This window comes from Pinisolibacter aquiterrae (genome assembly GCF_019160155.1).
Taxonomy (GTDB): Bacteria; Pseudomonadota; Alphaproteobacteria; order Rhizobiales; family Ancalomicrobiaceae; genus Pinisolibacter; species Pinisolibacter aquiterrae.
The window spans coordinates 1-56,374 of sequence record NZ_JAFNIH010000006.1 but is presented as its reverse complement, the minus strand read 5'-3'; the positions used below and the strand labels follow the sequence as shown (position 1 = coordinate 56,374).

General features: G+C 68.6%; 54 protein-coding genes (1 of these 54 cut by a window edge). 35 read left to right on the top strand and 19 right to left on the bottom strand.

Annotation, left to right across the window (positions count from 1 at the left end; genetic code table 11):
- A protein-coding gene (locus J3S89_RS01680) for a molybdopterin biosynthesis protein (protein WP_217925740.1) crosses the window boundary here: on the top strand, positions 1-1,790 show its 3' portion. 127 nt of this gene lie to the left of the window's left edge; 1,790 of the gene's 1,917 nt are visible here — the last part of the coding sequence; its start codon lies off the left edge, out of view; its stop codon occupies positions 1,788-1,790.
- A gap of 6 nt (positions 1,791-1,796) precedes the next feature.
- Here the strand turns inward: J3S89_RS01680 and J3S89_RS01675 are convergent, their stop codons facing one another.
- On the bottom strand, positions 1,797-2,168 hold the full coding sequence (locus tag J3S89_RS01675) for a winged helix-turn-helix domain-containing protein (RefSeq protein ID WP_217925739.1): 372 nt from the start codon (positions 2,166-2,168) through the stop codon (positions 1,797-1,799).
- A gap of 346 nt (positions 2,169-2,514) precedes the next feature.
- Between J3S89_RS01675 and J3S89_RS01670 the strand changes: the two genes are divergently transcribed.
- The 12 genes from J3S89_RS01670 to J3S89_RS01615 all read left to right on the top strand — a co-directional run bounded on the left by J3S89_RS01670 (position 2,515) and on the right by J3S89_RS01615 (position 14,275).
- Entirely contained in the window at positions 2,515-2,991 is a 477-nt protein-coding gene (locus tag J3S89_RS01670) for a 4Fe-4S dicluster domain-containing protein (RefSeq protein WP_217925802.1), read from the top strand.
- Between the two features lie 19 nt (positions 2,992-3,010).
- Positions 3,011-4,858 (top strand): aldehyde ferredoxin oxidoreductase family protein, encoded by a 1,848-nt coding sequence (locus J3S89_RS01665; protein ID WP_217925738.1) that lies wholly within the window; start codon positions 3,011-3,013, stop codon positions 4,856-4,858.
- 182 nt (positions 4,859-5,040) lie between these two features.
- Complete coding sequence (locus J3S89_RS01660; protein ID WP_217925737.1) at positions 5,041-6,354, top strand: NAD(P)/FAD-dependent oxidoreductase; 1,314 nt, start codon at positions 5,041-5,043, stop codon at positions 6,352-6,354.
- A gap of 77 nt (positions 6,355-6,431) precedes the next feature.
- Complete coding sequence (locus J3S89_RS01655; RefSeq protein ID WP_217925736.1) at positions 6,432-6,734, top strand: MoaD/ThiS family protein; 303 nt, start codon at positions 6,432-6,434, stop codon at positions 6,732-6,734.
- A 16-nt stretch (positions 6,735-6,750) separates the two neighbouring features.
- Positions 6,751-7,050 (top strand): hypothetical protein, encoded by a 300-nt coding sequence (locus J3S89_RS01650; RefSeq protein WP_217925735.1) that lies wholly within the window; start codon positions 6,751-6,753, stop codon positions 7,048-7,050.
- Positions 7,051-7,160: 110 nt separating this feature from the next.
- Positions 7,161-7,706, top strand: a complete 546-nt coding sequence (locus tag J3S89_RS01645; protein WP_217925734.1) for a DUF2478 domain-containing protein — start codon at positions 7,161-7,163, stop codon at positions 7,704-7,706.
- A 183-nt stretch (positions 7,707-7,889) separates the two neighbouring features.
- Complete coding sequence (locus J3S89_RS01640; protein WP_217925733.1) at positions 7,890-8,591, top strand: ABC transporter permease; 702 nt, start codon at positions 7,890-7,892, stop codon at positions 8,589-8,591.
- A 5-nt stretch (positions 8,592-8,596) separates the two neighbouring features.
- The gene (locus J3S89_RS01635; protein WP_217925732.1) at positions 8,597-9,325 is read left to right on the top strand and encodes an ATP-binding cassette domain-containing protein; all 729 of its coding nucleotides are present in this window, start codon (positions 8,597-8,599) and stop codon (positions 9,323-9,325) included.
- Positions 9,326-9,353: 28 nt separating this feature from the next.
- Positions 9,354-10,199: an ABC transporter substrate-binding protein gene (locus J3S89_RS01630; protein WP_217925731.1), complete on the top strand. Its 846-nt coding sequence runs from the start codon at positions 9,354-9,356 to the stop codon at positions 10,197-10,199.
- A gap of 61 nt (positions 10,200-10,260) precedes the next feature.
- Positions 10,261-11,514, top strand: a complete 1,254-nt coding sequence (locus J3S89_RS01625) for a molybdopterin molybdotransferase MoeA (RefSeq protein ID WP_217925730.1) — start codon at positions 10,261-10,263, stop codon at positions 11,512-11,514.
- Between the two features lie 221 nt (positions 11,515-11,735).
- Positions 11,736-12,845, top strand: coding sequence for an FIST N-terminal domain-containing protein (locus tag J3S89_RS01620; RefSeq protein ID WP_217925729.1), 1,110 nt, complete (start codon positions 11,736-11,738; stop codon positions 12,843-12,845).
- Positions 12,842-14,275, top strand: a complete 1,434-nt coding sequence (locus tag J3S89_RS01615; RefSeq protein WP_217925728.1) for a NahK/ErcS family hybrid sensor histidine kinase/response regulator — start codon at positions 12,842-12,844, stop codon at positions 14,273-14,275. The genes J3S89_RS01620 and J3S89_RS01615 overlap by 4 nt, the downstream gene beginning before the upstream one ends.
- 18 nt (positions 14,276-14,293) lie before the next feature.
- On the opposite strand, the gene J3S89_RS01610 is transcribed toward J3S89_RS01615, so the two are convergent.
- From J3S89_RS01610 to J3S89_RS01590, 5 genes are all read right to left on the bottom strand, one after another.
- On the bottom strand, positions 14,294-14,974 hold the full coding sequence (locus tag J3S89_RS01610) for a response regulator transcription factor (protein ID WP_217925727.1): 681 nt from the start codon (positions 14,972-14,974) through the stop codon (positions 14,294-14,296).
- Positions 14,975-15,190: 216 nt separating this feature from the next.
- The gene (locus J3S89_RS01605; protein WP_230488896.1) at positions 15,191-15,934 is read right to left on the bottom strand and encodes a DUF1013 domain-containing protein; all 744 of its coding nucleotides are present in this window, start codon (positions 15,932-15,934) and stop codon (positions 15,191-15,193) included.
- 138 nt (positions 15,935-16,072) lie between these two features.
- Positions 16,073-17,071 carry an NAD(P)H-quinone oxidoreductase gene (locus J3S89_RS01600; RefSeq protein ID WP_217925726.1) on the bottom strand — a complete coding sequence of 333 codons (999 nt, stop codon included), beginning with the start codon at positions 17,069-17,071 and terminating at the stop codon, positions 16,073-16,075.
- Positions 17,072-17,133: 62 nt separating this feature from the next.
- Positions 17,134-17,610, bottom strand: a complete 477-nt coding sequence (locus J3S89_RS01595; RefSeq protein WP_217925725.1) for a cupin domain-containing protein — start codon at positions 17,608-17,610, stop codon at positions 17,134-17,136.
- Between the two features lie 180 nt (positions 17,611-17,790).
- A complete protein-coding gene (locus J3S89_RS01590; protein WP_217925724.1) occupies positions 17,791-18,330 on the bottom strand; it encodes a dihydrofolate reductase family protein in 540 nt (179 codons plus the stop codon).
- Positions 18,331-18,432: 102 nt separating this feature from the next.
- Here J3S89_RS01590 and J3S89_RS01585 point away from each other — a divergent pair, with 102 nt between their 5' ends.
- The gene (locus tag J3S89_RS01585; RefSeq protein WP_217925723.1) at positions 18,433-18,624 is read left to right on the top strand and encodes a DUF1192 domain-containing protein; all 192 of its coding nucleotides are present in this window, start codon (positions 18,433-18,435) and stop codon (positions 18,622-18,624) included.
- Positions 18,621-19,817, top strand: coding sequence for a DNA replication/repair protein RecF (recF, locus tag J3S89_RS01580; protein WP_217925722.1), 1,197 nt, complete (start codon positions 18,621-18,623; stop codon positions 19,815-19,817). The genes J3S89_RS01585 and recF overlap by 4 nt, the downstream gene beginning before the upstream one ends.
- A gap of 92 nt (positions 19,818-19,909) precedes the next feature.
- Here recF and J3S89_RS01575 read toward each other — a convergent pair whose 3' ends face one another.
- Together J3S89_RS01575 and J3S89_RS01570 are read right to left on the bottom strand one after the other, a co-directional pair.
- Complete coding sequence (locus tag J3S89_RS01575; protein WP_217925721.1) at positions 19,910-21,205, bottom strand: Zn-dependent hydrolase; 1,296 nt, start codon at positions 21,203-21,205, stop codon at positions 19,910-19,912.
- Positions 21,202-22,407, bottom strand: coding sequence for a diaminopropionate ammonia-lyase (locus J3S89_RS01570; protein WP_217925720.1), 1,206 nt, complete (start codon positions 22,405-22,407; stop codon positions 21,202-21,204). The genes J3S89_RS01575 and J3S89_RS01570 overlap by 4 nt, the downstream gene beginning before the upstream one ends.
- Positions 22,408-22,525: 118 nt before the next feature.
- Between J3S89_RS01570 and J3S89_RS01565 the strand changes: the two genes are divergently transcribed.
- From J3S89_RS01565 to J3S89_RS01485, 17 genes are all read left to right on the top strand, one after another.
- Entirely contained in the window at positions 22,526-22,999 is a 474-nt protein-coding gene (locus J3S89_RS01565) for an Lrp/AsnC family transcriptional regulator (protein WP_217925719.1), read from the top strand.
- A 170-nt stretch (positions 23,000-23,169) separates the two neighbouring features.
- On the top strand, positions 23,170-24,315 hold the full coding sequence (locus J3S89_RS01560; RefSeq protein ID WP_230488895.1) for a transporter substrate-binding domain-containing protein: 1,146 nt from the start codon (positions 23,170-23,172) through the stop codon (positions 24,313-24,315).
- A 16-nt stretch (positions 24,316-24,331) separates the two neighbouring features.
- Entirely contained in the window at positions 24,332-24,940 is a 609-nt protein-coding gene (locus J3S89_RS01555; RefSeq protein ID WP_217925718.1) for an ANTAR domain-containing response regulator, read from the top strand.
- 301 nt (positions 24,941-25,241) lie between these two features.
- On the top strand, positions 25,242-26,501 hold the full coding sequence (locus J3S89_RS01550) for a transporter substrate-binding domain-containing protein (RefSeq protein WP_217925717.1): 1,260 nt from the start codon (positions 25,242-25,244) through the stop codon (positions 26,499-26,501).
- 76 nt (positions 26,502-26,577) lie between these two features.
- Entirely contained in the window at positions 26,578-27,471 is an 894-nt protein-coding gene (gene urtB, locus J3S89_RS01545; protein WP_217925716.1) for an urea ABC transporter permease subunit UrtB, read from the top strand.
- A gap of 1 nt (position 27,472) precedes the next feature.
- Positions 27,473-28,603 (top strand): urea ABC transporter permease subunit UrtC, encoded by a 1,131-nt coding sequence (gene urtC, locus J3S89_RS01540; protein WP_217925715.1) that lies wholly within the window; start codon positions 27,473-27,475, stop codon positions 28,601-28,603.
- A 10-nt stretch (positions 28,604-28,613) separates the two neighbouring features.
- Complete coding sequence (urtD, locus tag J3S89_RS01535) at positions 28,614-29,366, top strand: urea ABC transporter ATP-binding protein UrtD (protein WP_217925714.1); 753 nt, start codon at positions 28,614-28,616, stop codon at positions 29,364-29,366.
- A complete protein-coding gene (urtE, locus tag J3S89_RS01530; RefSeq protein ID WP_217925713.1) occupies positions 29,366-30,061 on the top strand; it encodes an urea ABC transporter ATP-binding subunit UrtE in 696 nt (231 codons plus the stop codon). The genes urtD and urtE overlap by 1 nt, the downstream gene beginning before the upstream one ends.
- Positions 30,062-30,156: 95 nt before the next feature.
- The gene (locus tag J3S89_RS01525; protein WP_217925712.1) at positions 30,157-31,191 is read left to right on the top strand and encodes an aliphatic amidase; all 1,035 of its coding nucleotides are present in this window, start codon (positions 30,157-30,159) and stop codon (positions 31,189-31,191) included.
- 116 nt (positions 31,192-31,307) lie between these two features.
- Entirely contained in the window at positions 31,308-32,639 is a 1,332-nt protein-coding gene (locus tag J3S89_RS01520) for a purine-cytosine permease family protein (protein ID WP_217925711.1), read from the top strand.
- A gap of 40 nt (positions 32,640-32,679) precedes the next feature.
- A complete protein-coding gene (locus tag J3S89_RS01515) occupies positions 32,680-33,699 on the top strand; it encodes an alpha/beta fold hydrolase (RefSeq protein WP_217925710.1) in 1,020 nt (339 codons plus the stop codon).
- Positions 33,700-33,766: 67 nt separating this feature from the next.
- Positions 33,767-34,318: an urease accessory protein UreE gene (locus J3S89_RS01510; protein ID WP_238481807.1), complete on the top strand. Its 552-nt coding sequence runs from the start codon at positions 33,767-33,769 to the stop codon at positions 34,316-34,318.
- Positions 34,315-34,995 carry an urease accessory protein UreF gene (locus tag J3S89_RS01505; protein ID WP_217925709.1) on the top strand — a complete coding sequence of 227 codons (681 nt, stop codon included), beginning with the start codon at positions 34,315-34,317 and terminating at the stop codon, positions 34,993-34,995. The genes J3S89_RS01510 and J3S89_RS01505 overlap by 4 nt, the downstream gene beginning before the upstream one ends.
- A 10-nt stretch (positions 34,996-35,005) precedes the next feature.
- The gene (locus tag J3S89_RS01500; protein ID WP_217925708.1) at positions 35,006-35,701 is read left to right on the top strand and encodes an urease subunit beta; all 696 of its coding nucleotides are present in this window, start codon (positions 35,006-35,008) and stop codon (positions 35,699-35,701) included.
- A gap of 143 nt (positions 35,702-35,844) precedes the next feature.
- Entirely contained in the window at positions 35,845-37,557 is a 1,713-nt protein-coding gene (ureC, locus tag J3S89_RS01495) for an urease subunit alpha (protein ID WP_217925707.1), read from the top strand.
- 5 nt (positions 37,558-37,562) lie between these two features.
- Positions 37,563-38,210 carry an urease accessory protein UreG gene (gene ureG, locus J3S89_RS01490; RefSeq protein WP_217925706.1) on the top strand — a complete coding sequence of 216 codons (648 nt, stop codon included), beginning with the start codon at positions 37,563-37,565 and terminating at the stop codon, positions 38,208-38,210.
- Positions 38,207-39,082, top strand: coding sequence for an urease accessory protein UreD (locus J3S89_RS01485; protein WP_217925705.1), 876 nt, complete (start codon positions 38,207-38,209; stop codon positions 39,080-39,082). The genes ureG and J3S89_RS01485 overlap by 4 nt, the downstream gene beginning before the upstream one ends.
- A 34-nt stretch (positions 39,083-39,116) precedes the next feature.
- Here J3S89_RS01485 and J3S89_RS01480 read toward each other — a convergent pair whose 3' ends face one another.
- The 10 genes from J3S89_RS01480 to J3S89_RS01435 form a co-directional block, all read right to left on the bottom strand.
- A complete protein-coding gene (locus tag J3S89_RS01480; protein WP_217925704.1) occupies positions 39,117-41,399 on the bottom strand; it encodes a nitric oxide reductase activation protein NorD in 2,283 nt (760 codons plus the stop codon).
- Complete coding sequence (locus tag J3S89_RS01475) at positions 41,396-42,208, bottom strand: CbbQ/NirQ/NorQ/GpvN family protein (RefSeq protein WP_217925703.1); 813 nt, start codon at positions 42,206-42,208, stop codon at positions 41,396-41,398. Before J3S89_RS01475 ends, J3S89_RS01480 begins: the two co-directional genes overlap by 4 nt.
- A gap of 305 nt (positions 42,209-42,513) precedes the next feature.
- Positions 42,514-44,367, bottom strand: a complete 1,854-nt coding sequence (locus J3S89_RS01470) for an ABC transporter ATP-binding protein (RefSeq protein ID WP_217925702.1) — start codon at positions 44,365-44,367, stop codon at positions 42,514-42,516.
- Positions 44,368-44,405: 38 nt separating this feature from the next.
- Positions 44,406-45,161, bottom strand: a complete 756-nt coding sequence (locus J3S89_RS01465) for a DUF1028 domain-containing protein (protein ID WP_217925701.1) — start codon at positions 45,159-45,161, stop codon at positions 44,406-44,408.
- A gap of 3 nt (positions 45,162-45,164) precedes the next feature.
- Positions 45,165-46,949, bottom strand: coding sequence for a gamma-glutamyltransferase family protein (locus tag J3S89_RS01460; protein ID WP_217925700.1), 1,785 nt, complete (start codon positions 46,947-46,949; stop codon positions 45,165-45,167).
- 55 nt (positions 46,950-47,004) lie between these two features.
- Positions 47,005-47,874, bottom strand: a complete 870-nt coding sequence (locus tag J3S89_RS01455) for an ABC transporter permease (RefSeq protein ID WP_217925699.1) — start codon at positions 47,872-47,874, stop codon at positions 47,005-47,007.
- The gene (locus tag J3S89_RS01450; RefSeq protein ID WP_217925698.1) at positions 47,871-48,818 is read right to left on the bottom strand and encodes an ABC transporter permease; all 948 of its coding nucleotides are present in this window, start codon (positions 48,816-48,818) and stop codon (positions 47,871-47,873) included. The genes J3S89_RS01455 and J3S89_RS01450 overlap by 4 nt, the downstream gene beginning before the upstream one ends.
- Positions 48,819-48,887: 69 nt before the next feature.
- Positions 48,888-50,396: an ABC transporter substrate-binding protein gene (locus J3S89_RS01445; RefSeq protein WP_217925697.1), complete on the bottom strand. Its 1,509-nt coding sequence runs from the start codon at positions 50,394-50,396 to the stop codon at positions 48,888-48,890.
- Between the two features lie 62 nt (positions 50,397-50,458).
- Positions 50,459-51,175, bottom strand: a complete 717-nt coding sequence (locus J3S89_RS01440) for a FadR/GntR family transcriptional regulator (RefSeq protein ID WP_217925696.1) — start codon at positions 51,173-51,175, stop codon at positions 50,459-50,461.
- Between the two features lie 141 nt (positions 51,176-51,316).
- Complete coding sequence (locus tag J3S89_RS01435) at positions 51,317-52,006, bottom strand: GntR family transcriptional regulator (RefSeq protein ID WP_217925695.1); 690 nt, start codon at positions 52,004-52,006, stop codon at positions 51,317-51,319.
- Positions 52,007-52,210: 204 nt separating this feature from the next.
- Here J3S89_RS01435 and J3S89_RS01430 point away from each other — a divergent pair, with 204 nt between their 5' ends.
- From J3S89_RS01430 to J3S89_RS01420, 3 genes are all read left to right on the top strand, one after another.
- Complete coding sequence (locus J3S89_RS01430; RefSeq protein ID WP_217925694.1) at positions 52,211-53,200, top strand: bile acid:sodium symporter family protein; 990 nt, start codon at positions 52,211-52,213, stop codon at positions 53,198-53,200.
- Between the two features lie 442 nt (positions 53,201-53,642).
- Entirely contained in the window at positions 53,643-53,945 is a 303-nt protein-coding gene (locus J3S89_RS01425; RefSeq protein ID WP_217925693.1) for a type II toxin-antitoxin system RelE/ParE family toxin, read from the top strand.
- Positions 53,942-54,235, top strand: a complete 294-nt coding sequence (locus tag J3S89_RS01420; protein ID WP_217925692.1) for an addiction module antidote protein — start codon at positions 53,942-53,944, stop codon at positions 54,233-54,235. Before J3S89_RS01425 ends, J3S89_RS01420 begins: the two co-directional genes overlap by 4 nt.
- A 1,202-nt stretch (positions 54,236-55,437) precedes the next feature.
- On the opposite strand, the gene J3S89_RS01415 is transcribed toward J3S89_RS01420, so the two are convergent.
- Positions 55,438-55,896, bottom strand: a complete 459-nt coding sequence (locus J3S89_RS01415) for a hypothetical protein (protein WP_217925691.1) — start codon at positions 55,894-55,896, stop codon at positions 55,438-55,440.
- Between the last annotated feature and the right edge of the window lie 478 nt (positions 55,897-56,374).

Sequence of the window (56,374 nt, the reverse complement as noted above, 5' to 3'; positions counted from 1 at the left end):
TCGCCGGCTCGATCGCCCCGGCGATCGACGTGCCCCCCTTCGACCGTTCCACCGTCGACGGTTTCGCGGTCCGCGCGGGCGACGTCGCGACCGCCTCCGACGGCGCCCCCGTCGCGCTGCGCCTCACCGGCGAGACCATCGCCTGCGGCACCCCGCCGAGGATCGCCGTCACCCCGGGCACCGCCACCACCATCGCCACCGGCGGCCCGATCCCGCGCGGCGCCGATGCCGTCGTCATGGTGGAATGGACCGACCCCGGCGCCGACGGCACCGTGATGGTGCGCCGCGCCGTCGCGCAAGGCGGCAACCTCGCCTTCGCCGGCACCGATCTGGCGCGCGGCGAGGTGATCCTGCGACGCGGCACCACCGTCACCTCGCGCGAGATCGGCATGATGGCCGCCTGCGGCATCGGCGCGGTCGAAGTGTTCCGCAGACCGAAGGTCGCCGTGATCTCCACCGGCGACGAGCTGGTCGCCCCCGGCGGCACGCTGGCGCCCGCCCAGATCTTCGACGCCAACGGCCCGATCGTCGCCGCCGCGATCGCCGAGAACGGCGGCGAGGCGATCGCCTTCGGCGCCATCCCCGACGACGAGGCGAAGCTCGCCGCCGCCCTCGGGCGGGCGCTGGCCGAGTGCGACATGGTGATCCTCTCCGGCGGCACCTCCAAGGGCGCCGGCGATTACACCGCCCGCCTCGTCGCCCGCCTCGGCCACCCCGGCATCGTCGCCCACGGCGTCGCCCTGAAGCCGGGCAAGCCGCTGTGCCTCGCGGTCGCCGACGGCAAGGCGGTGGTGGTCCTGCCCGGCTTCCCGACCTCGGCGATGTTCACTTTCCACGAATTCGTGGTGCCGTCGCTGCGCCGTCTCGCCGGCCTGCCGCCGCGCGCCGACGCCAGCCTCGAGGCGACGCTCCCCGTCCGCGTGCCCTCCGACCTCGGCCGCACCGAATTCGTCATGGTCGCGCTCGCCGAGGGCGCCGACGGCGAGACCGTCGCCCACCCGGTCTTCAAGGGCTCCGGCTCGATCTCCGCCTTCGCCCAGGCCGACGGTTTCGTCCAGGTCGACGCCCTCGCCGATCACCTCGCCGCCGGCACCCGCGCCTCGGTGACCCTGTTCGCGCCGAACCCGAAACTGCCCGATCTGGTGATCGCCGGTTCCCATTGCGTCGGTCTCGAGCCGGTGGTCGACGTGCTGGCGGCCGCGGGCCTCTCGGTGCGCACGCTCGCGCTCGGCTCGATGGGTGGCGTCCAGGCAGCCAAGCGCGGCGAATGCGACCTCGCCCCCCTCCACCTGCTCCATGCCGAGACCGGCGTCTGGAACGCCCCCTTCCTCGACGCGAGCCTCGACCTCGTCGAAGGCTGGCGCCGCGTCCAGGGCGTGGTCTTCCGCAAGGGCGATGCCCGCTTCGAGGGCAGGACGGCGGAGGAGGCCGTCGCCGCCGCGCTCGCCGATCCCGATTGCCTGATGGTCAATCGCAATCCCGGCGCCGGCACCCGCATCCTGCTCGACCGGCTCCTCGCCGGGCGCCGGCCCGAGGGCTGGGGCAATCAACCGCGCAGCCATGCCGCCGTCTGCACGGCGGTCGCCGGAGGCCGCGCCGACTGGGGTCTCGCCATCGAGGCGGCGGCGCGCCCGCTCGGCCTCGGCTTCGCCCCGCTCGGCGACGAGCATTACGATTTCGCCGTGCCGAAGGCGCGCCGCGATCGTCCCGCCGTGCGCGCCTTCCTCGAGGCGCTGGCGCGGCCCGACGTCCGCGCCGCGCTGGAGCGGCTGGGCTTCCGCCCGGCCTGATATCCCTCAGCCGCCGTCGTCGAGGCCGTCCTGGGCCTCGGCTTCGACCATCAGCGCCTCGAGCGCCGCCACGTGCGGCTCGGCGGCGGCCTCGGTCGCCACCTGCAGGGCGCGATAGCGCATCACCACCTCGCGCCCGAGATCCGTCAGCTTGGCCCCGCCACCGCCCGCGCCCCCGGTCTGACCGGCGACGAGGGGGCGGCCGAACGCCTTGTTGAGATGATCGACCAGCTCCCAGGCGCGGCGATAGGTCATGTCGAGCGCCCGCCCGGCCGCCGAGATCGAGCCGGTCTCCTCGATCTTCTCGAGCAGGGCGACCTTGCCGTGCCCGATCCGGGTATCGGAATCGAGCTTGAGAAACAACCGGACCCCGATCATCGCGAACCTCCTCTTCGGCCGAACCGAAACGCGGCTCCGATCGAATCGATTTCAGGCGTCGGGCGCAAGTGCGGGTTCGCCCTGTCCCGCCGGATCACGTCTCCGTGCACCGAAATTGCCTTTTGGAACGATTGCAAAGCCGCTTTCGTCGAGTGACACTCGCCGCCAATACCAAGAACGGCGCATCCTGGAGCGTATTGCTTCAGTAGACATGACGCCGACCAGGGGAGGACGACGGCAACGAAGCCGTTTTGTCTTCTTGAACACAACGATAGGCCTGCGAAACCTCTTTCGGAAGGTGGCGTGGGCCGCAGAAAACTCGAGCCCGACAGGGAGGGTGCGACGCATGATGAATTCGCTGCACATCGATGCTTCGAAGTGCACCGGCTGTCTCCAATGCGAGATGGCGTGCTCGTTCGAGAACTACGGCGTCTTCGCCACCGCGAAGTCACGCATCAAGGTCTTCGACTTCCACGCGACCGGCCGTAAGGTTCCCTATACCTGCACGCAGTGCGACGAAGCATGGTGCATGCATGCGTGCCCGGTCGGCGCGATCTCCGAGGACAAGAAGACCGGCGCCAAGATCGTCAACGAGACGACCTGCGTCGGCTGCAAGGTCTGCACCATCGCCTGCCCCTTCGGCACGATCAACTACATGGCCGAGACCGGCAAGGTCCAGAAGTGCGACCTCTGCGCGGGCGCGCCCGCCTGCGCCGACGCCTGCCCGACCGGCGCCATCACCTTCGTCGATTCCAACTGGACCGGCCTCGACCGCATGCGGACCTGGGCCGCGAAGCTCGACACCACCGCGCCCGAAGCCTGAGAAAGACGAGGAGGATCCCATGTCCTGGCAACGCAAGATTCTGCGCGTCGATCTGACCGCGGGCACCATCGCCGAAGAGCCTCTCAACATGGAGTGGGCGCTCGACTACCTGGGCTCGCGCGGTCTCGGCACCAAATATTTCGTCGAGGAGGTCGGCGCCGGCGTCGACCCGCTGTCGCCCGCCAACAAGCTGATCTTCGCCACCGGCCCCCTGACCGGCACCATGGCGTCGACCGGCGGCCGCTACACCGTCATCACCAAGGGCGCGCTGACCGGCGCCATCGCCTGTTCCAACTCCGGCGGCTATTGGGGCGCCGAGTTGAAGGCGGCCGGTTGGGACATGGTCATCTTCGAGGGCAAGTCGCCGAAGCCGGTCTATCTGCAGATCTCCGACGACGAGGTGACCCTCCACGACGCCGCCGAGATCTGGGGCACCACGGTGTGGCACACCGAGGAGCACCTCAAGAAGAAGCATCAGGACCCCCTGATGCGCGTCACCTCGGTCGGCCGCTCCGCCGAGCAGGGCTGCCTCTATGCCGCGGTCGTCAACGACCTCCACCGCGCCGCCGGCCGCTCCGGCGTCGGCACCGTGATGGCCTCGAAGAACCTCAAGGCGATCGCCGTGCGCGGCACCAAGGGCGTCGCCGGCATCAAGGATCCCAAGGCCTTCATGGCCGCCACCAAGGCCGCCAAGAAGGTGCTCGCCGACAATGCCGTCACCGGCCAGGGCCTGCCCGCCTACGGCACCCAGGTGCTGATGAACGTCATCAACGAGATGGGCGCGCTGCCGACCCGCAATCACAAGGACGTCCAGTTCGAGGGCGCCCGTGACATCTCCGCCGAGGCCATGGCCGAGAAGCGCGAGACCGACGGCAAGGCCAATCTGGTCACCAACCAGGCCTGCTTCGGCTGCACCATCGCCTGCGGCCGCATCTCGCAGATGGACAAGGGTCACTACACCGTCCAGAACCAGCCGCAGTATTGGGGCGCCTCCGGCGGTCTCGAATACGAGGCGGCCTGGGCGCTCGGCGCCGCCAACGGGGTCGACGACCTCGAGGCGCTCACCTACGCCAACTTCCTCGCCAACGAGGACGGCTTCGACCCGATCTCGTTCGGGGCGACCGTCGGCGCGGTGATGGAACTCTACGAGATGGGCGTGCTCACCAAGGAGCAGATCGGCATCGAGGCGCCGTTCGGTTCCGCGAAGGCCCTGACCTTCCTCGCCGAACTCACCGCCAAGGGCGAGGGGTTCGGCAAGGAGATGGGCCTCGGCTCCAAGCGGCTGACCGAGAAATACGGCCACCCCGAGCTCTCCATGTCGGTCAAGGGCCAGGAATTCCCGGCCTACGACAGCCGCGGCATCCAGGGCATGGGCCTGACCTACGCCACCTCCAACCGTGGTGCCTGCCACCTGCGCTCCTACACCGTCGCCTCGGAAGTGCTGGGCATCCCGATCAAGACCGATCCGCTGGCGACCGAAGGCAAGGCCGGCCTCGTCAAGGCCTTCCAGGACGCCACCGCGATCTTCGATTCGGCCGGCATCTGCCTCTTCACCTCCTTCGCGTGGTCGCTGGTGGACGTCGCGCCCCAGCTCCAGGCGTCCTGTGAGGGCGACTGGTCGCTCGACAACCTCGCGGTCGTCGGCGAGCGCATCTGGAACATGGAGCGCATGTTCAACAACGCCGCCGGCTTCACCTCCAAGGACGACTGCCTGCCCAAGCGCCTCGTGACCGAACCGGCCAAGACCGGCCCGGCCAAGGGTCTGGTCAACGGCCTCGACAAGATGTTGCCCGAGTATTACGCCGCGCGCGGCTGGACTCAGGACGGCATCCCGACGCCCGAGACCAAGGGCCGCCTCGGTCTCTGATCGCCGGGAGACGGCGGCGGTGGACGCCATCCCCACCGCCGCCCGATCTCGGCACGCCGCGAGACCGCGCCGTCGGACCGTGGTTCGAACATCCCCTGGCGACGACCAATGATCGCCGCGTTCGAACCCGACCCGACGGCGCGGTCTCGCAGCACCCTTTCTTCCATCGGGAGCCCGGTGCCATGAAGCACGTCATCCTCGGTAACGGCCCGACCGGCGTCGTCGCCGCCGAGACCATTCGCAAGAAGCGCCCCGGCGACGAGATCGTCATCGTCGGCGACGAACACGAGCGCCCCTATTCGCGCATGGCGATCCCCTATCTGCTCGAGGGCAAGATCGCCGAATCCGGAACGCTCCTGCGCCACGACCGCAATCATTGGGAAAAGGCCCGGATCGATTTCGTCGAGGCCCGCGCCACCGCCGTCGACGGGCAGGCCCGGACCGTGGCCCTCTCCAACGGTGAGACCCTCGCCTGGGACACGCTCCTGCTCGCCACCGGCTCCAAGCCGGTGCGCCCGCCGATCCCCGGCATGGACCTTCCCGACGTGGTGTCGTGCTGGACCCTCGAGGACGCCCGCGCCATCCTCTCGCGCCTGCGCCCCGGCGCTCGGGTGCTGCAGATGGGCGCCGGCTTCATCGGCTGCATCATCATGGAGGCGATCGCCACCACGGTCGGCAAGACCGGCGGCTCGCTGACCGTCGTCGAGATGGGCGACCGCATGGTGCCGCGCATGATGACGCCGATGGCGAGCCGTCTCATCCGCGCCTGGAGCGAGAAGGCCGGCGTCGAGATCCTGACCTCGACCCGCGTCACCGGCATCGAGGTCAACCGCCCGCCGGGCGGCCTGATGTCGCCGGTCGCCAAGGCCAAACTCCACCCCCATCACGTCCTCGTCTCCTTCGGCGACGGCGAGAAGCGCGCCTTCGACTTCGTCATCTGCGCCACCGGCGTCGCCCCGGCGATCGACTATCTGAAGGGCTCCGGCGTCGAGATCGGCTCGCTCGGCGGCATCGTCGTCGACGACCACATGCAGACCACCGTCCCCGGCATCTACGCCGCCGGCGACTGCACCGAATCGCGCGACTTCTCCACCGGCGAGTTGATGGTCAACGCCATCCAGCCCAACGCCGCCGATCAGGCCCTGGTCGCCGGCTCCAACATGGCCGGCGGCGCGGCGGTCACCCGTGGCGGCCTGCGCATGAACGTGTTGGAGACCTTCGGCCTCATCTCCACCTCCTATGGTCAATGGTGGGGCGCCGAGGGCGGCGACCACGTCGAGGCGATCGACGAGGAGGAGTTCCGCTATCTCCGCCTGGAGTTCCTGGAGAACCGCATCGTCGGCGCCACCGTGGTCGGCCGCACTCACCACATCGGCGCCCTGCGCGGCCTGATCCAGACCGGCGTGCGGCTGACCCCGGAGTGGAAGGCGAAGCTGACGGTCGACCCCAACTTGTTCATGGACGCCTATCTCGCCTGCGGGCAATCTGCAGCCTGAACCGAGAATGAGACCCCTCGGCGACGGAGGCTCCGGCCCCCGTCGCCCCCGAGGTCCCCATCCCGAGGAGGACGGCGATGATGCACACGCTCGCCATGAAGGGCCACGCCCCCGAGACCGGCGCGACCATCGCCGTGACGCTGAAGCTCTTCGCCATGCTCGAGCGCTGGCTGCCCGAGGGCGCCCGCCGCAACGAGATCCGCCTCGCCGTGCCGGCCGGCACCACGCCGGCGGCGATCATCGCCGCGCTCGACCTGCCGGCCGCGCTGTGCGCCATCGTCCTGATCGACGGCGCCTTCGTCGAACCCGAGAGACGCGGGACGCGCGCCCTGGTCGAGGGCGAGGTCCTGTCGATCTGGCCGCCGATCGCCGGCGGCTGAGGGGAGCGCCGCAGGCTTGGACGAGACCCGCACGTTCCGTTTCGAGATGGCGCTCACCTTCGACGAACTGCGCCGTTACGCGCCGCATCTCGTCGAGGGCGCCGCGCTCGCCGTCGGAGACCGCGTCGTCTCCGGCGCCGGGGCCGCGCCTGGGGAGAGCTGGTCGATCGCCCTCGGGGAGCCGCGCGAACGCGCCGTCGCCCTGATCCGCATCGCTCTCACCGACGCGGTCCTGACGCTGACGGGCTACGACGACGCCCGCGCCGCCCGCTTCCTGGAGCGCTTCCATCGTGTCTTCCAGAAGGGCGGCGGCTGAGCCGCTCGGGACGCGATCTCGTTCCGAAGCACGATGGACGCCGGCCGCGCCGCCGCCTAGGCTCGCGACCGGCCCGCCGATTGGCCGAGACGATCCCCCGAGACGATGCGATGACCCAGACCTCCCCCGCCTCCCCCGCCGTCCCCGCGCTCGCGGTGGTCGTCTACGAACCCGGCTTCGACGTCGGCCCGCTGCTCGCCGCCGTCCGCGATCGACTCGCCGCCCGCGGCGACATGAGCCTCGGCGGCGTCGTGCCCCGGTTCGGCGACCTCCTCGCCAACGGCCGTCACGCCATGCTGCTCGAGGACGTCGTCTCCGGCGACGCCACCGCGATCAGCCAGGACCTCGGCGCCGGCGCCGACAGCTGCATCCTCGACGTCGACGGCCTCACCCGCGCCCGCCTCGCCATCACCAAGGCGATCGACGACGGCGTCGACCTCGTCTTCGTCGGCAAGTTCGCCAAGCAGGAGGCCGCCGGCCACGGCGTCCGCGAGGAGATCGCCCAGGCGATGATCGCCGGCATCCCGACCCTGGTCGTCATGCGCGACGGGCAGACCGGCGCCTGGGGCGACTTCGCCGGCGACGACTTCCTCACCCTCCCCCCCGACGTCGACGCCGTCGTCGCCTGGGCACTCTCGGCGACCGGCCGCGCCTGAGCGGCGCGGATCTTCGCCCAAAGCCACCGACCGCGCCTGCGCGGCTCGGTTTTTCGCCCAAAGAAGGAGGCGCCCCGCCCCATTCGGTGTTAGGGTCCGCTCGATCGTTTTGCCCCAGATCACGCAACGAAGACGGAACGGGCGACGACACGAGGCCGGCCGCGCGGCCGACAGGGAGGGGTGATGGACTTCGCCGCGATCATCACCGCGATCGCCGATCTGCTCGGCGGGGCCACCCCGGGGTTCTGGCCGATCGTCGGCCTGAGTCTGAAGGTGACGCTCTCCGCCGTGACCCTCGCCGCGCTGATCGGCCTGCCGCTCGGCGCCCTGCTCGGCATCGCCCGCTTCCCCGGCCGCACCGCCGTGGTGGTGCTGGTCAACGCCATGATGGGCCTGCCGCCGGTGGTCGCGGGTCTGGCGATTTTCCTGCTCCTGTCGCGCTCCGGCCCGCTCGGCCCCCTCGGCTGGCTCTTCTCCGCCAAGGCGATGATCCTCGCCCAGACGATGCTGGTCCTGCCGATCGTCGTGGCGCTCACCCGCCAGACCATCGAGGACCTCTGGCGCGAATATGCCGAGCACCTCGCCTCGCTCGATCTCACCGGCGCCCGCGCCGTGCCGACCCTCCTGTGGGACGCCCGTTTCTCGCTGGTGACCGCGCTCCTCGCCGGATTCGGCCGCGCCTCGGCGGAGGTCGGCGCGGTGCTGATCGTCGGCGGCAACATCGCCGGCCACACCCGCACCATGACCACCGCCATCGCGCTCGAGACCTCCAAGGGCGACCTGCCGCTGGCGCTCGGTCTCGGCCTGATCCTGATCCTGCTCACGCTGATCCTGAACGCGGTCGCCTTCGGCGCCGGACGCGTCGGGGCCCGCCACGCGAGATGACGGCCATGCGCGACACCACCTCCATTCTGCCGCTGACGGTCGAGAGCCTCGTCTTCGAGGTCGACGGCCGCCGCCTGATCGACGGCATCGACCTGCACCTCGAGCGCGGCGCGACCACGGTCCTGCTCGGCCCCAACGGCGCCGGCAAGTCGCTGCTGCTCCGCCTCTGCCATGGGCTTCTCACCCCGACCGCCGGCCGGGTCCGCTGGGCGCTCCCGGAGGGGCGCGCCGCCGGCGTCAAGCGTCACACCATGGTGTTTCAGAAGCCGGTGATGCTGCGCCGCTCCGTCTTCGCCAATCTCACGCATGCCCTCGCTGCCGCTGGCCTCGGCTACGAGGCCCGCCGCGCCCGCGCCCGCGCCGCGCTCGAGCGCTTCCGCCTCGCCGATCTCGCCGATCGCCCGGCCCGCGTCCTCTCCGGTGGCGAACAGCAACGCCTCGCCATCGCCCGCGCCTGGGCGCTCGACGCCGACGTGCTCTTCCTCGACGAGCCGACCTCCCAGCTCGACCCCTCCGCCACCCGCGCCATCGAGGAGATGCTGCGGGCACTGAAGGACGAGGGCCGCACCCTGATGATGGCGACCCACGACCTCGGCCAAGCGCGCCGCCTCGCCGACCGCGTCCTCTTCGTCCACGCCGGCCGCATCCGCGAGGACGCGTCCGCCGCCGCCTTCTTCACGGCTCCGGCGACCGGGAAGGCCCGGGCCTTTCTCGCCGGAGACCTTCTCGACTGACCTCGACGACGACCCAGGAGATCCGAAGATGATCCATCTCGCTCGACGTACGCTTCTCGCCGCCGCCCTCGGCCTCGCCGTGGCGCTTCCCGCCCAGGCGCAGGACGCCAAGCCGACCGCCTCGATCGTCGTCGCATCGACCACCTCGACCCAGGATTCCGGCCTCTTCGGCTACCTCCTGCCGATCTTCACCAAGAAGACCGGCATCGAGGTGAAGATCGTGGCGCAGGGCACCGGGCAGGCCCTCGACACCGGCCGTCGCGGCGATGCCGACGTCGTCTTCGTCCACGCCAAGGCGGCGGAGGAGAAGTTCCTCTCCGAGGGCTTCTCCAAGGAGCGCAAGCCGGTGATGTACAACGACTTCGTGCTGATCGGCCCGAAGTCCGACCCGGCCGGCGTCGCGGGCGGCAAGGACATCGCCGCCGCGCTGACCGCGATCGAGACCAAGAAGGAGCCCTTCGTGTCGCGCGGCGACAAGTCCGGCACCCACATGGCCGAGCTGAAGCTCTGGAAGACGGCGAACGTCGACCTCGAGAAGGTTCGCGGCGACTGGTACCGCGAGATCGGCCAGGGCATGGGCGCCGCCCTCAACACCGCCTCGGCGATGAACGCCTATGTGCTCGCCGACCGCGCCACGTGGCTCAACTTCAAGAATCGCGGCGACCTCGCCATCGTCGTCGAGGGCGACAAGCGCCTCTTCAACCAGTACGGCGTGATGGTGGTGAACCCCGAGAAGTTCCCCACCGTGAAGGCGAAGGAGGCCGCCGCTTTCGTCGAATGGCTGACGGGACCGGAGGGACAGAAGACCATCGCCGACTATAAGATCGGCGGCGAACAGCTGTTCTTCCCCAACGCGAACCAGCCCGGCGCCTGACGCCCGGATCGGGCGCGGGATCGAAGGACGCCCGCGCCCGCCCCTTCGCGACGAGGACCCCATGGCCCAATTGACCGACGACGCCTTCGCCTTCGGCGGCGATCTCATGCGCATCGAGGAAGCCCTCGCCCATGTCGCGGCCCACGTGCCGCCGATCGCCGAGACCGAGCGCGTCGCCCTCGCCGCCGCCGACGGCCGCGTCCTCGCCCGCCCGCTCCTCGCGCCGGTCGACCTGCCGCCCTTCGACAATTCCGCCGTCGACGGCTGGGCCGTCGCCCACGCCGATCTCGCCCCCGAGGGGCCGACCGAGATGGAGGTCGGCGGTCGCGTCACCGCCGGTCACGGCGCCGGCCATCGCGCCGAACGCGGCCGCGCCGTGCGCATCTTCACCGGCGCGCCGATGCCGGAGGGCTGCGACACCGTCTTCATGCAGGAGGACGTCGCCGTCCTCGACGACGGCCGCGTCCGCCTGCCCGCCGGCCTGAAGCCCCGCGCCAACGCCCGCCCGCGCGGCGAGGACATCGCGAAGGGCACCGAGGCGCTCCCCGCCGGCCGCCGGCTCGACCCGCGCGACGTGGCGCTGGCCGCCGCCCTCGGCATCGCCGAGATCGAGGTGATCCGCCGCCCCCGCGTCGCGGTCTTCTCCACCGGCGACGAGATCCTCGAGCCCGGCCAGCCGCTCGCGCCCGCCTCGCTCTACGATTCCAACCGCTTCTCGCTGATGGCGATGCTCGCCCGCGCCGGCTGCCTCGTCACCGATCTCGGCATCCTGAAGGACGAGGTCGGCGAGACCGCCGCCCGTCTCGCCGCCGCCGCGCATGATCACGATCTCGTCGTCACCTCCGGCGGCGTCTCGACCGGCGAGGAGGATCACGTCAAGGCGGCGCTCGCGAAGGGCGGCTCGATGGTGTTCTGGCGCCTCGCCATCAAGCCCGGCCGTCCCGTCGCCATGGGCGTCGTCGACGGCGCCGCCTTCGTCGGCCTGCCCGGCAACCCGGTCGCCGTCTTCGTCACCTGGGCCCACGTGCTGCGTCCCGTCGTCGCGGCGCTCTCCGGGGCGACCGTCGCCCCCCTGCCGCGCCAGTCGGTGATCGCCGCCTTCGATTACAGGAAGAAGGCCGGCCGCCGCGAATATGTCCGCGTCTCGCTCGAGCTCGAGGACGGCCGTCTCGTCGCCCGGAAGTATCCGATCGACGGCGCCGGCGTCCTCACCTCGCTGACCCGCACCGACGGGCTCGTCGAACTCGCCGAGGAGACCACCCGCGTCGCCGCCGGCGATCTCGTGCCCTATCTCGACTACCGCCTGCTGGTGTGAGGTTTCGCCCCGCCAAATCGTTGTGAACATTCAGGCAAAACGCAATTTCCTTGCGATTCCCTCCCCCCGGCGAATAATGGACGAACCGGCCGCAAGAAACCGAAAGACGCCGGATCCCGGAGGGAATACGCGTGCCCATGGAGCCTTCGACCCTTTTGGAGAGAAGGCGAGCGAGGCCTTCGATCGCACCGTCGGACCGAGGCGTGCGCATCGCCGTCTCCATGCGGACCGACTCCGCCGCCGCGATCGAGGAGATCGTCGCGGCGATCGGCGACCTCGCCGACGTCGGTTTCCTGCTCGTCTTCGCCTCGTCGCATTACGATGCCGACGAGTTGGCCGAAGCCATGGCCACGCGCTGCCCCGGCCTGCCCCAGGCGGGTTGTTCGACCGCCGGTGAACTCGCGCCCCAGGGCCCGATCGAATCCGGTCTGGTCGCCCTCGCCTTCCTGAAGGACGACTTCCAGATCGTCTGCGCGCCGCTGCGCGCCCTCAGTCGTTTCGGCCTCGAGGAAGGCGGCGAGCTGGTCGCCGCGCTGCGCCGTCGCCTCGGCGGGGCGGCCGACGATCGCGATCTCTTCGGCCTCACCCTGCTCGACGGCCTGTGCCAGCGCGAGGAGGTCGTCCTCGCCGCGCTTCAGCGCGCGCTGCACGACATTCCCCTGGTCGGCGGCTCGACCGGCGACGATCTCTCCTTCCAGAACACCTTCGTGATCTGCGACGGCGAGGTGATCCGCGACGCCGGCCTCCTGATGCTGGTGCGCACCTCGCGGCCCTTCCGGGTCTTCAAGTCCGATCATTTCGAGCCGACCGCCACCAAACTGGTGGTCACGGCCTGCGATCCCGACAATCGGGTCGTCTCCGAACTCGACGCCGAGCCGGCCTGGGAGGCCTTCGCCGACGCCACCCGCCTCGACCGGACCGAGCCGAGCGGCAACGAATTCGCCGCCCACCCCCTGCTGGTGCGGGTCGGCGGGGAATATTACTGCCGCTCGATCCAGAAGATGAACATGGACGGCAGCCTGTCCTTCTACTGCGCCATCGACACCGGCGTGGTGCTGACCGTCGCCGAGACCCGTGACATGGTCGACGCGCTCGAGGAGACCCTGCTCCGTCTCGACGACGACCTCGACGGCATCGACTTCGTGCTCGGCTTCGACTGTGTCCATCGCAAGCTCGAGGCCGAGAGCCGCCAGATCCTCGGCCGCATCGCCGATCTCTTCCGCCGCTTCGCGGTGATCGGCTTCAACACCTATGGCGAACAATACAACGCCATGCACCTCAACCACACCTTCACCGGCGTCGCCTTCGGCCGCCGGCGGACGCCGTCATGACCGCGACGCACCCCGAAGGCGCGCGCCGTGGGCGCCGCCCGCCGCCCGCCGCGCCGCCACCGGCCGACCCGCCCGCCCCGACGACCGACGCCGCCGAGATCGCCCGCCTCGAGGCCCGCATCGCCAAGCTCGAGAAGATCAACGCCGTGCTGATCGACCGCGTCGAGCGCAGCGTCGACAGTCAGGCCAATGCCTTCTCGCTGTTCCAGACCACCATCGGCCTCGAGCGCCAGGTCCGCCTGCGCACCGACGAGTTGATGAACGCCCTGCGCAAGGTCGAGCAGATGAACGAGCAGTTGCTCGTCGCCAAGGACATGGCCGAGCGCGCCAACCGCTCCAAGACCCGCTTCCTCGCCCAGGCCGGTCACGACCTGCTGCAACCTCTCGCCGCCGCCCGGCTCTCGTCGAGCGCGCTCGCCGAATTGCAGAAGGACGCCGACGGACGCCGGCTGTCGCGTCAGGTCGAGCGCGCGCTCGCCACCATCGAGGGCCTGCTCAAGACCCTGCTCGACATTTCCCGCCTCGACGCCGGGGTGATGGTGCCGCAGATCACCAGCGTCGGCCTCGGCCAGCTCTTCGCCGATCTCGTCACCGATCACGCCCCCGTCGCCGAGCGGCGCGGCCTGCGCCTCACCATGATGCCGTCGAGCGCCCACGTCTCCACCGATCCGATCATGTTGACCCGGATCCTGCAGAACCTGATCGGCAACGCCCTGCGCTACACCGAGCGCGGCCGCGTCCTGGTCGGCGCGCGCCGGCGCGGCCGCCGCGTCCGCATCGACGTGATCGACACCGGCCCCGGCATCTCCGAGGATCAATACGCCACCGTCTTCGAGGAGTTCCACCGCGGCCGCGGCCAGACGCAGGACGGCGAGGTCGGCCTCGGGCTCGGTCTGTCGATCGTCCAGCGTCTCGCCGACGTCCTCGATCACACCGTCACCCTGACCTCGCGGGTCGGGCGCGGCACCCGCTTCTCCATCGAGATCGAACGGGCCGACCGGCCGCCGACCCCGACCTTCTCGCCCGCCGCCGTCAACGCCCTCGGCCGGCCCGGCTGGGGCATGGCCGGCGCCCTCGTCGCCGTGATCGACAACGATCCGGCGGTGCGCGAGGCGACGGTCGAACTGGTGCGGCAATGGGGCTGCGAGGCGATCCCCGCCGCCGGCGCCGCCGGCATCATCGCCCTCGTCGAGGAGAACGCCCGCCGCCCCGATCTGTTGCTGGTCGACTATCACCTCGACGACGAGACCGGCGTCGAGGCGATCGCCACCATGACCGAGGCCTGGGACCAGGAGGTCCCGGCGATCGTCATCACCGCCGACTACGGCCGCGAGATCGAGGAACGCCTCGCCGCCAACGGGCTCGAATTGATGCGCAAGCCCGTCAAACCGGCCGAGCTGCGCGCGCTGATGGCGCATCTCCTCGCCTGATACCCCCGCCGAGAGGGTTCACCGGCGCGGCGGCGTGAACCCGGTGTCGGGCTCCATGAAACGATCGAAGTCGATCTTGGCGGCCTCGATCACCGCCTGGGTGCGCGAGAACACGCCGAGCTTGCGCAGGATCTCCGAGACGTGCGCCTTGACGGTCGTTTCGCCGACGTCGAGCTCGTGGGCGATCTGCTTGTTGAGCAGGCCCTGGCGCAGCATCTGCAGCACCCGCATCTGCTGCGGCGTCAGGCTGGAGAGCCGCGTCATCAACTCGCCGTCCTCGAAGGCGACCGGCGCGCTGGCCTTCTCGAACCAGTCGGGCACATAGACCCCGCCCGCCAGCACCAGCGTGGCGGCGCGGGCGATCTCGCCCTTCTTGGCCGCCTTGGAGACGAAACCGGAGATGCCGTGCGACATCGCCTCGCGCACGATGCGCGGATCGTCGTGGGCCGAGACCACCAGGATCGGCAGGCGCGGAAAGCGCGTGCGCAGGAGCAGGAGCCCCTCGAAACCCGAGGTGCCCGGCAGCGACAGGTCGAGCAGCGCCAGATCGTAGCCGCGCCGCCGCCCCGCGATCATCTCCACCGCGTCGTCGATCGTCGTCGCCTCGTGGATCTCCGCCTTCTGGCTGACGACCCGCAACGCGATCTGGATCGCCTCACGGAACAAGGGATGATCGTCGATGATCAGAAAGTGATGCATGTTCGGCTCCCGGTTCCGGCTCGGCGGCGTTCTCCCGTGACGCCGCGACCGTCGCCGCTCTTCACAATGCCGCGCGGCGCGGCCGGTTGGAAGTCGCAATTCTCCGCGATGGAACCGCCGCCGCGCCCTCCTTTCGATCGAATTTCGCGCCGAAGACGCGAAACAGGGCGAGGTCGCCCCCGCCCTGTCCGGTCGAAATCGAGAGATCCGAAGGGATCAGAAGCCCTCGGACTCCTCCTCGGCGTCGGCGTCCGGCCCCTTGAGGCTCTTGAGCTTGGCGAAGATCTTGTCGGCGTCGAGATCGTCGGCCTCCTCGCCGCGCGATCCGGAACCGTAGTTGCCGGCGCCGACCAGCCCCTCCGGCGTCACCGTCTCGTCGACCGGCAGCAGGGTCGCCGCGCCGGGATCACCCGCCTCGCGGACCGGCATGCCCTTGGCCGCCTTCTCCACCTCGAGGTCGAGCTCGAGCTGCGAGCAGAGGCCGAGCGTCACCGGATCGGACGGGGCGAGATTGGCGGCGTTCCAATGGGTGCGCTCGCGGATCTGCTGGATCGTCGTCTTGGTGGTGCCGACGAGGCGCATGATCGCCGCGTCCTTGAGCTCGGGATGATTGCGCAGGAGCCACAGGATCGCGTTGGGGCGATCGTGACGGCGCGACACCGGCGTGTAGCGCGGGCCACGGCGCTTGGCTTCCGGCACCCGCACCTTGGGGTCGGCGAGCTTGAGGCGATGGTCGGGGTTCTTGACCGCCTTGTCGATCTCCTCGCGGGTCAGCTGCCCGGTGATGATCGGATCGAGACCCTTGATGCCCTGGGCCGCCTCGCCGTCGGCGATCGCCTTCACCTCGAGCGGATGCAGCCGGCAGAAGGCCGCGATCTGGTCGAAGGAGAGCGCCGTGTTCTCGACCAGCCAGACGGCGGTGGCCTTGGGCATCAGCGGAGTGTTCGTCGGGGTCGCCATCGGATGGACCTTCCTCGTGGCTTCCCCCGGCCGGCAGGACGGGAGAAGCGGATGCGGATCGAATGATCGGGGATGACCCTCTATAGCGCGAGCGCGGACTCCGCGCAAATCCGCATTAATGAGGGGGTTCCCCGTAGGTCATGCCGTCAGGATGATCTTGCCGACGTGAGCATTGGTCTCCATGCGCCGGTGCGCTTCGACGACCTCCGCCAAGGGATGGGTGGAATCGACCACCACCTTCACCCGGCCGGCCTCGATCAAGGGCCAGACCTTTTCACGCAGCGCCGCCGCGATCGCCCCCTTGAAGGCGGCGTCGCGGGCGCGCAGCGTCGAGCCGGTGTGGGTCAGCCGCTTCAGCATCACCCGCATGAAGTTCACCGTCGCCTTCGAGCCGCGCAGGAAGGCGATCTGGACGATGCGCCCTTCGACGGCGGCGGCCTCGTGGTTCCTCTCGATATAGTCGCCACCGACCATGTCGAGGATCACGTCGGCACCCTTGCCGCCCGTGAAATCCTTGACCTCCTTCACGAAATCCTGCTCGCGATAGTCGATGGCGAGATCGGCGCCGAGCGCGCGGCAGCGGTCGCATTTCGCCGCCCCGCCGGCGGTCGCGATCACCGTCGCGCCGAAGGCCTTGGCGAGCTGGATCGCGGTGACGCCGATCCCGGAAGTGCCGCCGTGGATCAGGAACACCTCGCCCGGCTTCAGCCGCGCCCGATCGAACACGTTCGACCACACGGTGAAGAAGGTCTCGGGGATGCCCGCCCCCTCGACCATCGAGAGCCCCTTCGGCAGCGGCAGGACACAGCGCGCGTCGACCACCGCCCATTCGGCGTAACCGCCGCCGGAGAGCAGCGCCACCACCGCGTCGCCGAGCGCGAAGCCGCTCACCCCCTCGCCCAGCACCGCCACCGTGCCGGCGATCTCGAGGCCCGGAATGTCGGAGGCGCCCTTGGGCGGCGGATAGCCGCCCTCGCGCTGGAGCACGTCCGGCCGGTTGACCCCGGCCGCCGCCACCTTGACCAGGATCTCACCGGGGCCCGGCGCCGGCACCGCGCGCGTCTCGGCGACGAGCGCCTCCGGCCCGCCGGGGGTCGGCACGGCGATCACGGTCTGGGTGGCGGGGATCGAGGTCATGGGAACGTCTCCTGCGGGCCCTCCCTCACGCCCGGTCGGCCGAGGGAACGGCGAAGCGTCGGTCAGAACGAAGAACCGTCCTTGCGGGTGAAGGTGTAGCGGCGGCCGTCCTCGGAACGGCCGCGAATGTCGAGATCGGCATAGGTGACGTCGTCGCCCGGGGTCCGGTCGCCGACCACCAGGATCAGCGCGTCGCGGTCGCCGTGATTGACGAAGCGATGGGTCGTGCCGCCCCCGGCCGGAAAACCGGCGCAGGTGCCCGGCCGCAGGATCTGCACGCCCTCGTCGGTCTCCATGGTGACGTCGCCCTCCAGCACCCAGACGAATTCGTCCTGGGCGGAATGGGCATGGCGATAGGACGACTGCCCGCCCGGCTCGATCCGCGTCAGCGTCACGCCGAAGCGCGTCAGCCCGACCGCGTCGCCGAGCCGCCGGTTCCAGCGGTGGCGATTGGGCTCGGCGAGCGGCTCGGGATAGGCGGTGGCATTGCTTTCGGCGACGTCGAAGGGATCGAAGGCGGGCATGCGAGGTGCGGCCATGGGAACCTCCCGAAACGATGGAGCGTGAGGCTACCCCCTGCCCCGGCTTCTGTCATACCGAGCTTGCGAAGTTTCGATCTTTTCGAAACTTCGCGGGCGAAGGCAAGCCCGAACGGGCGCCGGCCGGTCAGGCCGCGACCACATGAAAGTCCGACCTGTCGGGCTTTCATGTGACGGGTGTCACTTCCGCGCGAGAGAGGGAACCTCGACCGTGTGGACGGTCTCCACCACGCCGTTGGGATGGACCGTGGCGCGCACCATCGTCGCCTCCCACCGCCGTCGCCCGGCCACCCACAAGGGCGTGCCGGCCCCGAGCAGGATCGGGATCTGGAAGAGGTGGATCCGCCGCACCAGCCCGGCGTCGAGAAAGGCGCGGATCGGCCCGCCGCCGCCCACCACCCAGATCCGCTTGAGCCCGGCCCGCTCGCAGTCGACCGCGATCTCCACCGCCGAACGGTCGTCGAAGACGGCGAGCCCGTCCTCGTCGAGGCGCGGCCCCTTGGTCATCACGAAACAGGCCTTGCCGCGATAGGGCCACTCGGGAAAGCGTCGGCACTCGCGATAGGTGACCGAGCCCATCACCACCGCGTCGATGCCGGCGATGAAGGCCTCCCAGCCGTAATCCGCCGCGTCGAACGGCTTCAGCCAATCGATCGAGCCGTCGCGATCGGCGATGAACCCGTCGATCGACTGGGCGATGTAGACGACGACCTCGGGCATGGCGGCTGTCCCTCGCGCGGTTTGGCGGAACCCACGACCGAGTTCTATACTGAGTCGCGACGGACGGGGCGAACCGACCCCGCGCGACCGGCGGACGTGGCCATGGCCTTCATCGACGACGAACCCGTGAAGAAGAAGACCGCCCACGAGATCGGGCAGGACGTCGCCCTCGTCTCGATCGGCGAGTTGGAAGAGCGCATCGCTCTGCTGCGTGCCGAGATCACGCGCCTCGAGACCGAGGTGGAGAAACGCCGCGCCTCGCGCTCCGCCGCCGAATCCGTGTTCCGCCTTTGACCGCGACCCCGCTCCCCGCGCCGCCGGCCGAAACGGCGCGAGCCTTCGCCGCCGACCGCGTCGCGGTCGTGGACCTGCGTCTCACCGACTTCCGCAACCACGCCACCGCCGAGATCTCCTCCGACGGCCGCCACGTCGTGCTCGCCGGCGACAACGGCACCGGCAAGACCAATCTGCTCGAGGCGCTGTCGCTGCTGACCCCCGGCCGCGGCTTCCGCCGCGCCCGCCTCGACGAGATGGCGCGGATCGGCGGCTCCGGCGGTTGGAGCCTCTTCGCCCGCCTCGACGGCCCCGACGGCGCCGTGCGCATCGGCACCGGCGCGGAACCCGGCACCGGCGACGACGAGAGCCGCCAGCGCCGCGTCCGCATCGACGGCGTCGCCGCCCGCTCCACCGACGAGTTGCTCGACCATTGCCGGGTGCTGTGGCTGACCCCGGCGATGGACGGGCTCTTCACCGGCCCCGCCGCCGATCGCCGCCGCTTCCTCGACCGCCTCGTCCTCGCCGTCGACCCCGGCCACGGCGCCCGCGTCTCGGCTTACGAGAAGGCGATGCGCGGCCGCAACCGCCTGCTCGAGGACGACCGTCTCGATCTCGACTGGCTCACCGCGATCGAGGACCAGATGGCCGAACTCGGCGTCGCCGTCGCCTCCGCTCGGGTCGAGACCGTCGCCTGCCTGGAACGTCTGATCGAGGCGACCCGCGCCGACGCGCCCTTCCCCCACGCCGAACTGGCGCTCGAGGGCGACCTCGAGGCGATGGTGGCGCGAGGCGGCCCCTCCGCCGAGGCCGAGGATCTCTGGCGCGCCCGCCTCGCCGAGACGCGCCGCCGCGACAAGGCCGCCGGCCGCACGCTCGACGGACCGCACCGCGCCGATCTCGCCGTCCGCCACGGCCCCAAGGCGATGCCGGCCCATCTCTCCTCGACCGGCGAACAGAAGGCGTTGCTGCTGGGCCTCGTCCTCGCCCATGCCCGCCTCGTCGGCGAGACCACCGGCCGCGCGCCGCTCCTCCTCCTCGACGAGATCGCCGCCCATCTCGACCCGCGCCGGCGCGGCGAACTCTTCGACGTGCTGGAGGCGCTCGGCTCGCAATGCTGGATGACCGGCACCGACGCGACCGCCTTCGAGGCGCTCGGCGATCGCGCCTCGCTCTGGACGCTGGCCGGCGGCCGGATCGACCAGACCCGCTGAAGTCGTCGCGAACGGCCTCATACCGAGCTGGGGACGTTTCGACCCGTTCGAGACATCCCGAGCGAAGGCAAGCCCGACCGAGCGTCGGCCGGTCAGGCCGAGACCTCGGAAAATCCCGACGGGTCGGGATTTTCCGAGAGTGGTATCACCCGGCGTCCGTCCTCCACGAGCCGCCGCACCAGGTCGAGCAGCACCTCGGCACCGGCGACGAGATCGGCGGCGTCGGTGTGTTCGCGCGGGTTGTGGCTGATGCCGTCGCGGCTCGGCACGAAGATCATCGCCGCCGGACAGATCCGCGCCAGCATCTGCGCGTCGTGCCCCGCCCCCGACGTCATCCGCCGGCACGAGAGCCCACGCGCCGCCGCCGCCGCCTCGATCCGCGCGACGAGACCCACGTCGAACACCACCGGCTCGAACCGCGCCAGCCGCTCGACCGAGACCCGGAACCCTTCCGCGACCAATCCGTCGAGATGGGCCGCCAGCGCCGCCTCCTCCTCCCGCAACCGGGTCTCGTCGGGATCACGCAGATCGACGGTGAAGACCGCCCGCGACGGCACCACGTTGATCACGTCGGGCGCAAACCGCATCCGCCCGACCGTCGCCACCGTCGGCGTGTTCGAGCGGTTCGCCCGATCGGCCAGGAAGGCGACGGTGCGCGCCGCGGCGAGCCCGGGGTCGCGGCGCATCGTCATCGGCGTGGTGCCGGCGTGATTGGCGGTGCCCTCGATCGTCACCTCCTGCCAGGAGATGCCCTGGAGATTTTCCACCGCGCCGATCCGCACGCCCTCGCGATCGAGGATCGGCCCCTGCTCGATGTGCAGCTCGACATAGGCGGCGGGCCTGAAATGGCCGGGGTCCACCGTGCCGGCTGCGCCGATCCGCGCCAGCTCGTCGCCGAGCCGGGCGCCGTCGACCCCGACGGTGGCGAGCGCCGTGTCGAGATCGAGCCCGCCGACGAAGACCAGCGAGCCCAACATGTCCGGCGCGAAGCGGGCACCCTCCTCGTTGGTGAAGGCGGCGACGACGATCGGCCGCGCCGTCCGAACCCCCGCCGCCTTCAGGGTCTCGATCACCTCGAGCGCTCCGAGCACGCCGTAACAGCCGTCGAGCATGCCGGCGTTCACGACGCTGTCGATATGCGAGCCGAGGAGCAGCGGCGCCTCGGCCTCGTTCTCCGGCGTCGACCAGCGCCCGAAGACGTTGCCGATCCGATCGACCGTGACCGAGAGCCCCGCCGCCTCCATCCAGCCCATGAGCGCCGCCCGCCCGGCCCGGTCGGCGTCGGTCGCGGCGAGACGCGCGAGACGGCCCTCGCCGTCGCGGCCGATGGCGCCGAGCGCCGAGAGACGTCCGAGGAGACGGGCGCCGTCGAGAATGGCCGTGGTCATGCCCGCGCCTCCCGATCACCCGCGACGACCGGAACCGGCTCGCCCATCAGCGCCGCCCACCGCGCGGGATCCGTCGCCCCTTCCGTGTTGATCACCAGGATCCGCGACCCCGCGTCGATCCCGAGCGCCGCCCGCGTCGCCGGATCGCCCGCCGTCTGCAGGAAGCCGGCGAGACCGACACCGCCGCTCTCGCCGGCGACGATCACCGGATCGCCCGGCTCGGGATGAGCGAGACGCCGCATCACCGCGATCGCCTCGTCCTCCTCGACCGTCACGAACCCCTCGGCGACCCGCGACAGAACCCTCCAGGCGATCAACGACGGCTCGAAACAATCGAGCATCGCCATGATCGTCGGCTCGCCCGGCTCGAGCTTGACCGGCCGGCCCGCCCGCGCCGTCTCGAACATGCACGGTGCCCGCGCCGGATCGACCACCACGAAGGCCGGCCGCGCGGCCCCGAGCGCCGTCGCCATGTGGCCGGCGACCGCCGCCGCGATGCCGCCGACGCCGCATTGCACGAAGACATGGGTCGGCGGCGCCTCGAGCGCGTCGAGCGCTTCCGCGACCAACGCCGTGTAGCCCTGCATCACCAGACCGGGAATGCGCTCGTAGCCCGGCCACGACGTGTCGGAGACGAGCGTCCAGCCCTCCCACGCCGCCACCCGCGCCGCCTCGGCGACGCTCTCGTCGTAGGAGCCGGCGACCCGCACCATTTCCGCCCCGAGAGCGGCGATGGCGGCGATTCGCCCCTCGCTGACCCCGGCGTGGACGAAGACCACCGATCGCGCCCCGACCAGCCCCGCCCCTTGCGCGACCGAACGGCCATGATTGCCGTCGGTGGCGCAGGCGAAGGTGAGCCCCGCCGCCACCGCCCGCACCTCGGGCGAGCCGATCTCCTCGACCGCGACCGCCCGGCCGAGCCGGCGCGACGCCTCCTCGAGCACCAGCCGCACCACCGCGTGCGCCCCACCGAGCGCCTTGAAGCTGCCGAGGCCGAGCCGGCCGCTCTCGTCCTTGACCGTGATCGCCGCGACCCCGGTCGCCCGCGCGAGCCCGGTGAGACGGCGAAGCGGCGTCGGCGCGTAGCCCGGCCGATGGGCGAGCAGGCGCAAGGCCTCCGCCGCCGCCTCGGGGCCGAGAGCGGCGGCATCGGCGGGGTCGAGCGCGTGCCCGTGGTCGGGGTGGGTATTGGCGAGAAACATCGGCATCTCCTCGGTCGATCGACGAGACGATATTGCGTGCGTGACGAAATTCGGACTGAATCTGAGGCCCTCCGGCGCAAGTTTGTTTCGCCGCCGGCCCGACCCGCGAGGACCGTCCGTGCCCGCCCCCGATCTCGACCGCTTCGATCGCGCCATTCTCGCCATCCTCCAACGCGACGCCCGCACGCCCCAGCGCGTCATCGGCGAGGCGGTCGCCCTCTCCGCCCCCGCCGTCCAGCGTCGCATCCGCCGGCTCGAGGAGGCCGGCGTCATCCGCGCCAACGTGGCGGTGGTCGAACCGGCCCTGGTCGATCGCGGCCTCACCATCATCGTCGAGGTCGAACTCGACAGCGAACGCGCCGACCGCATAGACGCCGCCAAACGCGCCTTCCTGGCGGCGCCCGAGGTCCAGCAGTGCTGGTACGTCACCGGCGAGGCCGACTTCGTTCTGGTCGTGCTGGTGGCGACCATGGCCGACTACGAGGCCCTCACCCGGCGCCTCTTCTTCGCCGACGCCAACATTCGAAAATTCCGCAGTCTGGTCGCCATGGACCGGGTCAAGACCGGCCTCGCCGTGCCGATCGACCCGTGAACCGGCCCCTCGATGCACCGGCGCGCGACGTCCCTGCGGTTCCGCATTGCCCTTCGTCGCGGATTCGACTAAGGATGGGAGCAGGACATAGACGGTCCCACCATGTGGCAAGGAAGCCTCTGATTCCCGTTTCGGCGGGGACAGGGGCTTTTTTATTGGATAATGACCCGATGGACGGCGCCTGGCGGATTGGAATGCTCTACTCGCGGAGCGGCGTGACGGCCGGCATCGAGAGCACGCAGGCGAACGGTACGTTGCTCGCCGTCGAACAGATCAACGCCGCCGGCGGTGTTCTCGGACGCCCGCTCGAGCCGGTGATCTACGATCCCGCCTCCTCGCCGCGCCTCTACGGCCAGCTCGCCGCCAAGCTCCTCGGCGAGGACGGGGTCCGCTCGATCTTCGGCTGCTACATGTCGTCGACCCGCAAGGCGGTGATGCCCGAGATCGACGCCCATCGCGGCCTGCTCTTCTACGCGACGCTCTACGAGGGGTTCGAATATCACCCCCGTATCTTCTACACCGGCGCCGCGCCGAACCAGAATTCGATGCAGCTCGCCCGCTACATCATGGAGAACTACGGCCACCGCTTCCTGTTCATCGGTTCGAACTACATCTTCCCCTACGAATCGAACCGGGTGATGGCCGATCTGGTGCGGCAGGTGAAGGGGCGCGTGCTGGACGAGGTCTATGTGCCGCTGGATTGCCAGCCCTCCGACTTCGACCGCGTCATCCGCCTGATCCGCAAGCACGAGCCCGACGTGGTCTTCTCCACCGTGGTCGGCAAGGGCACGGCGATGTTCTACACCGCCTTCCACGAGGCCGGTTTCGACGCCGAGAAGATGCCGATCGCCAGCCTGACCACCAGCGAGGCGGAGATCGCCGAGATGTCGCCGGGCGTCGCCTGTTGCCATCTGACCGCCGCCCCCTTCTTCGAGGGGCTCGAGACGCCGGCGGCCCGGCAGTTCGTTGCGAGCTTCAAGGCGCGTTTCGGGGCCGATGCCCCGGTCACCGCCTGCGCCGAGGCCGCCTATTTCCAGGTCATGCTCTATGCCGAGGCGCTGACCCGCGCCGGCAGCGACGATCCGGAGGCGCTGGTGCCGCATCTGCTCGGCCTCGAATACGATGCGCCGCAGGGCCGCATCCGCATCGACCCCGACAACCACCACACCGAACTGTGGCCGCGGGTGGCGCGCGTCGACCGGAACGGCCGTTTCGAGGTGGTGTGGAACCCGGAGGTCAGAATCAAGCCCGAACCCTATTTCGTCGAGCCGACACTCGACGACTGGACGTTCGCTCGACTTCGGATCAAGAAGTAGATCGGCAGGGATCCCCGTGAGCGTTCAAATTCTCCGCGATCTTCGTGGGCTGCGCATCCAGGTGATCCATCCCCCGGATCGCGAGGGCGTGGCTCTCGTCGAGCATCTGCGGCGCATCGGCTGCAACTGCGAGACGACCTGGCCGCTGCCCGAGGACATCAGCCCGTCCGCCGACGTCGTGATCCTGTCGGTCGACCATGAAGGCCGCGACCGGATTCTGAAGCTGGTGCGCGGCATCCAGGGCCGGGCCCCGACCCTCCTCGCGGTCGTCTCCTACGAGAACCCCAGCACGCTCCAGGTGGTGCTCGAATGCGGCGCTCAGGCGGTGATCGATCGCCCGATCCGCCCCTTCGGCCTCCTCACCAACCTCACCATCGCCCGCGTCCTCTGGCTCGAACGGGTCGAGGCGGAAAAGCGCATCCGCAAGCTCGAACGCAAGCTCTCCGGCAACAACCGCATCTCCAAGGCCAAGGCGATCCTGATGGAGAGCGCCGGCCTCAGTGAACAGGAGGCTTACGACAGCCTCCGGCAGCAGGCCATGTCGAAGAGACTACCCATGGATGAAATGGCCGACGCGATCGTCAATGCGCACGACCTATTGAAATCGACCCGTAAAGGTGCTTAACTTCAGAAACGAAGTCGAGGCGGGTCACCCGCTCGCGATTTTGTATACGGCGTCGTGACAATGGAGTTACGAGCCACGTGGCTGGGCAGCCCGTTTCACTCCTGACCGGAGTGGACGGGCTTTTTTATTGCCCGGTCGGAGCCGACAGGGGCGTCGGCGTTCCAGATCATCTTTCTCGACCCGCGGCTTCATTTGCGCGGGCTCGGGAGAATTCACCCCGAAGGGATGTCCTTTCGGCAACGGACGGCGTGTGCCCGCGGGACGGGACCATGCCCGATCGAGATCACGACAGAGGGCCGTCATGAAACTGAACCGCCGTGAATTCTTCAAGAACACCGCGCTCGCCGGCGCGGGCATGATCGCCGCGCCCGCCGTTCTGGGTTCGAGCGCCGCCGCCGCCGAGGAGATCCCGGTCGGCGTCCTGTTCTCCCACACCGGGGGCCTGTCGATCATCGAGAAGTCACTCAACGACGCGACCCTGATGGCGATCGCCGAAATCAACGAGAAGGGCGGCATCAACGGCCGCAAGATCAAGCCGATCATCGAGGACGGCGCCTCCGACCCCAAGACCTTCAACGAGAAGGCCTCCAAGCTGGTGGTGCGCGACCGCGTCGTCTCCGCCTTCGCCTGCTACACCTCGGCGAGCCGCAAGGCGGTGCTGCCGGTGTTCGAGAAGCGCAACAACCTGCTCTTCTACCCGACCTATTACGAAGGCTTCGAGTGCTCGAAGAACGTCGTCTACACCGGGTCGACCCCGAACCAGCAGCTCTCTGTCTTCATCCCCTGGATCATCAACACGCTCGGCAAGAAGAAGTTCTTCATCGTCGGATCGAACTACATCTATCCGCGTGAGATGGCGAAGGTCTGCAAGATCCTGATCGAGAAGAATGGCGGCGAGTGGGTCGCCGACGAATATCTCGAGCTGGGCCATTCCGAATGGGGCTCGATGGTCAACAAGATCAAGTCGTCGGGCTGCGACGTGGTCCTGTCGAACGTGGTCGGCGATTCGGTGGTCGCCTTCTATCGCGAGTTCAAGAACCAGGGCCTCAGCCACGACAAGCTGCCGATCTGCGCCTCGGTCACCTCCGAGGTCGAGATCGCGGCGATGGGCGCGGAATACGCCGCCGGCTCCTACACGTCCTTCCCCTATTTCCAGGCGATCGACAGCGACCGCAACAAATCCTTCGTCGAGCGCTACCGCGCCTACGTCAAGGATCCCAAGGCGGTCACCCATCACGCGATGGAATCGGCCTATTTCCAGGTCTATCTGTTCGCGCAGGCCGCCGCCAAGGCCGGCGACAAGCTGACCCCGGAGACGATCCGCGCCGCCGTTCTCGGCCAGGAATTCGACGCCCCCAACGGGCACGTCAAGGTCGACGCCGAGAACCAGCACACCTACCTCACCCCGCGCATCGCCCAGTGGCAGGCCGACGGCCAGGGCAAGATCGTCCAGCAGCTCGACGCGCCGATCCGCCCGCTGCCCTACGTCGCCTACGGCGAGACCGAGACCGGCCTCTACTGCAAGGCGAGCGGCCTCGACAGCACGAAGCTGAAGCTCTGATCGGCCGAGCCGCGCCTCTCCGGCCGCCGAAACGCGGCGGCCGGACCTCCCTTCATCGACACCGCGAGGAACCGTCGTGGTCGACACATTGTTCATCGGCCTGAGCCTGGGCTCGATCCTGCTCCTGGTGGCCCTCGGCCTCACCATCACCTACGGCGCCATGGGGGTCATCAACATGGCCCACGGCGAGATGGTGATGATCGGCGCCTATACCACCGTTCTCTCCGGCATCTACCTGGGGGCCAACCTCCTGGTGGCGATGCCGATCGCCTTCGTCATCTCCGCCGGCCTCGGCTGGGCGATCGAGAAGGTTCTGGTGCGCAGGCTCTACGGCCGCCTGATCGACACGCTTCTGGCGACCTGGGGCGTCGCCCTGGTCCTGCAACAGGCGGTACGGCTCGAATTCGGCCTGTCCTTCCTCGGCATCCACGTCGAGGGGCTCGGACCGGGGCTGCAGAACGTCGACGTGCCCGACTTCCTGCGCGGAACGATCACCATCCTCGGCACCGAGGTCAACGGCTACCGCGCCTTCATCATCCTCGTCACCGTGGTGATGACGGCCGTCACCTGGCTGATCATGAACCGCACCCCGATCGGCATGCAGGTGCGCGCGGTGATGCGCAACCGCTCCATGGCAGCCGCCTGCGGCATCGACGTCGCCCGCGTCAACGCGCTCACCTTCGCCTACGGCTCCGGCCTCGCCGGCATCGCCGGGGTGATGATGTCCGGCTTCAAGACCGTCTTCCCCGACATGGGCGCGCCGATGGTCGTCGACGGCTTCATGGTGGTCGTGGTCGGCGGCGTCGGCTCGCTGCTCGGCGCGGTCGCCGCCTCCGGCCTCCTCGGCGAGATCAACGGCCTCGTCGCCGCCGTGACCAACGACATCCTGGCCCGCGCCGTCGTCTTCGGCACCGTCATCGTGGTGATCGTGCTGATGCCCCGTGGCCTGTTCTCCTTCAAGGGGCGTTGAGATGACCCTACCGCGTTCCGTCACCATCGCCGCCTACGCGAGCTTCGTCGCCGCCCTGATGCTGCTGCCGCTGGTGGTGAGCGATCCGTTCTGGCTCAACCGCTTCGCCAAATATTGCGTCTACGGCATCCTCGGCGTCTCGATCGCGCTCTCCTGGGGCTATGCCGGGGTGCTGAACCTCGGCCAGGGTCTCTTCTTCGGCCTCGGCGCCTACATGATCGCCATGTCGCTGAAGCTCGCCTCGGCGACCAGCCTCCAGCAGGGCTCGACCACGCCGCTCCCCGACTTCATGTTGTGGAACTCCGAGCCCGGCGCCGTCACCGACCTGTGCTGCATCAACAAGGGGTCCTTCCTGTGGATCCCCTTCCAGTGGCAATGGTTCGGCGTCGCCATGGGCCTCGCCCTGCCGACGCTGGTGGCCGGCATCCTCGGCGCGGTGATCTTCCGCAAGCGCATCGCCGGGGTGTTCGTCTCGATCATCACCCTCGCCCTGGTGCTGCTGGTCCGCCTCGTCCTGATCGACGCGCAACCGATCACCAACGGCTTCAACGGCCTCACCGACCTCGGTTGGTTCACCGTCGCCGGCTTCGAGTTCGACCCCTATGTGACGCCCACCTATTATCTGGTGGCGGTGTCGCTGTCGGTGGTCCTGATCGGCGCCCGCCTCTTGGTCGAGACCCGCGCCGGCCTGATCCTCCAGGCGATCCGCGACGACGAGAACCGGGCCCGCTACCTCGGCTTCGACGTGCCGGCCTATCAGATCTTCTTCTTCTGCGTCTCGGCCCTGATCGCCGGTTTCGCCGGCATGCTCTACGTGCTCGCCGCCGAATTCGCCTCGCCGACCTTCATGGACCTGACCTTCTCCATCACCATGGTGGTGTGGGCGGCGGTGGGCGGACGCTCGTCGATCCTGGGGGCCTGCATCGGCGCCATGCTGATCAACACCATCGAGGCGTCGATGAGCGAATCCGCCACCTTCATGGAGGCCTGGAAGGTCGTCATCGGCCTGATGTTCATCCTCGTCGTCCTCTACCTGCCGCGCGGCATCGCCGGCGTCGTCAAGGACGGCATCGGACGCCTCCTCGGTCGCCGCGCGGTCGCCGCCGCGCCGGTCGTCGCGGCCGGCGAGTGAGGAGAAGACCATGAGCAACAAGTCCGCACTGACGATCGAGGAGATCGGCGTCGACTTCTCCGGCTTCAAGGCGGTCGACGGCGTGTCGATGGTGGTCGAGGAGGGCGAACTGCGCGTCCTGCTCGGCGCCAACGGCGCCGGCAAGACCACCCTGATGGATCTCGTCTCCGGCAAGACCAAGTCCACCCAGGGCCGCGTCTTCGTCGAGGACACCGAGATCACCAACCGCGAGGAACACGAGATCGCCCGCGCCGGCATCGGCCGCAAGTTCCAGATCCCCAGCGTCTTCCGCGACCTCACCGTCCGCCGCAATCTCGAGGTGGCGAGCTGCCTCACCCCCGGCGTCTTCGCCAATCTCGGCTTCGGCTTCCCGGCCGAGGATCGCGATCGGGTCGACGAGGCGCTCGAACTCGCGGGCCTGCGCGAGCAGGCCGGCCGGCGCGCCGGCGAGCTGAGCCACGGCCAGACCCAATGGCTCGAACTGGCGATGCTGATCGTCCAGAACCGCAAGATCATCCTGCTCGACGAACCCACCGCCGGCATGACCCAGGCGGAGACCTTCAAGACCTCGCAGATCATCAACGGCCTCAAGGGGCGCCACACCCTGGTGGTGGTGGAGCACGACATGGCCTTCGTCCGCGAGATCGCCGAGAAGATCACCGTTCTCCACCTCGGCAAGGTCCTCGCCGAGGGCCGCATCCACGACATCGAGCGCAACGAAGAGGTCCGCAGGGCCTATCTCGGATCGAAGGGGATCGCCTGATGCTGAAGCTCAGCGGTGTCGACAGCTACTACGACCGCAGCCACGTCCTGCACGACTTCTCGCTCGAGGTCCCGGACCACGGCATCCTGGCGGTGCTCGGCCGCAACGGCGTCGGCAAGACCACGGCGATGAAGACGATCATGGGCCTGACCGACCGGGCGACCGGCTCGATCACCCTCGACGACGTCGACCTGTCGCAGGCGACCACCCACGAGCGCGCCCGCGCCGGCATCGGCTACGTGCCCCAGGGCCGCGAGATCTTCCCCGACTTCTCGATCCGCGAGAACATCCTGATGGGCTGTTTCGCCCGTCCCGACGGCGTCCGGCGGATCCCGGATCTGGTCCCCCACCTCTTTCCCTATCTGCAGGACAATCTCGACCGCCCCGGCGGCGTCCTGTCCGGCGGCCAGCAACAACAATTGGCGATCGCCCGCGCCCTCGCCACCGACCCCAAGGTCCTGCTTCTCGACGAACCCTGCGAGGGTATCCAGCCGTCGATCGTCGAGGAGATCGAGAACATCATCCTCGAGATCAACAAGAAACACGGCATCGCCGTCGTGCTCGTCGAACAGAACGTCGAATTCGCCCGCCGCGCCTGTGATCGCTTCGTGATCGTCGAAAAGGGACACGTCGCGGCCTCCGGCACGCCCGAAGACCTCACCCGGGAGGTGGTCCACACCTACCTCTCGGTCTGACCTCCCGCATCCGCACGCCCACCACGCGACCCGACGTCCGCGAGCCCCGCTCGCGGCGAACGGGGAGCCATACCTCGAGAAGACAGGAGACCGTCATGCTTCACGGAGACATCATTTCCACCGCCGACACCGTCGGCGTCGCCGTCGTCAACTACAAGATGCCGCGGATCCACACCAAGGCCGAGATCATCGACAACTGCCGCAAGATCGCCGACATGGTGGTGGGCATCAAGCAGGGTCTTCCGGGTCTCGATCTGATCGTCTTCCCGGAATATTCCAGCCACGGCATCATGTACGACAGCAAGGAGATGTACGAGAACGCCGCCTCCATTCCCGGCGACGAGACCGACATCTTCGCCGAGGCCTGCCGCAAGGCCAAGGTCTGGGGCGTGTTCTCGCTGACCGGCGAGCGCCACGAGGAGCACCCCAACAAGGCGCCCTACAACACCCTCATCCTGATGAACGACAAGGGTGAGATCGTCCAGAAGTACCGCAAGATCATGCCCTGGGTGCCGATCGAGGGCTGGTATCCCGGCGACTGCACCTATGTCACCGAGGGCCCGAAGGGCCTCAAGATCTCGCTGATCATCTGCGACGACGGCAACTACCCGGAGATCTGGCGCGACTGCGCGATGCGCGGCGCCGAGCTGATCGTCCGCTGCCAGGGCTACATGTATCCGGCCAAGGAACAGCAGGTGATCATGGCCCGCGCCATGGCCTGGGCCAACAACGTCTATGTGGCGGTCGCCAACTGCGCCGGCTTCGACGGCGTCTACACCTATTTCGGCCATTCGATGCTGGTCGGCTTCGACGGCCGCACGCTCGGCGAATGCGGCGAGGAGGAGTACGGCATCCAGTACGCCCAGCTCTCCACCTCGCTGATCCGCGACGCCCGCAAGAACGGTCAGGCGCAGAACCACCTCTTCAAGCTCGTGCACCGCGGCTACACCGGCATGATCAACTCCGGTGACGGCGATCGCGGCACCGCCGCCTGCCCCTACGACTTCTACAAGAAGTGGGCGGCCGATCCGGAAGGCACCCGCGAGATGGTCGAGGCGATGACCCGCACCACCGTCGGCTCCGAGGAATGCCCGATCGAGGGCATCCCCCACAAGGTCACCCATCGCTGACGTCGCATCGCCCCGGACCGTCCGAGGTCCGGGGCCCCTGCCCGGACGCCACGGCCGAACCGCCGTGTTGCCGAACGCCTTCTCCTTTCCCGTTCCACGAACCCAAGGGGTCACCGATGACGAACGTCGACACCAAGTCGCACGAAGGCCACAGCACCCTCGAGATCGTCGAGGAAGACGTCGACAAGCTGCTCGGCGAAGAATACGAGCACGTCCCGGTTCCGGCCGCCGCGCGCCGCAGCCTCTTCTCGGTCACCATGGTGTGGCTGGGCTTCCCGATGATCATCACCGGCGCCATGACCGGGTCCCTGCTGGTGCTCGGCATGGGCTTCAAGCGCGCGCTCCTCGCCATGATCATCGGCAATCTGCTGATGTTCGCCTATGTCGGCGCCCTCGGCGTGCTCGGCACGCGGCGCGGCGTCAACTTCGCCCTGCTCGCCTCGGTCGTGTTCGGCCGCAAGGGCTACGTCTTCGCCTCCGGCCTGCTCTCGACGCTGCTGCTCGGCTGGTACGCCGTCCAGACCGGCATCACCGGCGCGCTGGTCAGCAGCACCTACGGTCTCAACTACGTGCTGATGACCACCATCGCCGGCGTGCTCTACATCGCCATCACCTTCGTCGGCGTGCGCGGCCTGCACTGGATCGGCATGGTCTCGGTGCCGCTCTTCGTGGTGCTCGGCCTGTGGGTGGTCGGCGACGTCACCGCCAAGGTCGGCGTCTCCGCGATCCTCGACTACGCCGGCAACAACGGCACCGCCACCATGTCGATGGGCGTCGGCCTGACCGTCGTTCTGGCGCTCTTCATCGACGCCGGTACCGTCACCGCCGACTTCAACCGTTGGGCCAAGGATCCGAAGTCGTCGCTGATCGCCACCTTCAGCGCCTTCCCCTTCGCCAACATGGTCGCCATGCTGGTCGGCGGCATCATGACCGCCGCTCTCGCCGTGCCGAACGCCAATCCCTTCGGCAACGACAACATGTTCGGCTACCTGAACGGCATGCAGCTCACTTGGCTCAGCGTGCTCGCCTTCGCCTTCCTCTACTGCAACCTCGGTTCGGTCTGTTCGCACTGCCTCTACAACGCCGCCACCGGCTGGTCGCGCATCGTCGGCAGCCACATGCGTCTCCTGGCGATCATCCTCGGCGTGATCGGCATCGTCGTCGCCGCCGGCAACGTCTGGGCGTTCTTCATCCAGTGGCTGTCGCTTCTGGGCATCCTGGTACCGCCGATCGGTGCGATCATCCTGGTCGACCAGTACCTCCTGCGCCCCAAGGCCGAGATCGACGCCGATTGGCGCGGGACCGCCTTCCTGGCCTGGGCGGTCGGCTCGATCGTCGCCTTCCTCGTCGAGGAGACGGCGCCCTTCCTGTCGACGGCGATCTCCGCCGCCGTGGTCGCGGCCGTCGCCTACTGGCTCCTCTCGCAGCGGGGTCGGGCGACCGCCTGACCTCCCGAACCTCTCCTCTCTCCGATCGAGGATCGATCCCATGCCTCTCGACTATGAAATCTACGATCTCGGCGACGTCGCCCTGCAGAGTGGCGCGACCATTCGCGACTGCAAGCTCGCCTACAAGACCTTCGGCACGCTCAATGCCGCCAAGGACAACGTCATCGTCTATCCGACCTGGTACTCGGGCCAGCACTACGACAACGAATGGCTGATCGGCGAGGGCATGGCGCTCGACCCGACCAAATACTTCATCATCATCCCCAACATGCTCGGCAACGGCCTGTCGTCCTCGGCCAGCAACACGCCCGAGCCCTACAACGGCCCGCGCTTTCCTGACGTCACGCCCTACGACAACGTCCGCGTCCAGCATCGTCTGGTGACCGAGAAGTTCGGCATCGAACACATCCGCCTCGTCGTCGGCTGGTCGATGGGCGCGCTCCAGACCTTCCATTGGGGGGCGATGTACCCCGACATGATGGATCTGCTCGCCCCCTTCTGCGGCTCGGCCAAGTGCTCGCGCCACAACAAGGTCTTCCTCGAGGGCGTCAAGGCGGCGCTGACCGCCGACGGCGCCTTCGCCGAGGGTTGGTACACCACCAAGCCGGCCAAGGGCCTGCGCGCCGCCGCCCGCGTCTACGCCGGCTGGGGTTTCTCGCAGGACTTCTATCGCGCCAACCTCGACATCGACGCCCTCGGCTATTCCTCGCTCGAGGACTTCCTGGTCGCCTTCTGGGAAGGCTTCTTCCTGCCGCGCGATCCCAACAACCTGCTGACCATGCTGTGGACCTGGCAGAACGGCGACATCTCCGCCAACGAGATCTACGGCGGCGACTTCGTCAAGGCGCTCGGCGCGATCAAGGCCAAGACCTACGTCATGCCCGGCGAGACGGATCTCTATTTCCGCGTCGCCGACAGCGAGTTCGAGGTGGCGAACATGCCGAACGCCACCCTGATTCCGATCCCCTCGGTGTGGGGCCACTTCGCCGGCGGTCCGGGCACCAACCCGACCGACGTCGCCTTCCTCGACGCCAAGCTCAAGGAGCTCCTGGCGAGCTGACGCCGACGACCTCCGCCGGTCCGCCGGCGGAGGTCCCCTCTCGCAAGATCGCGCTCGGAGATCCACCATGACGACGGCGTCGGCCCATCGTGTCTCGCCTCACGATCACGCTCCCCACCACCCTCACCACCACGGCGACGACCACCACCACCACGCCCCTCGCCCGTCGATCCGGGTCGAGGGCGTGCTCGGCAGCCGGCTCGATCCCCCCTTCGCCGATCATCTCCATCGCCTCGCCCATGCCGGGGCCTGCGAGGACCTGATCCTCGACACCGTCGATCTCGCCCGCCACCGCCTGCGCGCGGTCGGCTCGCTCGGCACCGAATTCCTGATCGCCCTGCCCCGCGACGTCGTCCTCTTCGACGGGGCGGTGATCGCCTGCGGCGACCACCATGCCGCCGTCGTCCGCGTCACCGAGCGACGTTGGCTCCGCCTGCGCCCGACCGACGCCGCCGCCGCGCTCGAACTCGGCTGGAACGCCGGCAATCTCCATTGGCGGGTGCGTTTCGACGGCGACGATCTCGCCGTCGCGCTGGAGGCGCCGGAGGCCGACTACCGCGCCCGGATCGCCCCCCTGATCGCCGCCGGCCGGGTCGAGATCCTCGAGGACGGGGCATGACCGATCCGGCGGCGCTCCTCCTCGCCTTGCGCCACGCCGACGGGACCTTCCCGTCCGGCGGTTTCGCCTTCTCGCAAGGCCTCGAGGCGCGCGCCGCCCTCGCCGACGACTTCGGCCCCTTCGATCTCGCCGCCTTCCTCGCCGATCAGGTGCTGCGGCGCTGGGCCGGCGCCGATCGTGTCGCCCTCGTCCGCGCCCATCGCGCCGCGGCCGACCTCGACCGCGTCGCCACGGTCGACGCGGAGGTCGAGGCCTCGACCGCGAGCGAACCGCTGCGCGCCGGATCGCGGCGCAACGGCCTCGCCTTCCTCACCGCCCACCGCCGCCTCGGCACCCCGGGCGCCGAGGCCTACCACCGCCGGATACGCGAGGGCATGGCGCCCGGCCATGTCGCCGTCGTCCAGGGCCTCCTGTGGGCACGCCTCGGGCTCGACGAGACCACCGCGAGCGCCATGGGCGGCCATGTCGCGGTGATCGGACCGGCGACGGCGGCGATCCGGCTCGGGCTGGTCGGAGCGATCGAGGCCCAGACCGCGATCGCCACCGTGACCGCCGATCTCGCCGCCGTCTGCCGCCGCCCGATCGCCGACGGTCAGCCCTTCTCGGCCTTCCTGCCGGTCGTCGAGATCGCCTGCGCCCGCCATGCCACCGGCGACCTCCGCCTCTTTTCCAACTGAGGGATCGGCCATGCTGCTGACACCGACCGAGCTCGAGCGCCTGACGCTCTTCACCGCCGCCGAACTCGCCCGCAAGCGCCGCGCGCGCGGATTGAGGCTGAACCACCCCGAGGCCGTGGCGCTGATCGCCGACGAGATCCTGGAGGCGGCGCGCGACGGCCGCTCGGTCGCCGAGGCGATGGCCTTCGGCGCCACCGTGCTGACCACCGCCGACGTCCTGCCCGGCGTCGCCGCGATGGTGCCGATGCTCCAGGTCGAGGCCGCCTTTTCCGACGGGACCAAACTCGTCACCGTCCACGAGCCGATCCGCCCACCCGCCGGCGCCGAGGTCGACCCGCTCGAACCCGGCGCGATCCTCGCCGAGGAGGGTGAGATCGAACTCAACGCCGGTCGGCCGAAGGTCCGCCTGCGCGTCGTCAACACCGGCGACCGGCCGGTGCAGATCGGCAGCCATTTCCATTTCTTCGAGACCAACCGCGCCCTCGACTTCGACCGCGCTGCCGCCTTCGGCCTGCGCCTCGACATCGCCGCCGGCACCGCCGTCCGCTTCGAGCCCGGCCAGGAGAAGGAGGTGGTGCTCACCACCTTCGGCGGCCGCCGCGAACTGACCGGCCTCAACGGCCTGACCGAGGGGTCCGCCGACGATCCGGACGTGCGCGCGAGCGCCCTCGAGCGCGCCCGAGCCCGCGGCTTTCGCGGCGCCTGATACCGAGCTCACGCAATTTCGACTTGTTCGAAACTGCGTGAGCGAAGGCAAGCCCGACCGGGCGTCGGCCGGTCAGGCCGAAACCTCGGGAACTCCCGACGAGTCGGGAGTTCCCGAGATTGGTATGAGAGAGGAGAACGACCATGGCCATCCTGTCGCGGCGCGACTATGCCGCCCTCTACGGACCGACCGTCGGCGACGGCATCCGCCTCGCCGACACCTCGCTCGTCGCCGTGGTCGAGAAGGACCACGCGGTCCCCGGCGACGAATGCCTGCACGGCGGCGGCAAGACGCTGCGCGACGGCGCCGGCCTCGCCGCCGGCGTCACCTCGGCGCAAGGCGCGCTCGATCTCCTCCTCTGCAACGTCGTGGTGATCGACGCCGTGCTCGGCATCGTCAAAGGCGACCTCGGCATCCGCGACGGCCGCATCGTCGGCCTCGGCAAGGCCGGCAATCCCGCCGTCATGGAAGGGGTCGACCCGCGCCTCGTCGTCTCCGCCGCCACCACCGTGCGCGACTGCGAGGGCATGATCGCCACCGCCGGCGCCATCGACGTCCACGTCCATTTCGACAGCGCGCAACTCTGCGAGCACGCCATCGCCTCCGGCATCACCACCATGATCGGCGGATCGCTCGGACCGATCACCGTCGGCATCGACAGCGGCGGCCCCTTCAACACCGGCAAGATGCTGCAGGCGGCCGAGGCCTGGCCGATCAACTTCGGTTTCCTCGGGCGCGGCAACAGCCACCGCCCGGCCTCCCTGATCGAGCAGATGCAGACCGGCTGTCTCGGGCTCAAGCTGCACGAGGACTGGGGCTCGATGCCCGCGGCGATCGACTGCTGCCTCTCCGTCGCCGACGAGATGGACTTCCAGGTCCAGATCCACACCGACACGCTCAACGAATCCGGTTTCGTCGAGGATACGCTGGCCGCGATCGCCGGCCGCACCATCCACATGTACCACACCGAAGGGGCCGGCGGCGGCCATGCCCCCGACATCATCCGCGTCGCCGGGGTGCCGTGGTGCCTGCCGTCCTCGACCAACCCGACCAATCCCTACACGGTCAACACCTTCGACGAACACCTCGACATGACCATGGTGTGCCATCACCTCAACCCGGCCATCCCCGAGGACGTCGCCTTCGCCGAGAGCCGGATCCGCGCCCAGACCATCGCCGCCGAGGACGTGCTGCACGACATCGGCGCCATCTCGATGCTCGGTTCCGACAGCCAGGGCATGGGCCGCATCGCCGAGGTCGTGTGCCGCACCTGGCAGCTCGCCGACAAGATGAAGCGCCAGCGTGGCCGCCTGCCCGAGGAGGCGACCCGCATCGGCGACAACGAGCGCATCCGCCGCTACATCGCCAAATACACCATCAATGCCGCCCGCACCTTCGGCATCGACGCCCATGTCGGTTCGCTCGAGGACGGTAAGATGGCCGACGTCGTGCTGTGGCGGCCGGCCTTCTTCGGCATCAAGCCGGAACTGGTCGTCAAGGGCGGCTTCATCGCCTGGGGCGCCATGGGCGACAGCGCCGCCTCGCTGATGACCTGCGAACCGCTGATCATGCGCCCGCAATGGGGCGCCTTCGGCCGCGCCAAACAGGCGCTCTCCGCCTCGTTCGTCCATCCGCTCGCGATCGAGGCCGATCTGGGCGGATCGCTCGGCCTGTCGAAGCGACTGCTGCCCGCCTCCGGCACCCGCCGTCTGACCAAGGCCGACATGCTGCGCAACGACGCCTGCCCCGAGATCCGCGTCGATCCGCAGACCTTCGACGTCTTCGTCGACGGCGAACTCGCCACTTGTGAGCCGGCGAAGGACTTGCCGCTCGCCCGCCGCTACATGTTGAGGTGAGCCCCATGGACGTCGCGATCTCCCCCTCGAAGACGGTGCCCACCCGGCTCGGCGCCGCCCGCGTCGGCATCGGCGGCCCGGTCGGCTCCGGCAAGACCGCCCTGGTCGAACGTCTGATCCCGGCACTCGCTGAACGCGGCGTCTCGCTCGCCGTCGTCACCAACGATCTCGTCACCGCCGAGGATGCCGAGCGCATCCGCCGCTCCGGCCTGATCGACCCGGCCCGGGTGGTGGCGGTGGAGGCCGGCGCCTGCCCGCACACGGTGATCCGCGAGGACCCGACCCTCAACATCGCCGCCGCCGACGATCTCGAGGCGGCCTTTCCCGATCTCGACCTGATCCTGATCGAGAGCGGCGGCGACAATCTCGCCTCGACCTTCTCGCTCGATCTGGTCGACTGGTGGATGTTCGTCATCGACGTCGCCGGCGGCGACGACATCCCCCGCAAGAAGGGGCCGGGGGTGATCCGGTGCGACCTCCTGGTCGTCAACAAGATCGACCTCGCCCCCCATGTCGGGGTCGATCTCGAGCGCATGACCCGGGAGGCCGACGCGGTGCGCTCCGGCCGGCCGATCGCCCTCACCGTCTGCCGCGACGGCGACGGCATCGACGCGGTCATCGATCACATCTGCCGCGACGTGTTGCTGCGATGAGCGCGATCCGGCCCGTCCCGGCGACCGCAGGCTCGGAGAGCGCGGCCGGGATCACCGGCCGCACCGGCCGCTTCGATCTCGCCTTTCACCGGGTCGGGGCGACCACCCGCCTCGGCGCGCAATTCGTCTCCTACCCCTTCCACATGACGCGGCCCTTCGCGCTCGACGCGGCGCTGCCCGAATTCGCCACGGTCTATCAACAGTCGGCCTCGGGCGGGGTCTATCGCGGCGACCGGATGGAGACCCGGATCGCCCTCGGCCGCGAGGCGGCGGTCCATCTGACCACCCAGTCGGCGACGATCGCCCACGACGCCCGAGGGAGCGCGGCCCGTCTCGCCACCATCCTCGACCTCGAGGACGGGGCCTATCTGGCGATGACGCCGGATCCGCTGGTGCTCTTTCCCGGCGCCGCCGTCGAGACGACGACCGAGGTCCGGCTCGGCGACGGCGCGGTCGCCTGTCTGACGGAAGCCTTCGTGGTTCACGACCCTCGCGCGGCCGGCGCCACCTTCGCCCGCCTCGCCTCGGCGACCACGGTCCGCGCGGCGTCGAACCGCCTCCTCTTCGCCGATCGCTTCGATCTCGCCGGCACCGATCTCCTCGGACCGCAGGGCGCGATCGGTGCCCGACGGCTGGTCGCGACCCACCTGCTGCTCGGCCCGAAGGAACGCCTTCCCGAGCCCACCGCCCTGATCGCGGCCACCACCGGCGAGGGTTTCGTCGCGGGTCTGCTCGACCTGCCCAACGCGGCCGGCTTCGCGGTCCGCGTCGTCGCCGACGACGCGATCGCCGAGCGGGCGGTCGCGGCGGCGATCTTCCGTCTCTCGGTCCGCGCCGCCCTCGGTGCCGACCCGGCGCCACGTCGCAAGTGAGATCTCGGCGGGCGACCGCCGAGATCCGTCCGCCTCACCGCGAGGCGAGGCGGAAATAGAGCGCCGACAGCGCCTTGCCGAGATCCTCCGGGCGCGCCAGGGCGACGAAGTTGCCGCGCCCGAAGATCCGATCGCCGGTCGTATGCGTCGCGCCGATGCCGAGGCCGAAGGCGTCGATCCCGGCCGAACGCAACTCGCGCACCGCCCGGCGCGCATCCTCGACCAGATAGATCGGATCGTCGCAATCGACGTCGAAGGGCTCGCCGTCGGTGATCACCACCAGGAGCCGCCGATAGGCGCGTTGGCCGGCGAAGCGGCGCCCGCCGTGCCGCAGCACCGCCCCGAGCCGCGTCGAGCGTCCCGGCGTCAGACCGGCCAGCCGCGCCTTGCTCGTGGTGTCGAAACGATCGGCGAAATCCTTGACCGCGGTGATCCGCACGTCCTCACGTCCGTCGGAGGCGAAGCCTTCCAGCGCCAGACGATCGCCGAGCGCGTCGATCGCGGTGGCCAGCACCGCCGTCGCCTCGATCTCCACGTCGAGCACCCGGTTCGACCGGCCGGGCAGACGATCGCGCGTGCTCTCGGACGTGTCGATCATGATCAGCGTCGCGAGGTCGCGGATCTTGCGATCGGTGCGACGATAGACGCGATGATCCGGCGCCTCGCCGACTCGGCGGGCGATCGCCGCGCCGATCGCCGCGTCGAGATCGAGCATGTCGCCCTCGCCCTGCCGCTTGAGGCGCTGCGGCAGGCCGAGACGTGCGCCGCGGATCATCGCCTCGACCCGGCGCGCCGGACCGGACACCACGTCGTTCAGCCGATCGACCGCCTCCTCGGCGGTGGCGTTCGGCCGATAGGCCCGCACCGTCACCCAGTCCGGCCGCTCCTGAGCCGCCTCATGATCCCATTCCGGCAGACGGCCGATCACCGTGCCGTCGTCCTCGCTCGCCGGGGCCGGTCGCGCCCGCCCGACCGCCTCGTCGGTCTCGGGCGGAAGGTCGTCGCCCGGCCGGCCGTCGTCGCGCTCTTCTTCCTTGCGCTTCATCGCCTCGACGGCGACGTCGATCTCGGTCGCCTCCGCCTCCGGCGGACGCTCCGAGGTCCACAGTCCCGCATGATCGTCGCGATAGATCGGATCGACCACCCAGGTCTTGGCGTTGAAGGAGAGCCGCATCTGGCCGAGATCGTTGCCGAGGAGATTGCCGATCTCCCGCGAGATCGAGGGATCGTCGAGCCGGTCCCGCGCCGCGTCGAAGAGGGCGCGTGCCTTGGCGATCCAATGTTCGGGATCCTCGTAGGCCGGATCGAACAAAGCCCGCGCCATCCGCGCCATCAGGAAGGGCACGGTGCGGGCGGTGTCCGGACCGATCACGTGGAACGGCCGCCACAGCCGGGCGAGACCGGGAAACCGCCGCAGCGCCAGCGTCTCCACCCGGGCGTCCTCGATCAGCGAGGTGAGCGCGATCTGCACCGGCTTCAATCGGCGCGGATCGAACGGCGCCCCGCCGAAGAGCCGATGGGCGGTCGCATGCGCCAGCACCGCCGCCGCCAGCGCTCCCTGCTCTTCCGCCGGCACGTCGGGGAAGGATTCCGGCATCACCACGATCGGCGCTGCGAGACTCGCGCGCGCCGCGCCATGGGCGAAGCGGATGGTCGGCTTCTCGCCCGAGAGCGCGGCGGCGAAGCCGATCGCCTCGGGCATCGCCCGCCGCAACGCCCCGGCGCGCCCGTGATCGCGCAACCGTTCCCGCGCCAGCGGATCCTCGAGCGCCACATAGGCGATGAGCCGGACCTTGTCGGTGGCATAGGCCCTGAGCCCGGCCGCCAGCCACTCGCCATAGGCCGAGGAGCCGACCACCGGCAGCACCTGGGCGAGCACCGAAATCGCCGGCTCCACCGCCTCGGGCCGCTTCTGCGAGAGATCGACCAACGCCGTCAGCACCGGATCGATCTCCACGCCGACCAGTCCGACCAGAGTCTCGGCGGCACTCGTCAACGCGGTCGCGGCGCGCGATCCCGCCTCCCGGCAGATCGCTTGGGCCGCCCGCGCCACCGCGATCGGCGTCGCGAGATCCCCCCGCCGCCCGAGCCGTGTCGTCGCGGCGAAGAAGGCGAGCGTGCAGGCGACCCCGGCATTCGCCCGCTGGAGGGCGAGCGCGCTCGCGCACCAGTCGTCCCAGAGATCGGGGGCGAACCCCTCCGCCACCGCCGAGGCCTCACGGAAGCTCGGCGCCAGCGTCTCGCGTGCCAGCACCATGCGCCCGAGCACGTCGAAGGTGTCCGGCGCCGTGCCGCCGACCGCGATCGCCGTCGTCATGCGATACAGGCCTCGATCGCCCGCGACAGGGCCGCGCGCATGTCGACGTCGTCGGTGACCGGCACCACCAGAGCGATGCGACAGGCTTCGCGCACCGGAATGCCGCGGCCGATCAGACGCCCCGCCTGGATCAGCATGCGCGTCGAGGCGCCTTCGTCGAGGCCATGGCCGCGCAGATTGCGCGAGCGCGCGCCGATCTCCACCACGAGCCGCGCAACGTCCTCGGAGATGCCGGCCTCGTGGGCGATGATCTCGCTCTCCACCTGCGGCGAGGGATAGTCGAAATCGAGCGCGACGAAGCGCTGCTTGGTCGATTCCTTCAGGTCCTTGACCGCGCTCTGATAGCCGGGGTTGTAGGAGACGACGAGGTGGAAGTCGGGATGAGCGGCGATCAGCTCGTTGCGCTTCTCGATCGGCAGCACCCGGCGATCGTCGGTGAGCGGATGGATCACCACCGTCGTGTCCTGGCGCGCCTCGACGATCTCGTCGAGATAGAGAATGGCGCCGTGGCGCACCGCGAGCGTCAGCGGCCCGTCCTGCCAGACGGTGCCCTCGGCATCGAGCAGGAAGCGGCCGACCAGATCGGAGGCGGTCATGTCCTCGTGACAGGCGACGGTGATCAGCGGCCGGCCGAGACGATGCGCCATGTGCTCGACGAAACGCGTCTTGCCGCAGCCGGTCGGCCCCTTCAGCATCATCGGTATGCGATCGGCGTGAGCCGCCTCGAAGACCTCGATCTCGGCCCCCGTCGCACGGTAGTAGGGATTGCCCTCGACGCGATAGCGCGCCAGCGGATGTTCAGCGTTCATGACGCCTCCGGTGCCCTTCGGGCACAAAAAAAGCCGCCCCTCACGTGATGTGAGGCGGCGGCACTCGTTGCCTGAATGCGATCGGCGCGTCCTTGAGCCGACCCGGACAGCTTAACGCGGAAGGTCTCCTTTTCGCAAGCGCGTCGTCCGAGAGGGAAGGGCGAGAATCGCTTCTTTCGGTCGACCGCCGATCGCGAGCGCCGGGGGAATCCTCCCTCGGCACCCCTATCGACATGCATTCCACATGAATGTCGACGCCATATCTCGGCCGGCGCTCCTCGCGCGATCCGCCCCCCTCTCCCGCGTCAGAGCGTGTCTTCCATGACGACGTGACCGGGCGAGACGGTGCGATAGCGCCGCTCGGGCGGGCGATAGCCGAGCGGCCGCACCGGGCTCTTCAACTCCTCGACGTCGAGGTTCCGGCGGATGCCGCGCCGGGCCGGATCGGGGACGGGAACCGCCGCGATCAGCTTCTTCGTATAGGGGTGCTGCGGATTGCCGAAGAGGGCGGCGCGCGGGCCGATCTCGACGATCTCGCCGAGATACATCACCGCCACCCGGTGACTGACCCGCTCGACCACCGCCATGTCGTGGGAGATGAAGAGGAAGGCGATCTTCAGGCTCTCCTGGAGATCCATCAGCAGATTGCAGACCTGCGCCTTGATCGAGACGTCGAGGGCGGAGACGCTCTCGTCGGCGACGATCACCTTCGGGTCGAGCGCCAGCGCCCGGGCTATGGCGATGCGCTGGCGTTGCCCGCCGGAGAATTCGTGCGGATAGCGGCTCGACATGTCGGCGCTCAAGCCGACGCGCTCGAGGAGATCGGCGGCCTTGTCACGGGCCTCGGCGCGCGAGCCGAGACGATGGGTCGTGAAGGGCTCGGCGACCGAGGCCCCGACCGTCATGCGCGGATTGAGGCTGGCGAAGGGATCCTGAAAGATCATCTGGATGCTGCGCCGCATGCGCCTCAGATCGGAACCGCCGAGATCGAGGACGTCGAACCCGTCGAGTTCGACGCTGCCCGAGACCGGCTCGACGAGACGCATGATCGAGCGCCCCGTGGTCGACTTGCCGCAGCCCGATTCGCCCACCAGCGCCAGCGTCTCGCCCTGGTGGAGATCGAAGGAGACGCCCTCCACCGCGTGGATCGCCCCCGTGCGCCGCCCGAAGACGCCGCCGCGCACGTCGAACCGGGTGACGAGATCGCGCACGCTGAGGACCGGGGGCTCGCCGCGATCGACCGTTCCGACGACCGGAGCGGCGGGAAGGCGCTCGCCGGTCTCCATGTCGACGACGGCGAAACGCTCGGGGTCGGTCGTCTCCCCCATCTCGCCGAGACAGGGCACCGCCGAGAGGAGCGCCCGCGTATAAGGATGACGGCCGTGATGGAAGACGTCACGGGTGGTCCCGGTCTCCACCACGTCGCCGCGATACATCACCATGGTCCGATCGGCGACTTCCGCCACCACGCCCATGTCGTGGGTGATGAAGAGCACCGACATGTTCTCCTCTTCCTGCAACTGCTTGATCAGGTCGAGGATCTGGCCCTGGATCGTCACGTCGAGGGCCGTCGTCGGCTCGTCGGCGATCAGGAGCTTCGGCTTGGAGGCGAGCGCCATGGCGATCATCACGCGCTGACGCATGCCGCCGGAGAACTGATGGGGATATTCGTCGAAACGGGCGGCGGCGTTGGGGATGCGCACCTTCTCGAGCAGCCGCACCGTCTCGGCGCGCGCCGCCGAGCGCGTCAGGCCGAGATGGCGGACGAGCGATTCGGAGATCTGCCGGCCGATCGTAAAGACCGGATTGAGGCTGGTCATCGGCTCCTGGAAGATCATCGCCATGTCGCGACCGCGAATGGCGCTCATCTCCGTCTGCGAGAGCGACGAGAGATCGCGCCCCATCAGGCGGATCCGCCCCTCGACCCGGCTCACCCGCGGCGGCAGGAGGCCCATCACCGCCAGCGACGTGACGCTCTTGCCGGATCCGCTCTCGCCGACGATCGCCAGGGTCTCGCCCGGGGCGACCTCGAAGGAGACGTCGCGCACCACCGTCGCCCGACGTCCGTCGGTGAGAAACGAGACGCTCAGCCCCTCGACGGCGAGAACCGGCCCGGCCGGGCGCGAATCGGGGGTCGGATCGGACTTCGACACGGTCATGGGGACGTCCTTCGTCGGCGCGTCTCGCATCGTCGCGCTCACGGCTTCCAGGGAGTGGCGAAGGAGGCGGAGGGGCGGCCTTCCGCCTCGCGCGCCGCCTCGAGATCGGCGATGCGGCGATCGATCTCGCTGCGATCGAGCATGCCGCCGGGATTGCCCCGGGTCGGCATCGTCTCGGCCACGTGGAGATAGCGCTCGCCCGCCACCGCCCACAGGCGGCGCAGTTCCGCGAGCGGATCGGGATGATCGTCGGCGCGGATGTCGAGCCACGGATAGGGCTGGTCGCGGTAGACGACGATCGCCGCCGACTGCCGGCCGCGCTTGTCGCCGCCGGCGTCCTCGCCGGCCTGCATCGCCTCGAGGAAACGCTCGACGAGCGGCTTGCCGGCGCCCGCCTGAAAGACCGCCAGCGTCGTCTCGATCACCTGCGGCCCGGCCAGCATGTTGCCGGCGACCGAGACGTTCTCCGCCACGAGATGGCCGGCCCAGTCGATGCAGGCCTCCCCGGTGAAGGCGGTGTTGCGCCCGTGCGCGTCGATCATGTGGACCTGCCGCTGGCGATGGCCCGCGTCGCGTCCGGTGAGGATCCCGACCACAGCCTCCGGCGCATGCCCCTCGGCGAGGAGGGCGAGCCCGTCGACCCCGTAGAGCGGATTGACGAAGGCTTGGGTCGCGACCGCGCCGACGCCCGGCCGGATGTTCGGAACCAGGGTTCCGACCGAGAAGAACCGGCTCGCGACGGCGATGCCGAAATGACCGTTCGCGGGATCGCGAGCGACGATGGACCAGGTCATGGATCACCTCCCGATGGCGTAGGCCTGCATCAGTCTGGGGGTCGCGGCGGCGCGCAGGAGGCCGTCGGGGTCGCGTTCCGCCGCCGTCAGACGGCCGATCGTCCAAGGCTCGGTCACCGTCAGGCGATGGCCGCGCCGCCGCAGCTCCTCGAGCGTCGCCGCAGGGAAGGAGGATTCCAGCATCACGCTGCCGGGATCGCTGGTGCGCGGGTGGAACGAGCCGGGGAAATGCGCGGTGTGGAAGAGCGGCCGATCGATCGCCGCCTGGAGATCGAGACCGTGATGGACGTGGCGCAGGAAGAAGGAGAGCTGCCACTGGTCCTGCTGATCGCCGCCGGGCGTGCCGAAGGAGAGCGTCGGCCGTCCCTCGTGGAGCGCGAGCGAGGGGGTGAGCGTGGTGCGCGGTCGCTTGCCCGGCGCCAGCGAGGTCGGCAGATCCGGCGCGAGCCAGAACATCTGCGCCCGCGAATTGAGGCAGAAGCCGAGGCCCGGAACCGTCGGCGACGACTGGAGCCAGCCGCCCGACGGCGTCACCGAGACCATGTTGCCGTGGCGGTCGATGACGTCGATGTGGACGGTGTCGCCGCGCTTCTCGCTGAGATGGGCCATGGTCGGCTCGTAGACCGCGCCGGTCTTCGAGGTCGCGCCGAGCATCGCCAAGGTGCGGTCGACCTGCACCTCGTAACCGGGAACCCGGCCGGGACGCAGTTCGAGCGACGCCGTCTCCCCGATCAGCCGGCGCCGCTCGGCCGCATAGGGCTCGCTCAGCAGCGTCTCGATCGGAACGGTGATGAAGTCGGGGTCGCCGTAATAGGCCTCGCGGTCGGCATAGGCGAGCTTCATCGCCTCGACCACGGTATGGACGAAGTCCGGCCCGTCCGGATCCATCGCGGCGACGTCGATCCCGGCGAGGATCGACAGGCTCTGCAACAGCACCGGCCCCTGGCCCCAGGGCCGGGTCTTGGCGACGGTCCAGCCGTGATAGTCGAAGGTCTGCGGCGCCTCGACGGTCGCCGACCAGTTCGCCATGTCGTCGGCGGTCAGAACGCCCTTGTGGCGGTTGCCGCTGGCGTCCATCACCTCGGCGGTGGCGAGATAGGCGGCGATGCGCTCGGCGACGAAGCCGCGATAGAAGGCGTCGCGCGCCCGTTCGATCCCGGCCTCGCGATTGCCCGCCGCATCCGCCTCGGCGACGATCCGCCGCCAGGTCTCGGCGAGGACGGGATTGCGGAAGAGGTCACGCGGTCGCGGCACGTTCCCACCCGGCAGCCAGGTCTCGTGCGAGGTCGGCCAATGCTCGGCGAAGAAGGGCGCGAGCCCGGCGATGGTCGCCGAGACCCGCGTCAGCAACGGATGGCCGGCCTCGGCATAGTGGATCGCCGGCTCGAGCACCTCGCGCACGCTCATCGAGCCGTGGTCGCGCAGCATCAGCATCCAGCCGTCGAAGGCGCCGGGGATGACGGTGGCGAGGAGGCCGTCGCCGGGGATGATGTCGAGCCCCTCGGCCCGATAGTGCTCGATGGTCGCGCCCGCCGGCGCCGGCCCCTGGGCGCAGATCACCTCGGTGCGCCCGGTCCGGGCCGAATGGATCACCGCCGGCAGGTCGCCGCCCGGACCGCACAGATGCGGCTCGACGACCTGAAGGACGAAGCCGGCCGCGACGGCCGCGTCGAAGGCGTTGCCGCCCTTCTCGAGGATGGCCATGCCGACGGCCGAGGCGATCCAGTGCGTCGTGGTGACGACGCCGAAGGTACCGAGGATTTCCGGACGCGTGGTGAACCCGGTCATGTGTGATTCCGTTCGCGGTTGGCGTGTCGGGAAGGGTGGTGGATCGTTCGGGCGATCAGGCGGCGCGGGGATCGAGGGCGTCTCTGAGCCCGTCGCCCAGGAGATTGAACCCGACGACGACGAGGAAGATCGCGCCACCCGGCCACACCGCCATCCACGGCGCCTGGGTGAGAAAGTTCTTCGCGACGTTGAGCATGGAACCCCAACTCGCCGCCGGCGGCTGCTGGCCGAGACCGAGGAAGGAGAGGCTCGCCTCGGCGATGATCGCCGTGGCGATGGTCAGCGTCGCCTGCACCAGGATCGGCGGCAGGACGTTGGGGAAGACGTAGCGCGCCATGATCGCGACCGGCCCCAGGCCGATCGCCCGCGCCCCCTCGACATATTCCTCCGCCTTGACCGCGAGCACCTGGCCTCGGGTCAGGCGGATGAAGATCGGCAGCGCCGACAGCGCGATGGCGATCATCGAATTGATCAGGCTCGGACCGAGGAAGGCGGCGAGCGCGATCGCGGTGATCAGGAACGGCATCGCCAGGAACGCCTCGGTGATGCGGCTGACGACGATGTCGAGCCAACCGCCGAGATAGCCGGAGACGATGCCGAGCGGCACGCCGATCGAGACCGCCAGCATCACCGAGAAGAGGCCGGCGGAGAGCGAGGCGCGCGCGCCCCAGATCATCCGCGCGAGAATGTCGCGGCCGAGTTCGTCGGTGCCGATCGGATGGGCCCAGGTCGGCGGCTTGCGGATCGCCGTCCAGCTCGTCTGGATCGGATCGGCGATCGGCAGAAGCGGCGCGAGGAGGGCGAGGATCGCGAAGGTCGCGACGATGCCGAGCCCGACCAGCGCCGCCTTGTTGGCGGCGAGCTTGCGCCAGGCGCGGCTCGACGGGCGCTTCGCCGTCCCCCGGGATGCGTCGAGCGTGGTCACATCGAGGCCCTCATGCGCGGGTTCAGGACGACGTAGAGCACGTCGGCGAGGAGGTTCATGCCGATGAAGCCGATCGCCGTGCACAGCACGACGCCCTGCACCACCGCGTAGTCGCGAGTGAAGACGGCGTCGACGATGAGCTTGCCGAAGCCGGGAATGGTGAAGATCTGCTCGGTCAGCACCGCCCCGGCGAGCAGCTCGCCGAAGAGGAGCGCGCTCAGCGTGACGATCGGCAGCACCGCGTTGCGGAACCCGTGCGACAGGATCACCGCCCGTTCCGACAGGCCCTTGGCGCGCGCCGTGCGGACGTAGTCGGAGCTGAGCACGCCGATCATCGCCGAGCGGGTGTGGCGCATCATCGAGGCGGCGAGCGCGTTGCCGAGCACGAAGGACGGCATCAGCATCGTCTTCAAGGAGAGGAGCGGATCGACGAAGAAGGGCTGGTAGCCCGACGCCGGCAGCCAGCCGAGCTTCACCGAGACCAGCAGGATCAACATGATCCCGAGCCAGAAGTTCGGCACCGAGAGCCCCGACAACGCCAGGACGCTGGTCAGATAATCGAGGAACGTGTTCTTCTTGACCGCCGCGAGCACCCCGAGCGGGATGCCGATCAGCAGAGCGAAACTCATCGACATCAGCGCGAGTTGCAGCGTCACCGGCAGTTTCTCGGCGATCAGATCGACCACCGGCTGATTGGTCCTGAGCGAGATGCCGAGATCGCCCTGCACCGCGTTGCCGATCCAGGCGGCGTATTGCATCGGGATCGGGTCGTTCAGATGGTACTTCTCGCGCAGCAGCTCGAGCAGCGCCGGATCCCGCTCCTCGCCCGCCATCACCAGGACGGGATCTCCCGGCAGCAGCTTCTGCAGGGAGAAGACGAAGAGCGAGATGATCAGCAGCGTCGGGATCGCCAGGAGCAGGCGACGGGCAATGAAGACGTACATCGGGCACTCCGGCTCGACCGGGTCGACGTGAGGCGGGAGGAGAGGACGACCTCCCCTCCCGAGGCTCGGTCACTTGGACTTGGCGAGGCCGGTCAGGCGGATCATGCCGTCGGGCGAGGGCACGAAGCCGGTGAGCTTCTTGTCGAACGCCCACAGCCACGACTGATGGCCGAGGTAGATGTAGGGCATGTCGTCGTCGAGGATCTTGGCCGCGGCGTCGTACTTCTCCTTGCGCACCTTGGTGTCGACCGAGGCCCGCGCGGCGTTGAGCAGTTCGTCGACCTTCGGGTTGCAGTAGTGCACCTCGTTGAGGGCCGCCTTGCAGGTGACGAACTGGTGGATGTTGCCGTCCGGATCGACGCGGCCGGACCAGTCGGTGCGCGCGGTCTGGAAGTTGCCGGCGGTCTCCTCGTTGAGAAGCGTGGCGAATTCGGTCGTCTTCAGCGTCACGTCGAAGCCGGCCTCGGCGACCATCGCCTGCACCGCCTGCATCATCTGGCCGACGATCGGCTGGTTGGAGATCAGCATCTCCACCGGCACCCGGTCGTAGCCGGCCGCCTTCAGGAGCGCCTTGGCCTTGGTGACGTCACGGGCGGGAACCGGGATCGACTTGTCGTACCACGGGCTCGTCGGGGCGAAGGGTTGGTTGCCGGCCGGCGCGGTCCCCTCGTAGACGATCTGGTTCAGCGCCTCGCGATCGATGGCGAGCGAGAAGGCCTGACGCACCCGCTTGTCCTTGCCCATCGGATTGTCGGCGCGCGGGCCGTGGCCGACGTTCACGTAGATCGAGAGAAACCCGAGATTGACCACCTGGGCCTGGGCGAGCTTCGCATCGCCCTTCACGGTCGCCACGTCGGTCGGCACCATGCGCTCGATCAGGTCGAGGTCGCCGGCGCGCAGATTGGCGAGACGCACGGTCGAATCGACGATCGGCAGATAGGTCACCTTGTCGAAGTGGATCTGGTCCTTGTTCCAATAGTCGGCGAACTTCTCGAGCACGATGCGATCCTGCTGGATGCGCTCGACGAACTTGAACGGACCGGCGCAGACCGGATGGCTGGAGAAATTGGCGCCGAGCGCGGCCGCCGCCTTCGGCGACACGATCATGCCGGCGCGGTCGGAGAGCTGGGCGAGGAGCGTCGCGTCGGGCTGCTTCAGCTTGAAGGCGACCTCGAGCGGGCCGGTCGCGGCGACGCTCTCCACCGAGGAGAGTTCGCTCTTGCGGCGCGATTCCGGCATCTTCATGTTGCGTTCGATCGTCGCCACCACCGCGGCGGCGTCCATGTCGGTGCCGTCGTGGAACTTGACGCCCGACCGGAGCTTCATGGTGAGGACCTTGCCCTCACCCGACCACGCCCATTCGGTGGCGAGCTGCGGCACGATCTCGAGGCCGGGCGATACGTCGACGAGCTTGTCGCACATCGCCGTATAGACGATGCGGCCGACGAAGGTGCGCGACTGCGCGGGATCGAGCATGTCCGGATCTTCGGCGAGACCGATCTTGAGGTCCGCGGCGAAGGCAGGGGCCGCGAACAGCGCGCCCGCCAGGGCCGTCGCCAGAAATCGTAGTTTCGTCATACCCTTCTCCTCTTCGTCTTCCATCGCGCCGAGCCCCCGACGGAGCCGCGTGTCTCGTGGTCTCAGGTGTGCGAGCGCTCCGCGAGCGGGTCGTGCGAGGTGGCGCGCACGAGGCTCTCCTGGAGCGTCAGAAGGTGACGGCGCATCGCCTCGGCGGCGCCGAGCGGATCGCGCGCGGCGATCGCGTCGATGATCGCCAGATGCTGATCGTGGGTGACCGGCCGCGTCTTGGCGGCGGAGCGCGCCTGTTCGCGGATCTTCTGCCACGCCGGCTCCTGCCGGACGCGGTTCATCACGTCGAACAGCACCAGCAGCAGCTTGTTGTTCGCGCAACGCGCGATCTGGCGATGCAGCGCCCCGTCCCAGAGCTCGCGCCCGTCGGCGTCGACGCATTCGTCGATCTTGGCGATCAGATCGTACATGCCGCGAATGTCGGCGGGGCCGGCCCGCAACGCCGCGAGCTGGGCGAGCTGCGGCTCGAGACGCAACCGCACCTCCATCACCTCCATCGCGTCGGTGCCGGCGACGAGCACGCCGAGATCGTCGTAGGGCTCGGCCGGGCGCGTCCCGGCGAAGGTCCCCGACCCCTGACGGCGCCACACCAGCCCCTCCGCCTCGAGCACCTCGAGCGCCCGTCGCACCGAGCGCCGGCCGACGTCGAACTCCTCGGCGAGGCTCCGCTCGGTCGGCAGACGCGCGCCGGCGGCGAAGCGGCCCGACCGCAACAGGTCACGCAGGCGCTCCAGGGCGACGTTGGAATTGTCTCGATCGTCCGTCACGGAATGGCCCGCACCAATTTTCGATTGGTTCAGTCCATCGCGAAAGAGAGATCCCGTCAAGGCGGAAAATGACCAGAAACCACTCTTGACCAACGATTGGGCAGATTTGTCATGCGGTGGAGAACACAACGTTCGGAACGCTCACCGCTTCGGCGCCGAGGGATCCAGCATGCGCCGGATGTTGAGCGAGGAACTGGCGACGTGGAGCATCATCGCCGCCTGCGCCGCGTCCGGGTCCTTGGCGAGGACCGCGGCGAGAATGCCCTCGTGCTCCGCTTGGGACGATGCGAGGCGATCGGTCTGGCGGAACTGCGCCTCGCGATAGGGCGCGGCGCGCACCCGCAGCTGCCCCGCCACCTCCTTCAGATGATCGTTGCGAGCGCTGTCGAAGACGAGCTGGTGGAAGCGCGCGTTGAGGCGTGCATAGGCCTCGCCGTCCCCCGCGGCCGCCGCCTCGGCGCCCTCGCGCACGCAGGCCTCGAGCTCCTGCCGCTCGACCTCGCTCATCCGCGCCGCGCCGAGCCGCGCGCACACCGCCTCGATCTCGCACAGGGCCTCGAGCAGGTCACCGAGCTCGGCCGGCGGCAGGCGGCGCACTCGAAAGGAACGCCGCGCGCCCCGTTCGGCGAGACCGGCCATCGCCAACCGCTGCACCGCCTCGCGCACCGGCGTCCGCGACACGCCGAACCGTTCGGCGAGCGCCACCTCGTTCAAGGCATCGCCCGGCCTCAGCCCCCCGTCGATGATCTGATCGACGATCGCCGCATAGAGCCGATCCGCCGTGGGACCGACCGAGGTCGGACCGATGTCGAGAAGGGAGTCGTCGGCCATGCCCGCATCGTCTTCTTGCATATTGAATGCACCATATGCATACATATACCATCTTTGCGATGCAGAACCATAACCGACCTCGACGTCCCTTCCCAGAGGCGATGTGGTCGCCCCGGCCCTCGATCGCGAAGCCCCGGCTGTGCCTCACCTCCCGGTCGCCCACGCGCTCCGCGCCGGCGAACCGCCGACATCACGGGTCCCACCATGAATCTCGCCCGCCTGCGCCCCGACAATTTCACGCTCGCCATCGCCGGAGCGGTGGTCGTCGCCACCTTCCTACCCGCGACCGGCACGGTCGAGGTCGCGCTGAACCAGGCCGTGAAGGTGGCGATCGCGCTCCTCTTCTTCATGCACGGCGCCAAGCTCTCGCGCGCGGCGGTCGTCTCGAGCCTGTTGCACTGGCGCCTGCACCTCCTGATCCTCGCCGCGACCTTCGTTCTGTTCCCGATCCTGGGTCTGTCGATTCGCGCGTGGATGCCGGGCCTGCCGCCGGAGATGACCGCCGGCATCGTCTATCTGGCCATTCTCCCGTCGACGGTTCAGTCGTCGATCGCCTTCACCTCGATCGCCCGCGGCAACGTCGCCGCCGCCGTGTGCGCGGCCTCGCTCTCCAACTTCGTCGGGATCTTCGCGACGCCGGTCCTGGCCGCCGTGGTCCTCCACACCTCCGGCGTGACGGTCTCCGGCGACGCGGTCGTCGGGATCTTCGAACAGCTGCTGCTGCCCTTCGTCCTCGGCCAGCTGGCGCAGCCGTGGATCGGCCCGTGGATCCGCCGCAATGCCAAGGTCCTGTCCTATTTCGATCGCGGCTCCATCCTCGGGGTCGTCTATCTGGCCTTCGGCCACGCCGTCCTCGGCGGCATCTGGCACACCGTCACCCCCGGCATGCTGGCGCTGCTCCTGGTGGTCCTCGCCGGACTTCTGGGCGTGGCGCTGACGGCGACGACCGGCGTCGCCCGCCTCCTCGGCTTCTCGCGCGAGGACGAGATCGCGATCGTCATGTGCGGATCGAAGAAGAGTCTCGCGAGCGGCGTTCCGATGGCGACCATCCTGTTCGCCGGCCTCGACATGGGCCTATTGGTGCTGCCGCTGATGATCTTCCATCAGATGCAGCTGATGGTCTGCGCGATGCTCGCCCAACGCTACGCCGCCCACGCCCCCGCCACCGCCCCCGCCACCGCCCCGGCCGAGTGACCCTCGCTCCCGTCGAGACGCCGCCCGACGACGCCTCGACGGGAGAGAAGCCCCGGACGCGATGCGCGCCCTCGACGCACCGAGATGCGATGCGCGGATGGAGAACGCATACGCGCAAGGAGGCCTCGGCGCAGGCGGCATCGAAGATCATACGGCGAAGATCGGAGGAGAATTGGTGGAGCTGAGGGGATTTTCGAGTTTGTTCGAAATTCCCTTTGCATTTCAACGGCCTGACGTCTTGCCCCCGGTGTCTGGTGTAACAGTGTTCGGCGACGGGCCGAAGGGACCTCGACCATGCTGGAACGGAAGACGCCCCGGAGTCAAAGGGGGATTCCGAGGCCCCGAAATCGAAGGGCGACAGAGCGAACCCTCATCGCTGCCGCGCGCATCGAACGGCGTCTTTCGGATTGAGGAATCGTATCCAATAGGATACATTCTCCTCATGAACACCTTCATCCGCCACGCGGACTTTGACGATTGGCTTCGCCGCCTGCGCGATGCAAGGGGGAAGGCTCGCATCCTCGCCCGGATCAAGTCGGCGGAAGCCGGCAACTTCGGCGACTGCGAACCGATCGGAGACGGCGTGAGCGAGATGCGGGTGCATTTCGGGCCGGGATATCGCGTCTACTTCGTGCGTCATGAAGCCGTCGTCTACGTTCTCCTCTGCGGCGGCGACAAGTCCTCGCAGGACCGGGACATTCGACGCGCCAGGGAATTGGCGCGAGAGTTGAGGACAGATCGATGACCGACAAACTAGCCCCCTTCGATGCCTCCGACTACCTCGACGACGAAGAGGTGATGGCCGAATACCTCGCGGCCTGCCTCGAAGATTCCAACCCCGACGTGTTCCTTTCTGCCTTGGCCGATGTGGCGAAGGCAAAGGGCATGGCGCAGGTGGCGAAGGCGTCCGGCCTCGGACGGGAAAGCCTCTACAAGGCCCTCGCACCGGGCGCGCATCCGCGCCATGAGACCATTCGAAAGGTGGTCGCCGCGCTCGGGTTGAAGATCACGGTCGCGCCTGCGGCGGCGGAGTGACTTCGCGTCGTCCCTTCTCTCACGGTGAGCGAATCCAACGGCGAGCGCGACGCCCGAGGCTTACCCATGCGGCGGCCATGCGCCGAATGGAAGGAATTTCCAGCGACACCGCCTGTGGCGCCCCTTGTTAGAAATTCTTTCCGCATCACGCTCTATGTTGCGTAGAATAATCTTCCGACGAAAAGAAGGGGTTCGCGGAAAAACCCAATGATATCAATAGGCCGAAATTCAGGGTTTTCACGACGCGACCAGCGCTCATTCGGAGGCAGGCCGCCTATCGAAGACGCGGAGGCTTCTGGATAAAAATTCTTATAAACTCAATATGAACGCAACTTTTTTCTAAAAAACCGCCATTTCGAGAAATAGTAAGAGGACAAAACCAAAAGGTAGAAATAGTAGTAGATCATTACTATTCCTACCATTTGAAATCCGCCGAGAGGCGAAATCGCCCGAAGCATGGAATCGAGGCTGCGCGAGGTTGAGTTCAGATCGAAGAATGTCCGAGAAAACCAACTGTCACAAAAGACCCTCGGATTCCTCTGATTGTGTTCAGATTGTGGCACGCTTTCGCCGGGATTTTGCCACAATCTGCCGATGTAGTAATTTCGGTAGTAGGAATGGTAGGTCGTTACTATTGGAAAAACACCCCGATTTGGGGGTCTACCATTTGGCTAACGTGTTCTGCCGTAAGGCAAAAATGGTCTTCTAGACCAAAAAGTAAATTACTATTACTATTTGGAGGTCTCTCTACTCTCTCTATGAATCAAAAAGAAAACTTAGCTGCGGTATTCTTTGTTTTTCCTTATTTCAGGAAGTTGGGATATTCTCTGAATTGAAGAATGCCGCAGCCAAGTTATTTTTTCTGGGGAAGACCGAGGGTGGGAGCGCTCGATAGTGAATGGTAATTTTACTGGATGAGGTCAGACGGAAGAATTTTCTCTTTCTCTGATCTGAACCCGCGCTCCGCGATGGCCCTTCCCAACGCGCGCGAACACCATCACCCCATCCCCTGTGGACTTCAGACCCACATCCTCCATCCACCCGGTTCAGTGTAGACCTCCCCAGTTGAGTTCAGACCGAAGGGTTCAGTGCAGACTCACACCTTCCTCACTGTGGTTCAGTCCAGATCTCCACCCTCCATCCACCCGGTTCAGTTCAGACCGAAGGGTTCAGTTCAGATCCTAAAGAAGGGGAGGTTGAGGTCAGACCTCGACCGCCCGTCCGAGGGTGAGCACCGATCCGGCGCCGCGCGACGTGCACGGGAACTCTGGTTCCGATCCGCCCGCCGTTACCGCCCACAAGATCCCCTCCTCCGTGCGCCCGATGACGACATCAGACCCGCGTCGATCGCGCCCGAGTCGCTCGGCGGCGGCCGTGTCGATCATCTCGGGACCGGCGAGAGGCGGCAGCCCGTCCGCCCCCTGATGCAACGTGACCGCTATGGATGGAGCTGCCGTCAGAGGGAACAGGGGAGGCTCGTCACCCCCGATCACCACCGCATGTGAGGTGCCGATTTCATCGCCCTCGTCGACGTAGTCGTGGCGAATGAACGCCAGACGGCCGCTCGCACCCGCAAAGACCAATGTCTCGTCGTTTGAAACAACATCTCGCAGATAGAAAAGCTTACTATTCGCGCATTCAATTTGTGTATTCAGTCGCATACCACACTCTCCGGGTATTAATTGCGTACTCTTCTATCAAAAAAAGCGTCTCAATTCCGAGTCAATACTATGAAATCAGTCGGTAAGATCGCAAATTTACCCCGTCTTTTGCTTCGAATCGCGGGAGTTCGGTACAGCGACGGTGATCCGCCCCGTCTCTGTAGCGGGAGCAAATGGTCATCGATGTACTGCATCTTGTATTTCAATCGCTTACGATGTGGATATGTAGCGGTATTTGGGAGATTACTTCTCTCCATGGAGCGCAGGCATCAGCCGAACCCGACTCGGCTCGCGCTCTCGGTCGACCACGGCGGGTCCGCGTGCGCCGTACCCGGCGACTGCCATTGGACCTGACGTGCTCCCCATTTTCCTGCCGGTCATAAGTTTGGTCCGGCGGTGATCTGGCCCTGATCGGACCGGGTGGCGAACACCGACGGCGCGAGGCCGCCGAGGCTCGAATGGGGGCGGAGGGTGTTGT

What these genes read in the sequence shown, in the direction of transcription:
- J3S89_RS01510 (WP_238481807.1), top strand. Translation starts at nt 33,767, where the DNA reads ATGACGACGGCGTCGGCCCATCGTGTCTCGCCTCACGATCACGCTCCC.
- J3S89_RS01665 (WP_217925738.1), top strand. Translation starts at nt 3,011, where the DNA reads ATGTCCTGGCAACGCAAGATTCTGCGCGTCGATCTGACCGCGGGCACC.
- J3S89_RS01585 (WP_217925723.1), top strand. Translation starts at nt 18,433, where the DNA reads ATGGCCTTCATCGACGACGAACCCGTGAAGAAGAAGACCGCCCACGAG.
- J3S89_RS01575 (WP_217925721.1), bottom strand. Translation starts at nt 21,205, where the DNA reads ATGACCACGGCCATTCTCGACGGCGCCCGTCTCCTCGGACGTCTCTCG.
- J3S89_RS01520 (WP_217925711.1), top strand. Translation starts at nt 31,308, where the DNA reads ATGACGAACGTCGACACCAAGTCGCACGAAGGCCACAGCACCCTCGAG.
- J3S89_RS01485 (WP_217925705.1), top strand. Translation starts at nt 38,207, where the DNA reads ATGAGCGCGATCCGGCCCGTCCCGGCGACCGCAGGCTCGGAGAGCGCG.
- J3S89_RS01475 (WP_217925703.1), bottom strand. Translation starts at nt 42,208, where the DNA reads ATGAACGCTGAACATCCGCTGGCGCGCTATCGCGTCGAGGGCAATCCC.
- urtC (WP_217925715.1), top strand. Translation starts at nt 27,473, where the DNA reads ATGACCCTACCGCGTTCCGTCACCATCGCCGCCTACGCGAGCTTCGTC.
- J3S89_RS01560 (WP_230488895.1), top strand. Translation starts at nt 23,170, where the DNA reads ATGGACGGCGCCTGGCGGATTGGAATGCTCTACTCGCGGAGCGGCGTG.
- J3S89_RS01480 (WP_217925704.1), bottom strand. Translation starts at nt 41,399, where the DNA reads ATGACGACGGCGATCGCGGTCGGCGGCACGGCGCCGGACACCTTCGAC.
- J3S89_RS01415 (WP_217925691.1), bottom strand. Translation starts at nt 55,896, where the DNA reads ATGCGACTGAATACACAAATTGAATGCGCGAATAGTAAGCTTTTCTAT.
- J3S89_RS01515 (WP_217925710.1), top strand. Translation starts at nt 32,680, where the DNA reads ATGCCTCTCGACTATGAAATCTACGATCTCGGCGACGTCGCCCTGCAG.
- J3S89_RS01620 (WP_217925729.1), top strand. Translation starts at nt 11,736, where the DNA reads ATGCGGACCGACTCCGCCGCCGCGATCGAGGAGATCGTCGCGGCGATC.
- J3S89_RS01505 (WP_217925709.1), top strand. Translation starts at nt 34,315, where the DNA reads ATGACCGATCCGGCGGCGCTCCTCCTCGCCTTGCGCCACGCCGACGGG.
- J3S89_RS01430 (WP_217925694.1), top strand. Translation starts at nt 52,211, where the DNA reads ATGAATCTCGCCCGCCTGCGCCCCGACAATTTCACGCTCGCCATCGCC.
- J3S89_RS01420 (WP_217925692.1), top strand. Translation starts at nt 53,942, where the DNA reads ATGACCGACAAACTAGCCCCCTTCGATGCCTCCGACTACCTCGACGAC.
- J3S89_RS01630 (WP_217925731.1), top strand. Translation starts at nt 9,354, where the DNA reads ATGATCCATCTCGCTCGACGTACGCTTCTCGCCGCCGCCCTCGGCCTC.
- J3S89_RS01460 (WP_217925700.1), bottom strand. Translation starts at nt 46,949, where the DNA reads ATGACCGGGTTCACCACGCGTCCGGAAATCCTCGGTACCTTCGGCGTC.
- J3S89_RS01570 (WP_217925720.1), bottom strand. Translation starts at nt 22,407, where the DNA reads ATGTTTCTCGCCAATACCCACCCCGACCACGGGCACGCGCTCGACCCC.
- J3S89_RS01450 (WP_217925698.1), bottom strand. Translation starts at nt 48,818, where the DNA reads ATGTACGTCTTCATTGCCCGTCGCCTGCTCCTGGCGATCCCGACGCTG.
- J3S89_RS01655 (WP_217925736.1), top strand. Translation starts at nt 6,432, where the DNA reads ATGATGCACACGCTCGCCATGAAGGGCCACGCCCCCGAGACCGGCGCG.
- J3S89_RS01635 (WP_217925732.1), top strand. Translation starts at nt 8,597, where the DNA reads ATGCGCGACACCACCTCCATTCTGCCGCTGACGGTCGAGAGCCTCGTC.
- J3S89_RS01605 (WP_230488896.1), bottom strand. Translation starts at nt 15,934, where the DNA reads ATGGCGACCCCGACGAACACTCCGCTGATGCCCAAGGCCACCGCCGTC.
- J3S89_RS01590 (WP_217925724.1), bottom strand. Translation starts at nt 18,330, where the DNA reads ATGCCCGAGGTCGTCGTCTACATCGCCCAGTCGATCGACGGGTTCATC.
- J3S89_RS01470 (WP_217925702.1), bottom strand. Translation starts at nt 44,367, where the DNA reads ATGACCGTGTCGAAGTCCGATCCGACCCCCGATTCGCGCCCGGCCGGG.
- J3S89_RS01595 (WP_217925725.1), bottom strand. Translation starts at nt 17,610, where the DNA reads ATGGCCGCACCTCGCATGCCCGCCTTCGATCCCTTCGACGTCGCCGAA.
- J3S89_RS01525 (WP_217925712.1), top strand. Translation starts at nt 30,157, where the DNA reads ATGCTTCACGGAGACATCATTTCCACCGCCGACACCGTCGGCGTCGCC.
- J3S89_RS01500 (WP_217925708.1), top strand. Translation starts at nt 35,006, where the DNA reads ATGCTGCTGACACCGACCGAGCTCGAGCGCCTGACGCTCTTCACCGCC.
- ureG (WP_217925706.1), top strand. Translation starts at nt 37,563, where the DNA reads ATGGACGTCGCGATCTCCCCCTCGAAGACGGTGCCCACCCGGCTCGGC.
- J3S89_RS01625 (WP_217925730.1), top strand. Translation starts at nt 10,261, where the DNA reads ATGGCCCAATTGACCGACGACGCCTTCGCCTTCGGCGGCGATCTCATG.
- J3S89_RS01445 (WP_217925697.1), bottom strand. Translation starts at nt 50,396, where the DNA reads ATGACGAAACTACGATTTCTGGCGACGGCCCTGGCGGGCGCGCTGTTC.
- urtE (WP_217925713.1), top strand. Translation starts at nt 29,366, where the DNA reads ATGCTGAAGCTCAGCGGTGTCGACAGCTACTACGACCGCAGCCACGTC.
- J3S89_RS01675 (WP_217925739.1), bottom strand. Translation starts at nt 2,168, where the DNA reads ATGATCGGGGTCCGGTTGTTTCTCAAGCTCGATTCCGATACCCGGATC.
- J3S89_RS01465 (WP_217925701.1), bottom strand. Translation starts at nt 45,161, where the DNA reads ATGACCTGGTCCATCGTCGCTCGCGATCCCGCGAACGGTCATTTCGGC.
- J3S89_RS01640 (WP_217925733.1), top strand. Translation starts at nt 7,890, where the DNA reads ATGGACTTCGCCGCGATCATCACCGCGATCGCCGATCTGCTCGGCGGG.
- ureC (WP_217925707.1), top strand. Translation starts at nt 35,845, where the DNA reads ATGGCCATCCTGTCGCGGCGCGACTATGCCGCCCTCTACGGACCGACC.
- urtD (WP_217925714.1), top strand. Translation starts at nt 28,614, where the DNA reads ATGAGCAACAAGTCCGCACTGACGATCGAGGAGATCGGCGTCGACTTC.
- J3S89_RS01600 (WP_217925726.1), bottom strand. Translation starts at nt 17,071, where the DNA reads ATGACCTCGATCCCCGCCACCCAGACCGTGATCGCCGTGCCGACCCCC.
- J3S89_RS01670 (WP_217925802.1), top strand. Translation starts at nt 2,515, where the DNA reads ATGATGAATTCGCTGCACATCGATGCTTCGAAGTGCACCGGCTGTCTC.
- J3S89_RS01425 (WP_217925693.1), top strand. Translation starts at nt 53,643, where the DNA reads ATGAACACCTTCATCCGCCACGCGGACTTTGACGATTGGCTTCGCCGC.
- J3S89_RS01610 (WP_217925727.1), bottom strand. Translation starts at nt 14,974, where the DNA reads ATGCATCACTTTCTGATCATCGACGATCATCCCTTGTTCCGTGAGGCG.
- J3S89_RS01435 (WP_217925695.1), bottom strand. Translation starts at nt 52,006, where the DNA reads ATGGCCGACGACTCCCTTCTCGACATCGGTCCGACCTCGGTCGGTCCC.
- J3S89_RS01550 (WP_217925717.1), top strand. Translation starts at nt 25,242, where the DNA reads ATGAAACTGAACCGCCGTGAATTCTTCAAGAACACCGCGCTCGCCGGC.
- J3S89_RS01615 (WP_217925728.1), top strand. Translation starts at nt 12,842, where the DNA reads ATGACCGCGACGCACCCCGAAGGCGCGCGCCGTGGGCGCCGCCCGCCG.
- J3S89_RS01645 (WP_217925734.1), top strand. Translation starts at nt 7,161, where the DNA reads ATGACCCAGACCTCCCCCGCCTCCCCCGCCGTCCCCGCGCTCGCGGTG.
- J3S89_RS01660 (WP_217925737.1), top strand. Translation starts at nt 5,041, where the DNA reads ATGAAGCACGTCATCCTCGGTAACGGCCCGACCGGCGTCGTCGCCGCC.